The organism is Streptomyces sp. NPDC002851 (assembly GCF_053591935.1).
Genome location: NZ_JBSFUT010000051.1, coordinates 1 through 45,027 on the forward strand (window position 1 = coordinate 1; position 45,027 = coordinate 45,027).

General features: G+C 71.8%; 41 protein-coding genes and 2 pseudogenes. 28 read left to right on the plus strand and 15 right to left on the minus strand.

All coding sequences use genetic code 11. The features are described from left to right. From ACWD10_RS34685 to ACWD10_RS34720, 8 genes and pseudogenes are all read right to left on the minus strand, one after another. Positions 1-1,334 (minus strand): type I polyketide synthase (locus ACWD10_RS34685; RefSeq protein WP_451097665.1); only part of this gene is annotated, 1,334 nt, incomplete at its 3' end. Positions 1,335-1,363: 29 nt separating this feature from the next. Next, positions 1,364-2,392, minus strand: a complete 1,029-nt coding sequence (locus ACWD10_RS34690) for an HAD-IIIC family phosphatase (protein WP_451097666.1) — start codon at positions 2,390-2,392, stop codon at positions 1,364-1,366. Then, positions 2,389-3,540 carry an acyl-CoA dehydrogenase family protein gene (locus ACWD10_RS34695; protein WP_451097667.1) on the minus strand — a complete coding sequence of 384 codons (1,152 nt, stop codon included), beginning with the start codon at positions 3,538-3,540 and terminating at the stop codon, positions 2,389-2,391. Before ACWD10_RS34695 ends, ACWD10_RS34690 begins: the two co-directional genes overlap by 4 nt. Before the next feature lie 26 nt (positions 3,541-3,566). Beyond that, positions 3,567-3,821 (minus strand): acyl carrier protein, encoded by a 255-nt coding sequence (locus ACWD10_RS34700; protein ID WP_451097668.1) that lies wholly within the window; start codon positions 3,819-3,821, stop codon positions 3,567-3,569. 44 nt (positions 3,822-3,865) lie between these two features. Continuing rightward, a complete protein-coding gene (locus ACWD10_RS34705; RefSeq protein WP_451097704.1) occupies positions 3,866-4,198 on the minus strand; it encodes a 3-hydroxyacyl-CoA dehydrogenase family protein in 333 nt (110 codons plus the stop codon). Further along, positions 4,181-4,747, minus strand: a pseudogene (locus ACWD10_RS34710) (3-hydroxyacyl-CoA dehydrogenase family protein); the annotation flags it as partial. The gene ACWD10_RS34705 and the pseudogene ACWD10_RS34710, both read right to left, overlap by 18 nt. Next, entirely contained in the window at positions 4,734-7,298 is a 2,565-nt protein-coding gene (locus ACWD10_RS34715; protein WP_451097669.1) for an FkbM family methyltransferase, read from the minus strand. The pseudogene ACWD10_RS34710 and the gene ACWD10_RS34715, both read right to left, overlap by 14 nt. A 117-nt stretch (positions 7,299-7,415) precedes the next feature. Then, positions 7,416-7,865, minus strand: coding sequence for a nuclear transport factor 2 family protein (locus tag ACWD10_RS34720; RefSeq protein WP_451097670.1), 450 nt, complete (start codon positions 7,863-7,865; stop codon positions 7,416-7,418). Positions 7,866-8,043: 178 nt separating this feature from the next. On the opposite strand from ACWD10_RS34720, the gene fabG reads away from it, so the two are divergent. The 11 genes from fabG to ACWD10_RS34775 all read left to right on the plus strand — a co-directional run bounded on the left by fabG (position 8,044) and on the right by ACWD10_RS34775 (position 17,361). Next, positions 8,044-8,844, plus strand: a complete 801-nt coding sequence (fabG, locus tag ACWD10_RS34725; RefSeq protein ID WP_451097671.1) for a 3-oxoacyl-ACP reductase FabG — start codon at positions 8,044-8,046, stop codon at positions 8,842-8,844. A gap of 41 nt (positions 8,845-8,885) precedes the next feature. Beyond that, positions 8,886-9,152, plus strand: coding sequence for an acyl carrier protein (locus ACWD10_RS34730; protein WP_451097672.1), 267 nt, complete (start codon positions 8,886-8,888; stop codon positions 9,150-9,152). 3 nt (positions 9,153-9,155) lie between these two features. Then, positions 9,156-10,484 (plus strand): FAD-dependent monooxygenase, encoded by a 1,329-nt coding sequence (locus ACWD10_RS34735; protein WP_451097673.1) that lies wholly within the window; start codon positions 9,156-9,158, stop codon positions 10,482-10,484. Positions 10,485-10,613: 129 nt separating this feature from the next. Then, entirely contained in the window at positions 10,614-12,152 is a 1,539-nt protein-coding gene (locus ACWD10_RS34740) for an AMP-binding protein (RefSeq protein ID WP_451097674.1), read from the plus strand. Between the two features lies 1 nt (position 12,153). Beyond that, positions 12,154-12,423 carry an acyl carrier protein gene (locus ACWD10_RS34745; protein ID WP_451097675.1) on the plus strand — a complete coding sequence of 90 codons (270 nt, stop codon included), beginning with the start codon at positions 12,154-12,156 and terminating at the stop codon, positions 12,421-12,423. A gap of 2 nt (positions 12,424-12,425) precedes the next feature. Further along, complete coding sequence (locus ACWD10_RS34750) at positions 12,426-13,463, plus strand: anthranilate phosphoribosyltransferase (protein WP_451097676.1); 1,038 nt, start codon at positions 12,426-12,428, stop codon at positions 13,461-13,463. Beyond that, complete coding sequence (gene trpA / locus ACWD10_RS34755; RefSeq protein ID WP_451097677.1) at positions 13,456-14,409, plus strand: tryptophan synthase subunit alpha; 954 nt, start codon at positions 13,456-13,458, stop codon at positions 14,407-14,409. Before ACWD10_RS34750 ends, trpA begins: the two co-directional genes overlap by 8 nt. Beyond that, positions 14,406-14,780, plus strand: coding sequence for an ectoine synthase (locus tag ACWD10_RS34760; RefSeq protein ID WP_451097678.1), 375 nt, complete (start codon positions 14,406-14,408; stop codon positions 14,778-14,780). Before trpA ends, ACWD10_RS34760 begins: the two co-directional genes overlap by 4 nt. Positions 14,781-14,811: 31 nt before the next feature. After that, the gene (locus tag ACWD10_RS34765; RefSeq protein WP_451097679.1) at positions 14,812-15,951 is read left to right on the plus strand and encodes an acyl-CoA dehydrogenase family protein; all 1,140 of its coding nucleotides are present in this window, start codon (positions 14,812-14,814) and stop codon (positions 15,949-15,951) included. Between the two features lie 37 nt (positions 15,952-15,988). Beyond that, positions 15,989-16,681, plus strand: coding sequence for a transglutaminase-like domain-containing protein (locus tag ACWD10_RS34770; RefSeq protein ID WP_451097680.1), 693 nt, complete (start codon positions 15,989-15,991; stop codon positions 16,679-16,681). Next, positions 16,681-17,361, plus strand: a complete 681-nt coding sequence (locus ACWD10_RS34775; RefSeq protein ID WP_451097681.1) for a phosphoribosylanthranilate isomerase — start codon at positions 16,681-16,683, stop codon at positions 17,359-17,361. Before ACWD10_RS34770 ends, ACWD10_RS34775 begins: the two co-directional genes overlap by 1 nt. 23 nt (positions 17,362-17,384) lie before the next feature. On the opposite strand, the gene ACWD10_RS34780 is transcribed toward ACWD10_RS34775, so the two are convergent. Genes ACWD10_RS34780 through ACWD10_RS34790 form a run of 3 tightly spaced genes read right to left on the minus strand, consistent with a single transcriptional unit; the run spans position 17,385 to position 19,566 of the window. After that, entirely contained in the window at positions 17,385-18,272 is an 888-nt protein-coding gene (locus tag ACWD10_RS34780) for an NmrA/HSCARG family protein (RefSeq protein WP_451097682.1), read from the minus strand. Positions 18,273-18,288: 16 nt separating this feature from the next. Beyond that, positions 18,289-19,128, minus strand: coding sequence for an NAD(P)H-binding protein (locus tag ACWD10_RS34785; protein WP_451097683.1), 840 nt, complete (start codon positions 19,126-19,128; stop codon positions 18,289-18,291). 3 nt (positions 19,129-19,131) lie between these two features. Continuing rightward, positions 19,132-19,566, minus strand: coding sequence for a SnoaL/DnrD family polyketide biosynthesis methyl ester cyclase (locus tag ACWD10_RS34790; RefSeq protein ID WP_451097684.1), 435 nt, complete (start codon positions 19,564-19,566; stop codon positions 19,132-19,134). A 403-nt stretch (positions 19,567-19,969) separates the two neighbouring features. Here ACWD10_RS34790 and ACWD10_RS34795 point away from each other — a divergent pair, with 403 nt between their 5' ends. Further along, positions 19,970-20,845, plus strand: coding sequence for a class I SAM-dependent methyltransferase (locus ACWD10_RS34795; RefSeq protein WP_451097705.1), 876 nt, complete (start codon positions 19,970-19,972; stop codon positions 20,843-20,845). A gap of 74 nt (positions 20,846-20,919) precedes the next feature. On the opposite strand, the gene ACWD10_RS34800 is transcribed toward ACWD10_RS34795, so the two are convergent. Beyond that, the gene (locus ACWD10_RS34800) at positions 20,920-21,699 is read right to left on the minus strand and encodes an SDR family NAD(P)-dependent oxidoreductase (RefSeq protein WP_451097685.1); all 780 of its coding nucleotides are present in this window, start codon (positions 21,697-21,699) and stop codon (positions 20,920-20,922) included. A gap of 7 nt (positions 21,700-21,706) precedes the next feature. Further along, complete coding sequence (locus tag ACWD10_RS34805; RefSeq protein WP_451097686.1) at positions 21,707-22,783, minus strand: serine hydrolase domain-containing protein; 1,077 nt, start codon at positions 22,781-22,783, stop codon at positions 21,707-21,709. Positions 22,784-23,009: 226 nt separating this feature from the next. On the opposite strand from ACWD10_RS34805, the gene ACWD10_RS34810 reads away from it, so the two are divergent. From ACWD10_RS34810 to ACWD10_RS34845, 8 genes and pseudogenes are all read left to right on the plus strand, one after another. Beyond that, positions 23,010-24,644 (plus strand): class I adenylate-forming enzyme family protein, encoded by a 1,635-nt coding sequence (locus tag ACWD10_RS34810; protein ID WP_451097687.1) that lies wholly within the window; start codon positions 23,010-23,012, stop codon positions 24,642-24,644. Positions 24,645-24,727: 83 nt separating this feature from the next. Further along, a complete protein-coding gene (locus ACWD10_RS34815) occupies positions 24,728-25,078 on the plus strand; it encodes an antibiotic biosynthesis monooxygenase family protein (RefSeq protein ID WP_451097688.1) in 351 nt (116 codons plus the stop codon). Further along, on the plus strand, positions 25,068-27,050 hold the full coding sequence (locus ACWD10_RS34820; RefSeq protein ID WP_451097689.1) for an FAD-dependent oxidoreductase: 1,983 nt from the start codon (positions 25,068-25,070) through the stop codon (positions 27,048-27,050). Before ACWD10_RS34815 ends, ACWD10_RS34820 begins: the two co-directional genes overlap by 11 nt. A gap of 96 nt (positions 27,051-27,146) precedes the next feature. Then, on the plus strand, positions 27,147-28,103 hold the full coding sequence (locus ACWD10_RS34825; RefSeq protein WP_451097690.1) for an aromatase/cyclase: 957 nt from the start codon (positions 27,147-27,149) through the stop codon (positions 28,101-28,103). Continuing rightward, positions 28,100-29,971 carry an acyl-CoA dehydrogenase gene (locus tag ACWD10_RS34830; RefSeq protein WP_451097691.1) on the plus strand — a complete coding sequence of 624 codons (1,872 nt, stop codon included), beginning with the start codon at positions 28,100-28,102 and terminating at the stop codon, positions 29,969-29,971. The genes ACWD10_RS34825 and ACWD10_RS34830 overlap by 4 nt, the downstream gene beginning before the upstream one ends. Positions 29,972-30,004: 33 nt before the next feature. Continuing rightward, a complete protein-coding gene (locus ACWD10_RS34835) occupies positions 30,005-30,877 on the plus strand; it encodes a 4'-phosphopantetheinyl transferase family protein (protein WP_451097692.1) in 873 nt (290 codons plus the stop codon). Between the two features lie 344 nt (positions 30,878-31,221). Next, positions 31,222-31,704, plus strand: a pseudogene (locus ACWD10_RS34840) (hemerythrin domain-containing protein); the annotation flags it as partial. A gap of 172 nt (positions 31,705-31,876) precedes the next feature. Continuing rightward, entirely contained in the window at positions 31,877-32,416 is a 540-nt protein-coding gene (locus tag ACWD10_RS34845; protein WP_451097693.1) for a GNAT family N-acetyltransferase, read from the plus strand. Between the two features lie 13 nt (positions 32,417-32,429). Here the strand turns inward: ACWD10_RS34845 and ACWD10_RS34850 are convergent, their stop codons facing one another. Then, positions 32,430-33,239 (minus strand): helix-turn-helix domain-containing protein, encoded by an 810-nt coding sequence (locus ACWD10_RS34850; RefSeq protein WP_451097694.1) that lies wholly within the window; start codon positions 33,237-33,239, stop codon positions 32,430-32,432. A 49-nt stretch (positions 33,240-33,288) separates the two neighbouring features. Between ACWD10_RS34850 and ACWD10_RS34855 the strand changes: the two genes are divergently transcribed. The 3 genes from ACWD10_RS34855 to ACWD10_RS34865 all read left to right on the plus strand — a co-directional run bounded on the left by ACWD10_RS34855 (position 33,289) and on the right by ACWD10_RS34865 (position 38,751). Then, on the plus strand, positions 33,289-33,687 hold the full coding sequence (locus ACWD10_RS34855; protein ID WP_451097695.1) for a cupin domain-containing protein: 399 nt from the start codon (positions 33,289-33,291) through the stop codon (positions 33,685-33,687). Positions 33,688-33,823: 136 nt separating this feature from the next. Then, positions 33,824-33,973: a hypothetical protein gene (locus ACWD10_RS34860; RefSeq protein WP_451097696.1), complete on the plus strand. Its 150-nt coding sequence runs from the start codon at positions 33,824-33,826 to the stop codon at positions 33,971-33,973. 149 nt (positions 33,974-34,122) lie between these two features. After that, entirely contained in the window at positions 34,123-38,751 is a 4,629-nt protein-coding gene (locus tag ACWD10_RS34865; RefSeq protein ID WP_451097697.1) for a condensation domain-containing protein, read from the plus strand. Here the strand turns inward: ACWD10_RS34865 and ACWD10_RS34870 are convergent. Then, entirely contained in the window at positions 38,712-39,329 is a 618-nt protein-coding gene (locus ACWD10_RS34870) for a cysteine hydrolase family protein (RefSeq protein WP_451097698.1), read from the minus strand. The two genes, ACWD10_RS34865 and ACWD10_RS34870, sit on opposite strands and share 40 nt — an antisense overlap. Positions 39,330-39,501: 172 nt before the next feature. On the opposite strand from ACWD10_RS34870, the gene ACWD10_RS34875 reads away from it, so the two are divergent. From ACWD10_RS34875 to ACWD10_RS34895, 5 genes are all read left to right on the plus strand, one after another. Continuing rightward, positions 39,502-40,482, plus strand: a complete 981-nt coding sequence (locus ACWD10_RS34875) for a GlxA family transcriptional regulator (protein WP_451097699.1) — start codon at positions 39,502-39,504, stop codon at positions 40,480-40,482. Positions 40,483-40,747: 265 nt separating this feature from the next. Beyond that, positions 40,748-41,971: a methionine adenosyltransferase gene (metK, locus tag ACWD10_RS34880; protein WP_451097700.1), complete on the plus strand. Its 1,224-nt coding sequence runs from the start codon at positions 40,748-40,750 to the stop codon at positions 41,969-41,971. Between the two features lie 207 nt (positions 41,972-42,178). Further along, positions 42,179-43,183: a carbohydrate kinase family protein gene (locus tag ACWD10_RS34885; protein ID WP_451097701.1), complete on the plus strand. Its 1,005-nt coding sequence runs from the start codon at positions 42,179-42,181 to the stop codon at positions 43,181-43,183. Further along, positions 43,180-44,157, plus strand: coding sequence for a methylenetetrahydrofolate reductase [NAD(P)H] (metF, locus tag ACWD10_RS34890; protein WP_451097702.1), 978 nt, complete (start codon positions 43,180-43,182; stop codon positions 44,155-44,157). Before ACWD10_RS34885 ends, metF begins: the two co-directional genes overlap by 4 nt. Continuing rightward, positions 44,138-45,027, plus strand: an 890-nt coding sequence (locus ACWD10_RS34895; RefSeq protein ID WP_451097703.1) for an adenosylhomocysteinase, incomplete at its 3' end; no start/stop codon positions are given. The genes metF and ACWD10_RS34895, both read left to right, overlap by 20 nt.

Sequence of the window (45,027 nt, forward strand, 5' to 3'; positions counted from 1 at the left end):
GACGACACACCCGCACGACGGACCCGCGTCTCGTCCCGCGCCCACGGCCGCGCTTGCTGCAGCAGCGTCAGGCCACTGCCGTCCCAGTCGACGTGCGGACTCGGTTGTCCGGCGTGCAGGGTCTTCGGGAGTGTCTCGTGCTGGAGGGCCAGCACCATCTTCATGACGCCCACGACACCGGCCGCGGCCTGCGTATGACCGAGGTTGGACTTGGCCGAACCGAGAAACACCTCGCGTGCGCCGAATACTTCGGCCAGGGCACCGGCCTCGATCGGGTCGCCCAGTGACGTGCCGGTGCCGTGGGCCTCGATGGCGTCGATCTCGTCCGGGGTGAGGCCGCTCGCCGCGAGGGCGTCCTGGATGACGCGCTGCTGAGCCGGGCCGTTGGGGGCGGTCAGTCCCTGGCTGCGACCGTCCTGGTTCACCGCAGAGCCGCGGACCACGGCGAGGACACGGTCGCCGTCGCGCTCGGCCGCCGAGAGCCGCTTCAGGACCAGCATGCCGACGCCCTCGGACCAGCCGCCGCCGTCGGCCGCCGCCGAGAAGCTCTTGCACCGCCCGTCCGGTGCCATGGCGCCGAGCCTGCTGGACTCGACGAAGAGGCCTGGCGTCGTCATGACCGTGACGCCACCGGCGAGTGCGAGGTCGCACTCGCCGCTGCGCAGTGCCATGGCCGCGGTGTGCAGGGCCACCAGCGAGGAGGAACAGGCCGTGTCCACGGTCATGGCGGGGCCCTGGAGGCCGAGGACGTAGGAGGCCCGGCCGGAGAGGACGCTGCCCGCGATGCCGGTGCCCTGGTAGCCGTCGAGGACCTTGTAGTCGGCTTGTGCGGCTTCGTAGTCGGAGCGCATGGCGCCGAGGTAGACCCCGGTACGGCTGCCGCCGAGCGTCGCGGGGCGGATGCCCGCCCGCTCAAGCGCCTCCCACGACGCCTCGAGCACCAGCCGCTGCTGCGGATCCATCGACTGGGCCTCGCGCGGCGAGATCCCGAAGAACGCCGGGTCGAACCCCTCGATGTCGGTGAGGAATCCGCCTTCGCGCGCGTAGCTCTTGCCCGCGGCCGTCGTGTCGGGGTCGTACAGCTCGCCTTCGTCCCAGCGGTCGGGCAGCGGGCCGATGGTGTCGGTGCCCTCGGCGAGGACGGTCCAGAGCTGTTCGGGGGTTTCGATGCCGCCGGGGAGGCGGCAGGCCATGGAGATGATCGCAACGGGCTCGGAACGCTCGGCCTCCAGCTCGGCGTTGCGCTGCTGTAGCTGCAGCACAGCCGCCATCGCACGCCGCAGCCGCTCCTCGTTCGTGGTCGCGGTGTCACTGGTGCTGGCATTGGCGTTCATCGTGTTCTCCATGTGAGGCACCGGCGGGATCAGTCTTCGACGACGACTTCCATGTACGGGGGGAAGCCCTGCAGGTGGGAGTAGTCGTTCTCCAGGACGGAGACGTCCCCGTTCTTGGCCACCTCGCGGAAACCGGCGAACTTGTAGGTGATGAGCATCGTCCGGTTGCGGTCGGTGGAGACGAACTCCGCGCGCAGGGCGACCCCGGCGTCGTGGGCCTTCTTGATGAGGTGGTTGAGCAGAACCGAGCCCACGCCACGGGACATCACCCGGCAGGACATCAGCAGCAGCTTCAGCGTCCACACGTCGGCGGAGCGCTCCACCAGGGAGAGGCCGATCTTCCCGTAGCTGCCGTACGTGTCGTCGAGCGACGCCACCAGCAGGTCGTGGTCCGGTGACGACCGGAACGCGTCCAGCTCCTCGTACGAGTAGGTGTAACCGGTGGCGTTCAACTGGTTGGTGCGTACGGTGAGTTCCTCGGCCCGCTTGAGATCGTCCTCTTGGGCGGGCGTGATGGTGAAACGCATGTTCAGGGAGGCGAGAAACTCCTCCGACGTGCCGTTGTGCGACTCCTCCGCCACCTTGCGCTGGGCGTCGGCCCGGTACAGGTGACGGCGTTCGCGCGAGTCGGCGGTCACGAAGCGCGGCTGCAGCTCGGGCCGGTCCCCCATGCGCTCGGCGTCCAGGGAGTCGATGCACAGCACCGAGGGGTGGGCGAAGCGCACCTCGTCCCGCTCGAAGGGCTGGTCGTCGACGAAGGCGAGGGTGTCGATGCCGATGTTGATGGCCCCGGCCACGGCCTGCACCGAGTCCGACTTCTGACCCCAGTTGATCTGCGGGTAGAGGAAGTACTCGGCGATGCCGAACTCCTCCAGCTTGGCCATCGCGGCGTCGTGGTCGTTGCGGCTGGCGATGGAGTGCAGGATGCCCCGCTCGTCGAGGGTGCGGATGACGTCGACAACTCCAGTACGGAGCTTCACGTCCCGGTCCTCAAGGAGCACCCCGTCCCAGACAGTGTTGTCGAGGTCCCACACCACGCACTTGACGGTCGTCGTCATCGCTCTCTCCTCAGCGCCGCATCCTGGAACGCGTACTCGGCCAGGCCCACTTGGTGAAGTTGCGAACTGCCCTCGATGACCTCCATGACCCGGGAGTCGCCGAGGTAGCGCTGGACGGGGTAGTCGGAGCCGCAGCCGTTGGCGCCGTGGATCTGCACGGCGTCGGCGGCCGCCCGGGTGGCGGCGGTGGCCGCGAAGTACTTGGCCGTGGAGGTGGCGGCCAGGGCTCCGGGGTCCCGGCTGTCGCGCAGCCGCCCGGCTTCCAGGCACAGCAGCCGGGCCGCACGGGCGTCCGTGTACATGTTGCTGATCATGCGTCTGACCAGCTGGTGCTCCTGGATGAGGGAGCCGAACTGGCTGCGGCTCGCCGCGTAGTCGACGCTGGCCTCGAGGCACGCGTCGAGGATGCCGACGCAGCCCCAGCCGACGGTGTAGCGGCCCAGGTCGAGGGCGGCGCCGACCACGTGGGACACGCCGAGTCCCGGCCGGGCCAGGACGTTCGCGCCGGGCACCCGGCAGCCCTCGAAGTACACGTGGGCGGTCATCGAGGCGCGGATGCCGATCAGGTCCTCGATCAGCTCGGTGCGCAGGCCCGGGGTGTCCCGCTCGACGAGCAGGGCGGTCGGTCCCTCTTCCGAGCGGCCGACCACGAGGAAGACGTCCGCCGTCTCTCCGTACGTGATCCACTTCTTGTGTCCGTCGAGTACCCAGGCGTTGCCGTCCTTGGCGATGCGGGTAGTCACGCCGGCTGCGTCGCTGCCGACGCCCGGCTCGGAGACGGCGAGCGCGCCGATGCGTTCGCCGCCGGCGAGGCGGGGCAGCCAGGTCTCTTTGAGGGCGCGTGAGCCCCAGCGGCCCACGGCGTGCGCCACCATCGTGTGCACGGTGAGCAGGCTGCGCAGCGAGGAGCAGGCGCGGCCGAGCTCCCCGGCGAGCAGTCCGAGCGTCACCGCGTCACAGCCGCCCCCTCCGTAGGGCTCGGGGACCGGAAGGCCGAGCAGACCCTCGTCCGCGAGCAGCCGGATGGTCTCGGGCGGGGTGCGCTGCGCTTGGTGGTACGCGTCGGCGTGCGGGGCGATGTGGCGGTCGGCAAAGGCGCGGAACTCCTTCTGCGCCTGGGCCTGTTCCGCGGTGAGCAGCGAAGTCATCGTCGTAGCGTCCGGTCTCGTGCGTGCTACTGCGGGACCGCGGCGGACAGCTTGCGGGTGACGAAGGCGTCGAGTGCGCTGATCGACTGGAAGTATTCGAGCTCCAGGTCCTCGTTCTCGACGGTGATGCCGAATTCGTGCTCGACGAAGGAGACCAGCTGCATCGCGAACATCGAGCTGACGAAGCCCAGTTCGAAGATGTTGTCGTCGTCCTTGAGGTCGTGCACCGGGAAGAAGCGGGAGAGGTACTCCGCGATCCTGGCCCTGTTGTCCGTGCTCATCGTGGATTCCGTCCTGTCGTCGTCGGATGGGGCCGCGCGCCCGGTCAGTGGTACTTGTGGAAGCCTTCGCCGCTCTTCCGCCCGAGGAGGCCGGCGGCGACCATCTTCTTGAGCAGCGGGGCGGGCCGGTACTTGTCGTCGTTGAAGCTCTCGTAGAGCACCTCGACGGACTTGAGGATGGTGTCGAGGCCGATGAGGTCGGCCGTCTCCAGCGGGCCCATCCGGTGGTCGAAGCACGAGGTGAAGATGCGGTCGACGTCCTTGGCGGGGGCCACGCCGTCCTGAACCAGGAACGCGGCCTCGTTGATGGTGAGCATCAGGACCCGGTTGGAGACGAAGCCGGGGACGTCCTCGACGACGATGCAGTCCTTGCCCATCCCGGCCAGGAAGCGGCGGGCGGTGTCGATGGTCTCGGGCGTGGTGTGGTAGCCGCGGATGACCTCGACCATCGGCTTCATCGGCACCGGGTTCATGAAGTGCATGCCGACGACACGCTCGGGACGCCGGGTGGCGGAGCCGACACGCGTGATGGAAATGGCCGAGGTGTTGACGGCGAAGGTCACCTCAGGACGCACGATGCGATCGATGCGCTCGTAGACCTGCTGCTTGATGCCCCAGTCCTCGGTGACGTTCTCGACGACGAAGTCCGCCTTGGCGAGGAGTTCGTAGTCGGTGGTGAACTCGATCTTCTCGAGGACCGCGGCCGGGTCGACCCCGGAGCCCTTGTTGAACAGGACGAAGGCGCGCAGGCTGCTGCGCAGTTCCTTGCGGGCGTTGTCGAGCACGTCGTCCGATACGTCGACGAGCACCACCTGGTGGCCGGATTGTGCGAGGTTCTGTGCGACACCGACGCCCATCACTCCGGCGCCGACGACTCCTACCGTCGTGAATTCCATGGTTGCTGCGACTCCGTTAGCGTCCGCCGCGTACGGCGTAGATGTTGTGGATGTCCGTGCCGACGTACAGCTCGTCCTGTTCGGCCTTGACCGTGAAGCCGCGGCTCCGCAGCAGTGCGACGAGCCGGTCGACCTCGCCGTCCGCGTCGTGTGCCTCCAGGACCATCTGCTGGATCTTGGGCCAGTCCTCGTCGGCGATGCCGTCGATGACCTGGCGCTCGCTCTTCTGCACATCGATCTTGATCAGGTCGATGCGCTCGATGCCCTGCTCGCGGATGAGGGCGCTCAGCGGCCTGAGCGTCGCGGTGAACTCGATGGCCTCGAAACGGACGTCGAGGAACGCGTCGGCGTGCGAAGCCAGCTCGGCGACCTCGTCGGAGGCGGTGGCCTGCTGCTGGTTGGCGATGATCGTGCGCAGGTTGTGCTTCTCCTCCTCCTCGTCGGGGTGGAAGGAGGACATGCCCGAGCTGCGCGGGTAGAAGGTGAACTGGGCCGTAGCCTCGGTGTCGGAGATGCCGATGTTGAAGAGCTCGGCCTGCACGCCGTGTTCGGCGACGTTCTGCCTGAGCAGCTTGAACAGCGGCGGCGCGGGCTCGAACGTGAAGACCCGGACATCCTTGGCCTCGTAGTGCGAGAAGAGCGTGAACAGGCCGATATTGCCGCCGACGTCGACGACCGTGGCGCCGTCCGGGATGGAGATGCCGTTCTTGGCGTACGTGCGGTGGTCGAAGATGTCCTCGTAGAAGTGGAGGGTCTCGGCCTCGTTCTGGTGGGAGATCTTCAGGCCGTTCGGCAGCTGGAAGCGGGCCAGGGAGCTGCCGGTGTGCGAGGAGCCGTCCGCGTCCCGGATCAGCTCGCCGCCCGCGCGCAGCGTGTCGATGGCCTGGGCCATCTTGGTGAGCGTCGCCCACTCGTAGACCTGGCGCAGCGACAACTCCACGCCGAAGGTGCGGCCGATGCGCAGGATCAGCCGGGAGGCGAGCAGTGAATTGCCGCCGACCTCGAAGAAGCTGACGTCGTGCGGCAGCTGCTCGGTCTTCAAGAGGCGGGCCCACAGGCCGTGCAGCTCCTGCTCGGTGGCCGATGCCATGTGCGCGCCGGGGGGCAGCGCGGTCGGCGCGGCGGCGTCTGCGGTGAGGTCGAGCTCGGTGGCGGGGAAGGTGCCGAAGTCGATGTCGGCGCGGGCGAGCCACAGGCGGCCCAGTGCCTTGAGGACGACGGCGGTGTCGGAGTGCTGCTCCAGCGGGTGGCGCATGGAGGCGACGATGGTGCCGGGCTCGCTGCCGCGGGCGGCGGTGGCCATGCTGCTGAGGGTCTGGCCGGGGCCGGTCTCCAGGAGGAGGGGGCCGGCGCCGATGCTCGCCAGTCCTTCGGCGAAGCGGACCGGGCTGACCAGGTGGCGGGCCCAGTACGCCGGGTCGGTGGCCTGCTCGTCGGTGATGGTGCGGCCGGTGACGTTCGAGATGTACGGGATGCGCGGCGGGTTCAGCGTCAGGGTCCGGGCGAGCTCGGTGACCCGCTCGGTAAGGGGCTCCATCATCGAGGTGTGGAAGGCGTGCGTGGACTGCACGCGGCGGTGGATCACGCCGCCTGCGCCGAGGCTCTCCTCGAGTTCGGCGACGGCATCGACGGGCCCGCCCACGACGCAGAACTCCGGGCCGTTGACGGCGGACAGCGAGATCCCGGCCGTCAGCAGCGGCCGTACCCGCTCCTCCGGGAGCATGACGGCCAGCATGGCGCCCTGCGGCAGCGTGTCGATGAGGGCGGCGCGGCGGGCGACAAGGGTCAGCGCGTCCTTGAGGGAGAACACTCCGGCGAGGGTGGCCGCGACGTACTCGCCCAGGCTGTAGCCGATCATGACGGAGGGCCGGGCGCCCCAGGACTCCCAGAGCCGGGCCAGGGCGTACTCGATGACGAACAGCGCGGGCTGGGCGAGGCGGGTGGAGTTGAGGCGACGCTCGTTCTCGCTCTGCGGGCCCGAGTCGCGGCCGAGCATGCGGCGCAGGTCGACGGCGGGGGCGGTGCGCTGCTGCGGCGTCGCGTCGGGGAAGACGACCTCGCGGATGTCCAGGCCCAGCTCGGGCGCGAGGGCATCGGCACAGCTGTCCACGGCCTCCCGGAAGACGGGGAAGTCGCGGTACAGGTCGCGGCCCATGTCCAGGTAGTGGTCGCCGAGTCCGGGGAACATGAAGGCGACGGGCGCGGCGGTGCCCGCGGGCTCTTTGCTGCCCAGCTCCACCGGTTCCCCGTCGCCGGCGAGTATCGCTCCGCGATGGCTGTCGTCGGGGGTGCCCGTGGTGTGGATCCGCACCGGTACGTCCTCCTGGGCGGGTCCGGCGGCGAAGCGTGCCTTGAGTCCGGCAAGTCCGGCGTCGAGACCGGAGCCGTCGGCCCCGCTGACCAGGGCGAGGTGCCACCGGACGGGCTCGGACGACAGACCCGCCGCGTCGGACTTCTCCTCGGCTGTGATCGTGTTGGGGCTCATGCCTCTCCTTGGATATCCGTCGTGATCCCCACCCTCACCACGTCGGCTAGAGCGGGGCCGGAGCAGCAGTGGATGGTTGCCGCGCCGGGTGGGCATCTGGATGGGAGCCGCTCGTCGGCGGCGCGATGTGCGGCCGCGCGGGCGGCGGTGGCCACGCTGGTACCCCAGGTGGGAAGCCGGTGCATGCCCGTGCTGATGCTGTGACTGCGGTGCTCAGGGCAGGTCGTCCCGCGTCACCTTGCGCGTGGCGACCTGCAGTTGGCCTTCGGAAGACCGCACCAGGACGTCCTCGCAGACGCACACCCGGTGCACCCGGGAACTGCCGCCGATCGTCGACGCGTACACGACGGCGTACGAGCGGACGCCGAGGGTCCCGTCCGGACGCGGCGTCACATCGAGCATCCCGATGAAGTGCCGGTGCCGCTCCCCGGCGGCCGCGAGCTCCGCGGCGCTGCGCCGGGTCGCCGTCACCAGACCGGCCCGGCCGCGCACCGGCTCCGGCAGCGTCGGCACGTCGAACGTGGCGTCCTCGGTGAAGGTCTCGGCCCACCGCTCGGACTCGCCCAGGTCGAGGAGCTGCATCTGGTGCGCGTAGAACTGCTGCACCTCGGCGTAGTGCGCCCCGGTGGCCGACTGCTGCGGGGTCTCGGCATACGTGGTCATGAACTCAACGCCCTTTCTTGTGGGTTGGCTCCCACCATCCGGCAGGCAGGTCGAGCGGACTTCGAAGAACCCTCAAGCCGGGCCGCCGAGGGTGAGGAAGACGCCGCGAGGCCCTGTCTTGAAACGGCGACGCCGCGACGGGGGGAACCACCGAGGAACCCCCGATGGAGGAGATTCGATGACATCCACGACGACGCACACCCGGCCGAAGCCGGTGGCCCTGGTCACCGGCGCGACCAGCGGCATCGGTCTGGCCGTGGCCCGGCAACTGGGCCGCAGCGGCCACCGGGTCTTCCTCTGCGCCCGCACGGAGGTCAAGGTCAAGCAGACCGTGGAGGACCTGCGCGCCGAGGGTCTTGAGGTCGAGGGCGCCGCGGCCGACGTGCGCTCCGGCGAGTCGGTCGCCGAGCTGGTCCGCGCGGCCGTCGACACCTTCGGGCCGATCACGGTCCTGGTGAACAACGCCGGGCGCAGCGGCGGCGGCCCGACCGCCGAGATCACCGACGAGCTGTGGCACGACGTGATCGACACCAACCTGAACAGCGTCTTCCTGCTGACCCGGGAGGCGCTCAAGAACGGCGGCCTCGCCGGTGCCGCGGGCGGCCGCATCATCAACATCGCCTCGACCGCGGGGAAGCAGGGCGTCGTCCTGGGCGCCCCGTACTCCGCGTCCAAGCACGGCGTGGTCGGCTTCACCAAGGCCCTCGGCAAGGAGCTGGCGCCGACCGGCGTCACCGTTAACGCGGTCTGCCCCGGCTATGTCGAGACGCCGATGGCCGAGCGGGTCCGCCAGGGCTACGCGGCCGCCTGGGACACCTCCGAGGAGAAGGTCCTCGAGCAGTTCGAGGCGAAGATTCCGCTGGGCCGCTACTCGACGCCCGAGGAGGTCGCGGGACTCGTCGGCTATCTCGCGGGCGAGCAGGCCGCGTCCATCACGGCACAGGCGCTGAACGTCTGCGGCGGCCTGGGCAACTTCTGAGCACAACGGCACTTTCTGACGAGCGGGGAGGAAGAACCATCGTGAACGTTCTGGAACTGAGTGAGCTGAAGGACCTGCTGCGCGAGTGCGCCGGGGTTGAGGAGGGCGTGGACCTGGACGACAGTGACGTACTGGACGTGCCGTTCATCGAGCTCGGTTACGACTCGCTGGCGATCCTGCAGACCACCGGGCGGATCGAGCGGGACTACGACGTCGTACTCGACGAGGAGGCCCTTGACGAGGCCGAGACGCCACGCGCCTACCTCGACCTGATCAACCGGGCGCTGTCCGCCCGCGTCGCGGCCTGAGCCGTGGCCGGCGCCCCCGGCGCTGACGCCGAAACCGACGTCCTGGTCGTCGGGGCCGGCCCGGCCGGGCTCGCCCTGACCCTGATGCTGCTGCGCTCCGGGATACGGGTGACGGTCCTGGAGAAGTCCACCGACCCGTCGATCACCGACCCGTCGTCCGCCGCCCGCGATCTGCACGGCGAGATCCTGCAGCCCGGCGGGCAGCTGATCCTGGACCGGCTCGGGGTGCTCGCCGCCGCCCGCGCCCGCGGCGCCTGTGACCTCGCGGGCTTCCGGGTCGCAGACCGGCGACGGGTGCTTCTCGACATCGACTACGGCCGCCTGCCGCGCCCGTACGACCGTCTGATCGCCCTGCCGCAGCGGCATCTGCTCGCCGAACTGGCTGACGCCTGCGGCCGGTTGCCCGGCTTCACGCTGCTCGCCGGGCACCGGATCGGCGCGCTCCGCCAGAACCGCGGCGGCCGGTACACGGGCGCGGTGGCGCACGGCCCGGGCGGGCGGCGGGTCGCCGTGCGGGCCCGCGTGGTGGTGGCCGCCGACGGCCGGTTCTCGCGCACCCGGCGGCTCGCCGGGATCGACGCGGGCCGCATCGAGGCGTTCGACCAGGACGTGGTGTGGTGCACGCTGCCCGCGCCGGGCCGCGCCACCGGCCGGGTCACCATCCACCGGGCCGAGGGCACCGCCGTGCTCGTCCACGACACCCACCCCGACCGGCTGCGCATCGGCTGGACCCGCCCGCACGGCACCCGCCGCGCGGCCGCCGCCGACGGCCTCGGCGCGGTGCGCGCCCAACTCGCCGCTGCCGTACCGCAGTACGCCGATCTGCTGCACGACCGGCTGACCGACCCGGCGCGGCTGAGCCTGCTCGACGTATTCGCGGCGCAGGCGGGGGAGTGGGTGCGCGACGGGCTCGTGCTGCTCGGCGACGCCGCGCACACCCACGGGCCGCTCGGCGCGCAGGGACTCAACCTGGCACTGCAGGACGCGGCCGTGCTGCATCCCGTCCTCGTGGACGCCCTGAACGCCGGGGACTTCGGCCGTGATCGCCTCGCGCCGTTCGAGGCGGCTCGCCGACCGGTCGCTGATGCGGTGACCCGGATGCAGCGGGTGCAGGCCAAGGCGTTCTTCGGCGGGGGTGGCTTTCTCGCGGACTTCGCCCGCGCCCGGGTGGCGGGGCTCGTGGGGCGTACGCCGCTGGGGGTGCGGATTACGGGGCGGGTCGCGTACGGCGGGCCGGGTGTGCCGGTCGACGTGCGTACGGATTTGTTCTCCCCAACCCCGCCCCTTCCCGTAACTGGGGGCTCTGCCCCCAGACCCCCGTTGTCGCGCTGAACGCGCTCGACCTCAAACGCCGGACGGGCTCATAGCCCTGCTGCAGCGGCGTTCGAACGACACTCCAGGGCTCCTCACCAACATCGAGAGCGATCCCGGACCGAGTCGGCCCGAGCCGGAAGGAGTCCCGTGCCCACCAGCGCCGTCACCACGCGGCAGTACCCGCAGACGCAGGCGCCGTCTCTCGTCGACGGCTTTCTCGACGCCGCGCGTCGCGCCCCGCACGCCACCGCCCTGGTGCACGGGGACGCCGAGGTCACCTACGGTGCCCTGCTGCACCGTGCCGAGCGGGAGCGTGCCCGGGTCGCCGCCCCCGTGGGCGGACCCGTCGCTGTGCAGGCCGCCAAGGACCCCGGCACCGTCGCCCTGGTCCTCGCCTGCCTGCTCGAACGCCGCCCCGTCCTGCTGCCGTCCACGGCGCTCGCCCCGGACACCCGGGCTCTGCTGCGGGAACACGCCGGTGTGGGGCAGGAGTTGACGCCGCTCCGGGCGGACGTGGCCGAGGAGGACCCGGCCCAGGAGGGCGCGGCTCCGCCCGTTTCCGGCACCCCCGCCGACACCGGGCTGCTGCTCACCACCTCCGGCTCCACCGGTGTGCCCAAGGTCGTGCCGATCCGCCGCGACGCCATCGACCGGTTCGCCGCCTGGGCCGCCGGTGCCTTCGGGATCGGTGCGGGCACCACCGTCCTCAACTACGCCCCGCTCAACTTCGACCTGTGCCTGCTCGACGTCTGGACCACCCTCGCCCACGGCGGCCGCGTCGTCCTCGTCGACCCCGACCAGGCCATGCGCGGGCGCCATCTGCTCGACCTCGCCGCCCGGCACCGTGCCGAGGTCGTGCAGGCCGTGCCGATGTGCTTCCGGCTGCTCGCGGACGCCGCCCGCGAGACCGGCACCGTGCTGCCCGCCGTGCGGCATGCCGTGTGCACCGGCGACAGCATCCCCGGGCCCCTCCTTGCCGAGCTGCCCCAACTCCTGCCTGACGCCCGCCTTTACAGCCTCTATGGCTGCACCGAGACCAACGACAGCTTTCTGCACGCCGTGACCGACCCCGCCACGGCCGCCGGCACCGGGCCGCTGCCGCTCGGCCGCCCGCTGCCCGGCGTCGACGCCTTCCTCGCCACCGACGACGGCCGCGTCCTCGACGGGCCCGGCACCGGCGAGCTGAACGTGCGCACCCCGTTCCAGACCGACGGCTACCTCGGCCCCGCCGCCGACCGGGACGTTCTCGTGCCGCACCCCGAGGACCGCCGGGCCGCCGACGACGCAGACCCCCGCCCATACTTCCGTACCGGCGACCTCGTCCACCGCGCCCCCGACGGCACCCTCACCCTGCGCGGCCGCACCGACTTCCAGGTCAAGGTCCGCGGCGTGCGCGTCAACACCGACGAGGTGGAACGCGCGCTGCTCGGCCACCCCGAGATCACCGAGGCCGCCGTGCTCGCCCTGCCCGACCCGGTGGCCGGACGGCTCCTGCACGCCGTGGCGCGGCGCGCTCCGGGCTCCACCCTCACCAGCCTGATCCTGCGCGGCCGGCTCGCCCGCGCGCTGCCCCGGGCCGCGGTCCCCACCGTCCTGCGGCTCACCGACGAGCCGCTGCCCAGGACCTCCACCGGCAAGGTCGACCGGAACCACGTCGTCCGTGCCCACTTCACCAAGGAGAACTGACATGACGTACACCCAGGCCATCAAGGAGTTCCTCGTCGAGGAGTTCCTGCCGGACGTCCCGGCCGCCGATCTCGACGAGCACCACGACCTCCTCGAGGGTGGCGTCCTGGACAGCCTCGGCCTGCTCAAGGTGATCGCCTGGCTGGAGGACCGCTACGGCGTCAACACCGACGAGGTCGACCTGGAGCCGGAGTCCTTCCAGACCGTCGCGGCCATCGAGGCGTTCCTCGTCGGGGCCCTCGCTGCCCGTACGCCCGTGAAGGCCGCCTGACCATGGACGACGCCGTCGCCGAACTGATCGCCGGGGAGCGGCCCGTGGACCTGCCGCGGTGGCGGTCCTTCTGGAACCGGCTGCACGACGGCGGCCTGCGCCGGGGCGAGACCGTGGCGCTGCTCGCCTCGCTCGCCACCCGGATGCCCGACCGGATCACCCTCGGCGCACTGCTCGACTCGCTCGCCGAGCGGCGCCCGGCGGGTGAGATGAGTGGCGCCTTCACCGGTGCCGTCAACATCGTCGGCACCGGCGGCGGGCCCCGTACCCTCAACATCTCCACCGCCGCCGCGCTCACCGCCGCCGCCATGGGCGTGCCCGTCGTCAAGACCGGCTCGCGCGCCTACACCTCGGCGCTCGGCTCCGTCGACCTGCTCGAGCGTCTCGGCATCCCGCAGACCACGTCGTACGAGGACACGCACGCGTCGCTCGAACGGCACGGCATCGCGTTCGCCGGAGCCTTCGTCTACCCGGCCGAACTCGCCCTGCTCGCCCGCAGCGTGCTGCCGCTCGACTTCCGGAAGCTGGGCCGGTGCGTCAACGCGCTCGGCCCGTTCCTCGCCGACATGCCGGTGGCCGCCCAGCTCACCGGGGTCTCCGACCGGAGCCTGGTGCCCGGCCTGCGCCGCGCCGCCGAGCACACCGCGCGCCGCACCGGCCGTACCGTCTGGCTGGCCACCAACGAGCCCGGCTGTGACGAACTGCTCGGCTGCGCCGACAACCGGGTGCGCACCTACGAGGGCGGCGGCGAGGACGAGTTCACGCTCACGCCGCCCACGCTCGGCCTGCGCCCCGCCGCCCTGGACGAGCTTCGGCCCGGCACCGACCCGGTCGCCACCGTCCTCGACCTGCTCGCCGGGCGCGGGCGGCGGGCCGCCGAGGACACCGTCTGCCTCAACGCGGCCGCCCTCGCCGTCGCCGCCCGCCGTACCGGCAACTGGCACGAGGCGCTGCGCTCCGCCCGCGCCGTGCTGCACGACGGCTCGGCTCTCGCCCTGGTCGACCGGCTGCGGGAGCGGGCGGTGGCCGCCCATGCGTGAGCAAATAAGAGCCTGTCCGGCGATTGAGGACGATCCCGCCCGTCGCCCGCCACCACCCTCAACTGGGTCGCTGCGCGCCGCCCCTCTCGATCCTGGGCGATTTACGGCAACCCGGCCGACGACACGTCCCACGGCTTCCGGCACCAGTGCCTTTTTCACCCGGCGGAAGCCGGGCCTCGCCCTCTTCCTCAACGCGGGCGACCCGCCCCTCGACGCGCTGCCCGACCTCGTCGCCATGCTCGACGAAAGCGACGTCGACTGCCTCGAACTCGCCGTGCCCTTCCCGGACTCCGTCACCGACGGCCCGGTGATCCGCCGCTCCGCCGACCGGGCCCTCGCCACGGGCGCCACGCTCCCCACGGTCCTGGCCGCGGTCGCCGCCGTACGCCCCACCCTCAAGCACCTGCGGATCGCGCTGCTCGCCGACTGGAGCCACACCGTCAAGGGCACCGGGCCCGCCGACTTCGCCGCCGCCGTGCGCGACGCCGGCTGCGACGGGCTGCTGCTGCACGGCGTACCCCCACGGCTCCGCAGGGCCCACTACGAGGCGGCGCACAACGCCGGCCTGCCGCTCGTCACCACCTGCTACGCCGTCTCGGGGGCAGCCGCCGTGGCCGAGGCGGCCGCGCACGCCACCGCCTACCTCTACCTGGTCGCCCACTACGGGCGCAGCGGCACCGCCGCCGCGCCTGACCGGGAGCGCCTGGCCGAGGCGGTGCGCACCCTGCACGCCACCGCGTCCGCGCCCGTCGCCGTCGGCTTCGGGGTCAGGACGCGGGCGGACATCGCGCTCCTTCAGGAGCTCGGCGCGGACGCCGCCGTCGTCGGAACCGCCGGAGTGTCCCGGATCGAACAGGCCCTCACCGAGGGCGGCGACCCGGTCGAAGAGCTGCGCTCCTTCGCCGAGGAGCTGCGTGAACACCGTAGGAAAGGAAACCCCTCATGATCATTCGTCGGCTCGATGACGTCATCACCGTGGACTGGGGCAACGGCCTCAGCCGCCGCTTCCTCACCCACGACGACGGGGTCGGCTACACCGTCACCGACACCATCGTGCGGGCCGGTACCACCTCCCGCCTGGAGTACCGCAACCACCTGGAGAGCTGCTACTGCATCGAGGGCAGCGGCGAGGTCATCGACAGTGAGGGCGTCTCCCACCCGATCACGCCCGGCACCCTGTACGCGCTCGACCGGCACGACGCCCACTGGCTGGTCGCGAGCCCGCACGAGGACCTGCGCCTGGTCTGCATGTTCACGCCCGCGCTCCGCGGCGACGAGGTGCACAACCTGGACCAGCCCGAGTTCTCCCACTACTGACAGATCCACTATCGACAGATCGGCACCACCGATGACCGACTGGACCGAGGACCAGCGGGCCCTGCGCGACGGTCTCGCGCCCCTGCTCGGCCGGCTGAACGACGGCCTGGCCGAGCGGGACGCGGCCGCCGCCTTCCACCACGAGGGCTGGCGGCTGCTCGCCGGCACGGGACTGCTCGGGCTGCCCTTCGACGAGGAGTGGGGCGGCCTCGGCCAGTCCCTGCTCACCACCATGTACGTCCTGGAGGGCCTCGGCGAGGGCTGCCGCGACGCGGGCCTGAACTTCTCCGTCAGCAGCCACCTGGTGAGCACCGGCGTGCCGCTGCACCGGTTCGGCTCCCCCGAGCTCAAGAAGGAGTTCCTGCCCGCCCTGTGCGCGGGGGAGCGGATCGGGGCACACGCCATCACCGAGCCGGACAGCGGCTCCGACGCGCTCGCCATGCGCACCCGCGCGGTACGCGACGGCGACGCGTTCGTGTTGAACGGCTCGAAGGCGTTCGTCAGCAACGGCCCGGTGGCCGACGTCTTCACGGTCTATGCCCGCACCAGCGAACGCCCCGGACCGCTCAGCATCACCGCCTTCCTGGTGGAACGCGGCACCCCCGGCTTCGAGATCGGCAAGCCGGTGTCGAAGATGGGCCTGCGCACCTCACCGCTGTCGGAGTTGTACTTCGACGACTGCCGCATCCCCGCCTCGCGGGTTGTCGGCCGGGTCGGCGGCGGCTTCCTGGTCCTCGACCACGTGATGCGCTGGGAGATCCTCTGCTCGTTCATCATCAACGCCGGGGAGATGCGCCACCGCGTCGACCGCTGCGTCGCGTACGCCCGCGAACGCACCCAGTTCGGCCGGCCCATCGGCACCTACCAGGCCGTATCCCACCCCATCGTGGACATGGCCACCGGCGCCGAGACGGCCCGCCACTGGCTGTACTCGACCGCCGAGAAGATGACCCGCGGCGAGAACGTCACCCGTGACATCGCCATGGCCAAGCTCGTCACCAGCGAGGCCAACGCAGCCTCGGCCCGCGCCGCCGTGCAGATCTTCGGCGGCAACGGCTATATGACCGAGTACGGGATCGAGCGCGAGCTCCGCAACTCCGTTGCCGGAACGATCTATTCGGGCACTTCGGAGACCCAGCGCAACCGCATAGCGGCCCTGCTCGGACTCTGACCGCATGCCTTTTCGAGACGGAAGTGGACCACTCGCCATGACCACCGCGATAACCACCCCACCCGGCACGTCCTCCGCACTGGCGGCCACCGCGTTCCTCGACCACGATTCGGCGCCGGTGCGCGCCTTCGTCCGCGAGGCGCTGCCGCCCGGCACCACCGACCCCACCGAACAGGCCGTCGACCTGTACTACGCGGTGCGCGACTCGATCCGCTACGAGGTGTACGGCGCCGACCTGACCCGCCACGGCCTGCGCGCCTCTACGGTCGCGTCCTCCGGCTCAGGCATGTGCCTGCACAAGTCGGTCCTCTACGCGGCCGGTCTGCGCTCCCTCGGCATCCCGGCCCGCCTGGTGCTCACCGACGTACGCAACCACCTCGCGTCACCGCGCCTGATCGAGCTGCTGGGCGGCGACGTGTTCCACCAGCACTGCCTGACGACGGTGCACCTCGACGGCCGCTGGGTACGCGCCACCCCGGTCTTCAACAAAACCCTCTGCCGCCTCTACCGAATGTCCCCGCTCGACTTCGACGGCACCACGGACAGCGTGCACCACCCGTACGACGCACACGGCCGCCGCCAGATGGAATTCCTCCGGGAGCACGGGGAGTTCGACGACCTGCCGTACGAGCGGGTCCTGGCCGACCTGAGGGCGGCGCACCCGGGGCTGTTCGCGGACGGCGCGGCCGACCGCTTCGCCGCCGGGTCGCTGACCGGTGAGGCGGCGTAGTGCTGGTCAAGTTCTGCGGGGCGACCACGGAGGTGGAGGCCGACGCGGTCGCCGAGGTCGGGGCGGACCTGCTCGGGCTCTGGCACCACGTGCCCGGCGGCCGGGCCGAGCTGGGCCTGGAACGGCTGACGGAACTCTCCGCGCGGGCCCGCGCCGCCGGGCTCACCCCGGTTCTGGTCACCTTCGCGACGGATCCGGAGGCGCTGCTGGCCACGCTCGCCGCGGCCCGCGTGCCCTGGGTCCAGCTGCACGGCTACCAGCCGCCGGGCGTGGTGCGGGCGCTGCGGCGGGGCGGCCCGGAGGGGCTGCGGATCGCCAAGGTCCTGCACGTGCAGGGCGATTCCTGCGCGGAGGGCGGCCTGACCCGGGCGTACGAACGGGCCGGGGCGGACTGCTTCCTCCTCGACGCGATGACGCCGGACGGCAGGCTGGGCTCCACGGCCCACGCCCTCAACGATGAGGTGACCGCGACGCTGGCGGACACCCTGCCCCTCCCCTTCCTCCTGGCAGGCGGCCTAACAGCGCACAACCACACCGCTTTCCCGCGCACCACGGCCCACCCCCGCTTCCTCGGCATCGACGTGGACACCGCGGCCCGGGGCCCCGACGGCCGCCTGAACGGCGCGAGGGCGGCCCGGGTGGCGGAGGCCTGGCGGGCGGCTGATTCGGCTGCGTCCTGATAGACCCGCAGGGCAACTAATTCCTAGACCTCGATTCCCTTCAGGAACGTCGCGAACGACTTCAGCCCCGGATGCTCCGCGCGCAGGGCGGGGATGTCCGCCTGGTAGCCGTGTTCCCGGAACCACTCGAACATCAGGGAGATCTCGGGGGCGTGGGGGATGTACGGGTTGGCCGCCACCGCGTCCAGGGAGAGCTCCTCGAAACGGGCCGGGAGGCCCGTGCGATCCGCGAAGGCCGTCGCGATCTCCGCTGGCGTGAGCTCGTCGCCCGCCAGTTCCACCGCGCGGCCCAGATAGTCGTCGGGCCGTGAGAACGCCTCCGCGGCGAAGAAGCCGATGTCGTCCACCGCGATGAACTGCACCCGCGTGTCCGGCCGCAGGCCGAGCTGCACCACGAGCGTGCCGTCCACGTTCTGCGGGCCGTGGGCGGCGAAGTTGTCCATGAAGAACGTCGGGCGGAGCACCGTCGTCGGAACGCCGAGCTGTTGCAGATACATCTCGATGTGCCGCTTGGAGTCGAAGTGCGGTACGCCGCTGTGCCGTTCGGCGCCGCCGACCGAGCTGTAGACGACGTGCGCGACGCCGGTGGCCTTCGCGGCGCGGGCCACCGCGCGGCCCTGGCGGACCTCGCCGCCGAGGCCCTGCGGCGTCATGAAGTTCTGCACGGAGAACACCCCGTGCATGCCGTCCATGGCCGCGCGCAGCGACGCCTCGTCGTTCAGGTCGCCGGGTACAAGGCGCACGCCGAGGCCGGCGAGTGCGCGGGCCGCGTCCGAGCCCGGATCGCGCACCAGGGCCGCGGTGTCGCGGCCGCGGCGTACCAGCTCTCGGGCGGTGGCGCCGCCCTGCAGGCCGGTGGCGCCGACGACGAGTACGGTGCCGTCGTTGTTCCGTTTCGCTGCGGAGGTCATCGGTTCTCTCGTCCCCTCACTGGAACAGCGCCGCGTTCGCGGCGGCCCACTCGCGGAACGGGCGCGGGGCCCGGCCCGTCAGTTCGCGTACGGCCGTGGACGGCTTGCCCCACGGCACCTCGGGGCTGTGCAGCGCGGCCACGTTGGAGACGGCGGCGGGCCGGTCCCCGGTGATGCCCGCGAAGACCTCCACGACTTCCTCCCGCGGCGCCACCGAGAAGTCGAGCTCCCTGCCGAGGACTTCGCCGAGGATGCGCGCCTGCTCCTCGGAGGTGAGCACCTCCTCGCCGGTCAGGACGTACGTCTTGCCCCGGTGCCCGTCCTGCGTGAGCGTCACGACGGCCGCCGACGCGATGTCGTATTCGTCGATCGGGGCGCCCGGGTTGTTGCCGATCCAGCAGCGCACCGAGGACGACTCACGGACCGTCTTGATCCACCACGAGGTGTTGGCGTGGAACGGGCCCGGCCGCAGGAACGTGGTGGCGACCCCGGTCTCGGTGAGCGCCTCCTCGGCGGCCCGGTGCTCGTCCGCAATGCCGTGCGGCAGCGGGTGCAGGAGGCTCGCCGAGGACAGGAACACCAGGTGCTCCACGTCGGCGGCGGCCGCCGCGGCGGCGACGTTGCGCGCCTCGCCGGGCACATCGCCGGAGAGCACCACCAGGGCCGACTCGACCCCCTTGAACGCCACGGCAAGGGACTCCGGGTCCCCGGGGCTGCCCGCCACGACCTCGACGCCCTCGGGCAGGTTTGCCTCCTCGGGCTTACGGCTCAACGCCCGCACCCGGCGGCCGAGTCCGACGAGCTGCTCGACCGCCTCCCGGCCCACCTTGCCGGTCGCTCCGGTTACGAGAATCATCGGTCACTTCCTCCAGCCGTCGGGCTCGGGCCACGGGGAGCCGAGCTGCCGGTATGTGCCCTGGTAGTCGGGCCAGTCGCGGTGGTCGCGGATCTTCCCGTCGACCATCTTGATGAGGTGGATCTGCTCGCCGGAGAAGCGCCGGCCGGTCGGGGCCATGCCGACCAGGTCGCCGACGTGGCGGCCGTACAGGACGAGGTTGGCGCGCACCCAGTCGCCGCGCTCCTCGATGAGGACCTCCTCCAGATGCGCCTCCTCGGAGAACGTCATCCGCAGCCACTTGACGGCCATCGCGAAGGACTCCGGACCGCGCAGGTCCATGTGCTCCATGGTGGCGGGGTTCAGGTACTCGGGGTGGATGTACTCGGCGACGTCATCGGTCTTGCCGGTGTTGTACGCCTCCACCATCCGGCGCACCGCCGGTATGTGACTGCTCATCGCATGTCGTCCCTTCACGGGTGTCTGCAGGTTGCGGGCAGTGGGGAATCGGCGGCCAGTGTGTCCGGTGCCGGGCGGGACCCGGAAGCGGAGCACAGCCCTCGTCGACCGGGTCTCGAACCAGCCTCCACCGCGCTCCGTGGCGGGCCGCGCAGGATGGGGCGGACCTCTCGAATCCGTCGACAGCCCCGCTAGGTCCTGTCGTCAGACTCCCGTCGTCGCCCGGAGGGCGGCCGCGCGGCGTCTGGTGCGTGCGATCGCAAAGCGCCGGATGGTCCTCGTAGCGGCGCTACGCGGGCCTTCCGGCAACGCCGCGAGCGTGCGTGCCAGGCGTCGCGCGGCAGGCGGGAGTCTGACGACAGGGCCTAGGCGTCGACAGCCCGCTAAGGAGCCGGAGTTGACCGTGGACACCGCGACCGCGACCGCGACGTACAAAACGAAAGTCACCGCAGCCTTCAACTCGGCGGCGGCGGCCTACGACCGGCTCGGCGTCGAGTTCTTCACGCCCATGGGCCGGCGCCTGGTGGAGCTGGCCGAGCCGCGGCCCGGCCAGCGGCTGCTCGACGTCGGCTGCGGCCTGGGCGCCACGCTGCTGCCCGCGGCGCGCCTGGTCGGCAAGGACGGGCACGCCCTGGGCATCGACATCGCGGAGGCGATGGTCGAGGAGGCCCGGCAGGAGGCCGAACGGCAGGGCATCGGCGGCCGCGTCGAGCTGCGCGTCATGGACGGCGAGCACCCGGACCTCCCCGCCCGCTCCTTCGACCTGGTGCTCGGCAGCTACAGCGTGATCTTTCTGCCGGACGCGCGGGCCGCGCTCGCTCGTTACGCCGGTCTGCTGCGCGACGGCGGCCGGATCGCCTTCACAAGCCCGGTGTTCACGCGGGACACGTTCCCGTTCCTGCCGCCGATGTTCACCGAGCTGATCCCGCTGTCGCTGCTCGAGTACCTGCCCGAGTCGTGGCACCCGGAGCAGCTCCACCGCCAGCTGCACTCCTGGCTCGAGGACCCTGCGGACCTACGGTCGGCCCTGGAGAAAGCCGGGTTCGAGGACGTCCAGGTCGTCGACGAGCCGGTCGAGATGACCGCGGCGAGCGGTGCCGACTGGGTCACCTGGTCCCACACGCAGGGTATGCGGCTGCTGTGGCAGCACCTTCCGCAGGCCGAGTCCGATGCCCTGAAGGACCGCCTCATCACGGCTCTCGACGCGAAGCGCGGCGCGGACGGCGTGATCCGGATCGAGGTGCCGGTGCGGTATGTGACGGCCCGGGTGGCGCGTTAAGAGCCGGTCAGGACGCGCGAATTGGGGGTCCGGGGCTGAGCCCCGGACCCCCTTCTGCCGGGTACGGCGGTGCCTCACGTCACCGAAAGCGCCCCGTCCACCGCGAGCACCGTGCCGTTCGCGTACGCCGCCTCCGGGCGGGTCAGTTGCACGATCCACCAGGCGACGTCCTCCGGGCGGCCGACGCGGCCCGCGGGGATGCGCTCGGCCATCTGCCCGAGGAACGCCTCGTACGCCTCCGGCGGCATCCCCGCCCGTACGCCCACGCCCGTGTTGACGACGCCGGGTGCGATGCCCACGGAGCGGATGCCGCGCGGCGCGAGTTCCACCGCCCAGGTGCGGGTGAGGAAGTCGAGCGCCGCCTTGGCCATGCCGTACACGGAGTTCTCCGGCCAGGCGCGCAGCCCGAGCGAGCCCGCCGAGCTGACGTTCACGACGGTGCCGCCGGTCGCCTCCAGGGCGTCCAGGGCCCGCTGGGTCAGGAACAGCGGTCCGGTCAGGTTGGTGCCGAGCTGCGCCTGGACCACGGCGCGGTCGAGGCCGTCGAGGGCGGCGAAGCCGGTGACGGCCGCGTTGTTGACCAGGATGTCGAGGCGGCCGAACGCGCTCAGGGCCGTCTCGACGATCAGTTCGGGTGCCGCCTCGTCCGTCAGGTCGGCGGCGAGTACGCGGATCCGGTCGTCGTACCCGTCCGCGGTCGCGGCGGTCTCGTTCAAGGTGGCCTCGCTGCGGCCCACGACCAGGACGTGCGCCCCGTCGTCCGCGAAGGCCCGTGCGGTGGCGGCGCCGATGCCGGTGCCGCCACCGGTGACGATCACGGCCCGCGTGACGTCGTCCTTCTCGTACGTCGTCATCGCAACCTCAAGAGCAGAGCGCGATGTTGACGCCGCGGATGACGGCCTGCTCGGCCTCCGGGCCGAAGTCCTTGTCGCCGATGGTGAACGACAGCTGGACGCGGGCGTTCAGATCGCGGGTGGTGGCCGCGAAGGTGGCGTAGCCGGGGATGCCCGCGCCGTGGCCCCACAGGTCCAGGTCCAGGTCGTTCTCCAGCTTCATGATGCCTAGGCCGTAGCCGATGCCCATCGGCAGGTCCTTGATCATCTCGGGCGGCAGCGGCGTGGTCATCTCGGTGAACTCCGGCTCGTTCAGGAGCTGTCCGCTGAACAGCGCCTTGAAGAACGTGTCCAGGTCCTTGGTGGTCGAGATGATCTCGCCCGCGCAGCCGGCCTCCGACGGGTTCATCAGGGTGACGTCCTCGGCCTTGCCGCCGATCTGCATGTAGCCGCGGGCGTGCGGCTCCGGGATGTTCGGGTCGTCGCCCGGGAGCACCGTCTCGGTCAGGCCGAGCGGGTTCAGGACCCGGTCGGTGATCTCATCGCGGTACGAGCGGCCGGTGACCTCCTTGATCAGCAGGCCGATGACGAAGTAGTTCGTGTTGCAGTAGGCGAACTCGGTGCCCGGCTCGAACTCCAGTGGCCTGGCAGCCGCGATGGCGATCAGGTCCTCCGGCTCGTAGTGCTTGTACCGCTCGTTCAGGAAGCGGTCGCCCGGCTTCTGGAACGAGTCCATGTAGTTGTAAAGCCCGCTGGTGTGCTGCAGCAGATTACGGATCTTGATCTTCTCGCCGTAGGGCAGCAGGCCCGGCAGATAGCTCTCCACGGTCCGGTCGAGCTCGATCTTGCCCTCGGCGACGAGCTGCAGGACCACCACGGACACGAACGGCTTCGTGATGCAGGAGATACGGAAGCGCCCGTCCTCCGGGACGGGACGGTCGGTGCCCAGCTCGGCGATGCCGGAGGTCACGACGAACGCCTCGTCCCCCCGGGCGACCCGGAACTGCACGCCGGCGGCGCCGGCCTCCACGAGCCGGTCCGCGGCGCCCTGCACTGCCTCCTGAAGGGCCGAGACCTTCGGCCGGGCGACGGTCGTCTGCGTCATGTCGGGAATCCCCCATCGGGTGCCGGTTCGGTGCGTACGACTGTGGTGCGTACGGAGAAGAAACCTGGCCGGTCCGGATCGAGCGGCACCCGGGTACTGGTCGAGCGGGCCGCTGCGCGGCTTGTTCTGTGGCCGGATTCGAGCGGACCTCGACGGCTCTTCGAGAGACGCCAACCAGCGTGAGAGCACCCACCAGTTCTGTAGTTGCCTCCGGAGGAGGTCAGGCGTGCCCGAATTCACGTTTCCGGAACTGCCGTTGGACGGACTGCTGCGCCGGGCCGCCGTCCGGGACCCCGACGGCGCGGCCGTCACCACCGAGCGCGGTGCCGTGTCGTACGCGGCGCTCGACGCCCGAGCCGACCGGGTCGCCGCCTGGCTGCGCTCCGCCACCGAGGGCCGCGACGGCGTGCGGGTCGGCGTCACTCAGGTGCTCGACCCGGACTTCGCCGCCCTCTACTACGGCACCGCCCGCAGCCGCAGCACCGTCACCCTGGTCAACCCGCTGCTGCGCGAGGCCGCGTTGCGGTACGTGTTCCACGCCGCCCGGATCGAGATCGCGTTCGTGCCGACGGCCATCGCGGAGGTGCTCACCAAGCTCCGGGACCAGCTGCCCGCGCTGCGTACCCTCGTCGTCACCGACGCGGACGACGGGGTCGTACCGGCCGACGCGGTCCCGCTGCACCTCGCGCTCGACTCCGTCCCCGACGGGGTGCCCGCGGCCTCGGGCACCGTCGACCTCGGCGCGGTGGCCTGTGTGCAGTTCACCACCGGCACCACGGGCCGCCCCAAGGGCGTTCGGCTCACCCACCGGAACCTGGTCGCCAACGCCCACCAGATCGCCCTCGCGCACGACCTGGGACCGGACTCGGTGACCGTGAACCACCTGCCGCTGTACCACGTCATGCACCTCAACTCGGCGGTCTGCGCGGGGACTTCGCAGCTCCTGTGCCGCGACCCCGATCCGCTGGCCCCGCTCGGCCTGGCCGCCCGTACCGGTGCCACCCACCTCTACGGCCTGCCCGCCCGGCTGCACCGCCTCGCCGCCGACCCGCGCCTGGACACGCCCCACCCCGGCGTCCCCGCGGGCCCCGCGCTGCGGGCCGTGCTTTCCGGCGGCACCGCCCTCGCCCCGGCCGCCGCCGAACGCCTGCAGCGGGCGCTCGGGGTGCCCGTCATCCAGGGGTACGGGCTCTGTGAGCTCTCCCCGCTCTCGCACAACCAGCGGCTCGACGACATCCCCGTACGCGGCGCCGTCGGCCTGCCGCTGCCCGGCACCGAATGCCGCATCGTGCACCCGGAGACCCGGGCCCCGGTGCCGGTCTGGTCCGGCGGAGAGGTGCAGGTGCGCGGGCCGCAGGTGATGGCCGGCTACCTGGAGTCCGACCCGGCAGCCGCAGAGCCGTCCCGGATCGACGCCGACGGCTGGTTCTCCACCGGTGACGTCGGCTACCTCAACGTGGACGGCGTGCTGTACCTCGTCGACCGGCTCGACGACATGTTCAAGTACGACAACGAACTCGTCTCGCCCACCACCGTCGAGCGCGCCCTCGCCGAGGACCCCCGCGTCGCCGAGTGCGTGGTCGTCGGCTGGCCCGACTCCGTGCACGGGGCGGTGGTGTGGGCGGGCATCGTCCTGGCCGACCCACCGCCCGGCGAGCCGTACCCGCAACTCGACGTGCTCGACACCCTCGACGCCATCGCTGACCGCGCCAACGAACAGCTCGGCCCGCACGAGCGGATCCGCCGCGTCGAGTCCCTCGACGCCGTGCCCCGCACGCCTACCGGCAAGCCCGAACGGCGGCTGCTGCGCAGGCAGTTGCGGGAACGATCCGAGGCGGAGACGGCGGCTGCCGGAGTCTGATCCGGGCTGCGTTCTTCCCACCTCCCCACCCCAGCGTTCTCCCTGGTCTCCCACCCCAAGTACCCCTAAGCAGGAGGCACCTCATGGTCACATTCGTCAACAAGCTGACCGTCCATGGCGATCACGACGCCTTTCTCGCCGTACGCGACCGGCTCACCGCCTTTATGACAAGCAGGCCCGGCTACGTCAGCCACCAGCAGCTCCGCGGCCTCGGTCCAGGGCCCGACCCGGTGCACCTGGAGATTGCCGTGTGGGAGAGCGCGGAGGCACACCGCGCGGCCGTCACGAGCGAGGAGTTCCAGTCGATCGTGCGGGACCTGAAGCCGCTGGTGAGCGCCGAGCCGGGGATGTACGAGGACGAGCGGCAGCCCGCGCTCGCCGGTGCGGGCGCGGTGGCGAGCGTGGCGGCACCGGGGCGCGTCCGTGTCGGCTGACCGCAGGCAGCCCGCCGTCCTGGTCGTGGGCGCGGGCCCCGTCGGCCTGACCGCCGCCCACGAACTCGCCCGCAGGGGCGTCCCCGTACGCCTCGTCGACGCTGCCGAGGGCCCCGCCCGCACCAGCCGCGCCGTCGCCGTGCACCCGCGCACCCTGGAGACCCTCGACCAGATGGGCACGGTCGGGCCGGTGCTCCGGCACGGCCGCCACAACCGGGCGTTCACGATGTTCGCGGGCGGCCGCCGCCGGGTCCGCCTGGAGGCCGACTACGCGTCGATGCCGACCCGCTTCCCGTACACCGTGATCATCGAACAGGCCAGCACCGAGGCAGTGTTGCGCGCCGCCGTCGCCCGGCTCGGCGTCGAGGTCGAATGGGGCGTGCGCCTGACCGGCCTTGACCAGGACGCGACGGGCGTACGAGCCGCGCTGCGGCATGCCGACGGCACCGAGGAGCGGTACGCCGTGCCGTGGCTGATCGGCTGCGACGGCGGGCACAGCACCGTACGCAAACAGCTCGGCCTCCCGCTGCTCGGCGAGAGCCGCGAGACCTGGATGCTCGCGGATGCCCCGGTCCGCACCGAGCTGCCGCCCGACAGCATCTACTGGGTGCACACCGGCGGCCACGCGCTGATGATGGTGCCGTACGCGAGGGACGGCCACTGGCGGCTCCTGGACACGGCGCCTGCCTGTGGCGCTGCGGGCAGTCGTGCCGCTGGGGCGGCACGGGTGGGCGCAGCGGCACCCCCGCGCTGGGCAGGCGACCGAAGCGGTGACCCCGGCCCCGGCCCCGGCCCCGGCCTCGGCCCCGGCTCGGACTCAGGCCTGGAAGCGGCCCCCGGCGAGCCGGACCCCACAGGCGCCGCCGGGCAGTTCGCGGCCAAGCTGTCCACCGGGCTCGGCCACGAGGTGCGGGTCGGCGAGCCCGAGTGGAGCTCCGTCTTCACGTTCCAGCAGCGCATGGTGGAGCGGATGCACGAGGGCCGGGTATTCGTCGCGGGCGACGCCGCCCATGTGCACAGCCCCGCCTCCGGGCAGGGCATGAACACCGGCATCCAGGAGGCGTACAACCTCGCCTGGAAACTCGCCATGGTCGAACAGGGCCACGCCGGACGGGAGTTGCTCGACAGCTACGGCGCCGAGCGGGTGCCGGTCGGCGAGGCGCTGCTCGGCTCGACGCGCACCGCGACCTTCCTGGTCCAGTTCAAGAACGCGCTCGCCTCGGTGGCCCTGCCGGTCGTCCTCTCGGTCGTACGGGCGGTGCGTCCGCTGCGCCGCGCGGTGCAGCGCAAGGTACTCGGCGGCATGTCGGGGCTCCGCCTGCACTACGCCAAGAGCCCGCTGACCACGCCGGAGCGCCCGGAGCCGGTGCCGGTGGTGACGCCCGACGGTGCGACCGTCGTCCTGCCCGGACGACGGCTCCACGTACCGGCCCCGGGCGAGCGCGTGGCCACCGCCACGGCGCTGCGGCCCGACGCGCCGGGCCCGCTGGCGTTCGCCGCCGAACTGCGCGATCCGCGCTGGACGCTCCTGGTCGCGGCCGCTGCCCATGGTCCCGCCGACACCCCGGCGCGCACCGCGCGGCGTGCGGCGGCCCGGTACGGGGCGTGGCTTTCGGTGCGCACGGTCTGCGGGGACGGTGATGGTGTGGCCGCGGAACAGGTGGGTCCGCACCCGCTGCCCGACCCCGACGGGGCGCTGTGCCGGGCGCTCGGCCTGGAGCCGGGTGGCTGGGCACTGATCCGGCCCGACGGGTATCTCGCCGCACACGGCACCCTGTTGACCCGGCACGCCCTCGACGAGGCGCTGCTGCCGGTGCACCCGGTGGAGCCGCCGCGGACGGGTCCCGGTGGGGCCGAGGCGTCCGGTGTGCCGGATGTGGCGTCCCTCGAGCGGGGCTCGTCCGGGCATCGAGCGGTTCAGGACACCGTCGGAACCACCGTTGGCGCTCCGCGCGCGGAGCGGACCCCCTAGGGGGTGTCTCCCACGGCACGGCCAGGTAGCAGCCGTGCCCGCACGGCACCCGCAGGTGCCGCGCCCCCGTGCCCCGTACCGAGAGAGGTAGCCGAGATGTCCGCAGAGCGAGTGCACCGCACGAAGCACGAGGTGAACGTGGCCGCGCCCGCGGGCGTGGTCTACGGTCTGATCTCCGACGCCGTCCAGTGGCCACTGTTCTTCCCGCCCAACGTCCATGTCGAGCGCCTGGAGTTCGACGGCGAGCGGGAGCGCCTGCGCATGTGGGCCACCGCCAACGGCCAGGTCAAGTCCTGGACGTCGCGCCGGGTCCTGGACGCCGACCGGCGCGTGGTCGAGTTCCGCCAGGAGCTGCCCGCCAAGCCGCTGCAGTCCATGGGCGGCACCTGGATCGTGGAACCCCTCGGCGCCGACCGCTCCCGTCTGACGCTCCTGCACGACTTCACCGTGGCCGACGACAACCCCGACGACGTGGCCTGGGTGGAGCGCGCCACCGACACCAACAGCCGCTCCGAGCTGGAGAATCTGCGGGTGCTCGCCGAGCGCTGGGCGCACCTCGACGACCTGGTGATGTCCTTCGAGGACTCCGTGCGGGTCAACGGCCCGGCCGAGCTGGTCTACGACTTCCTGTACCGGGTCGGCGACTGGCCCGAGCTCGTGCCGCACGTCTCCCGGCTCGACCTGACCGAGGACGAGCCCGGCGTCCAGGTGATGGCCATGGACACGGTCACCGCCGACGGCTCCACGCACACCACCGAGTCGGTGCGGGTCTGCTTCCCGCACGCCGGCCGGATCGTCTACAAACAGACCGCCACGCCGCTCCTGATGACCGCGCACACCGGCGAATGGTCGGTGGTCTCCGACGAGACCGGGGTAACCGTCACCTCGCAGCACAGCGTGGTGCTCCGCGAGGAGAACATCGAGCGCGTGCTCGGCGAGGGCGCCGACGTCGCCCGCGCCCGCGGCTATGTGCGTGAGGCCCTGGGCCGCAACAGCACGGCGACCCTCCAGCTCGCGAAGAAGCACGCGGAGAGCGCGGTCCGGGTCCTGTGACGACGACGCTCACCGACCCGTCCGGGCCACCCACGGCTCCCTCGGAGACGTCCGGGCACGGTACGCCCGCGTACGGCGCCCCCGGGTACGACGCCCCCGGGTACGACGCCCCCGGGTACGACGCCCCCGGGTACGACGCCCCCGGCGGTCCACACGGCACCGGGGCCGAACGCGCCGCCCGCCTGGAGGAGTTGCTCGGCGACCCCGAGGACCCGTACAACCCGCACGGGCACCGCGCGCTGCTCGCCGCCGACGACCGGCGCGAGGTGCCCGTGGTCACCGAGGAACTGCTCACCCGCGCCGGGTTGAGCGCCGAGTTCGTCCCCGCGGAGCTCGGCGGGTGGCTCACCCGGCCCGATGTACTCGCCCGGGTCCTTCGCCCCGTCTTCCGGCGCGACGTGGCCCTCGGCTTCGGCTACGGCATCACCTCGCTGTTCGGCGCCTCCGCCGTCTGGGCGGCCGGCGACGAGCGGCAGCGCGCCTGGACGGCCCGGCGGCTGCTCGACGCCGGCCGGGTGCCGATCCTGCACCACGAACTCGCCCACGCCAACGCGATCCTGCGCGACGAGTTCAGCGCCAGCCCCGCACGTGGAGGCTTCGAGGACGGCTTCGTACTCGACGGCCGCAAAGACGTCGTCATCAACGCCGACCGCGCGAACGCGTTCGTCATGTACGCCCGCACGGCGGCCACGGCCGGCCCACGAAGCCACTCCGTGCTGCTGCTCGATCCCGAGCGGCTGCCGCCCGGCGGCCAGCGTCGGCTGCCGCGCGTCCACACGCCAGGGATGCGCGGCAGCCGGTTCTCCGGCCTGGAGTTCACCGACTGTCACGTGCCCGCCGACACCCTCGTCGGGGAGCTCGGCGACGGCATCCCGCTGGCCCTGCGCACCTACCAGGTCAACCGCTGCCTCATCCCCGGCACGGTGATCGCCGGGGTGGACAGCGTGCTGCGGTTCGCGGTGCGCGCCGCCACCGAGGGGCGGGCCGGGCAGCAGCCGCCGCGCCGCTGGCACAGCGTGCTCGCGGGCGTCTTCGCGGACCTCCTGGCCGCCGACAGCATGGCGGTCACGTCGCTGCGGGCGCTGAGCCTGCTGCCCGACAGCTCCCATCTCTCCGCCGCCGCCGTGAAGTTGACGGTCCCGGACCTGCTCCGCGAGGACCTGGAGGAGCTCTCCACGGTGCTCGGCGCCCGCGGCTACGACCGCGGCCCGCGCTACGGCGGCTTCCAGAAGCTCGTCCGCGACCTGCCAGTGGCGGGCCTCGGGCACGCGGGCGCCGCGGCCTGCCAGGCGGTCCTCGTCCCGCAACTGCGCACCCTGGCCCACCACTCCTGGTTCCGCACGGACGAGCCTCCGGACCGCCTCTTCCTGCCGACGGCACCGCTCCCGTCCTTCGACTACCGGCGCCTGACGCTCACGGGCAGCGAGGATCTCCTGGCGGCTTCCCTGGTCGGTGCCGTGGAACGCCTCGGGCGGCTGCGCTCCGCGGGACCGGTCCGGGCGGCGCTCGCCGACCTCGCGGAGGCGTTCGTGCAGGAGCTGCGCGCGCTGCGCGAACAGTGCGGCGCACTCCCCGGGACCGACCGGGCCGCGCTCGTCGACCCGCGCGCCTGCGCCCTCGCCGACCGGTACGCCCTCGTCCTCGCGGCCGCCGCGTGCCTGGGCGTCTGGCATGGCCAGGACGGCACGGACTCCTTTCTCGCCGCCCCGGCCTGGCCGGTGCTCGCGCTCTCCCGCATCGGCCGCCGCCTGGGCGTTCCGGTGCCCGAAATCCCGGACGGCGTCCAGGAGTCCGTCCTGGCGGAGGTGCTCGACCGGTACCGCGAGGGCCGCAGCTTCGACCTGTACGACACCCGGCTCGCCGGCTAGCTGAGAACCGGATAACTGAGAAGGGGACACCTGATGGAACCGCGGGAGGCGTTGGACACCCAGGACACCCTGGACACCCGGGAGACCCTGGAAGAGACGTCCCTGAGCATCAGCACCCCCCTCCACGTTCCGCGCCCGGACGGCCCCTGGCCTGGCGTGCACGAGAACCTGACGGACCTCGGCAACGCGGTGGTCTACACGACGTGGGGCGAGTGGCTGCCCGCCGCGCTCACCCACCCCGGCCTGCGCAGCCTCCTCGGCCGCGACTGGATCCGCTACCGCCGCACCCCGGACCCCACGGTCCGCTACCGCTTCCTCGCGGCCCGCCTCCTGGTCAAGTACACGGCGGCAGCGGCCCTCAGGGTCCGCCCCGAGTCCCTGGACTTGGCGTACCGCCTGGGCGGCCGCCCGTACTTGAGGGGCTTCGACCAGCTGGACGTCAGCCTGACGCACACGGGCGACCTCCTGGCCGTGGGCCTCAGCCGCAAGGGCCGTATCGGCGTCGACGCGGAACCGGCGGACCGCCGCATGCGCTTCGACCTCCTCCAGGAACAGATGTGCATCCCCCCGGAGGCAGCCGAACTGGCCCACCTCCCGCAGCCGGAACAGACCGCGGAAACCCTCCGCCTCTGGACCCTGAAGGAGGCCTACACCAAGGCTCTCGGCCAGGGCATGCGCCTCGGCTTCACGGAATTCGGCTTCGGCCTCCGCAGCGGCCGCCTCCTCGCCCCCGACGGCACATCGGCCTCCCGCGGCGAATGGTCCTTCACGACCCACCCGGCCCTGGGCCACTACCTCCTGAGCGTCGCCGCCCACGACACGGGCCTCGACCCGTCCCGCGACACCTCGGCCCGCACGATGCTGGACCCGGGCTTCATGGCGACCATGGCGGCAACCCGGCGTTGACAGACCCTGGGCCGGGTGCGTGTAATGGGCCCCGGTGTCGCGTGGTGCCGACCAAAGAGCAGTGGGCCGGTCGGTGACTGGGCGAGCACCCTTCACTCAGGGAGTACGCCATGAGTTCAAGCTCTGCGCCCTGCACATGACGTAACGCATCGCCCGTACGTCATCTTGTTTTCTCTCTCCGCACTTCGTGCCGTCCGTGTGCCTTGCCCGACGGCGTCTCCAACCGCGTTCGCCCCCGATCCGCGATCCGCGATCCGCGATCCGCGATCCGCGATCCGTGGGCTGTGGTCTGTGCGGATTCACTGCGTTTTCCGGAGGGTCACACCCGTATGCCCACGTCTTCGCCCCGCGATGTCTTCACCCTTGCCGACAAACTCCTGGAGGTTCACACCTGGCTGCGTGGCCAGTTGACGCAAGTGAAGGCGGAGGTCGATGCCCACTTCGCCGTACGCGCGGCGCACCAGGGCCCCGGCGAGCCACCGGCCCCGGGGCTCGGGCTGCAGATCCGTCAGCGGTGTCTGGAGTTCTGTCAGGCCCTGGAGTTCCACCACACCAGTGAGGACCGGCACCTGTTTCCCGGCATCGCGCGCTATCACCCCGAGTTGACGGAGGTTTTCGACCGGCTCGGTGCCGAACACCGTACGGTCGCACGCATCCAGAGCGAACTCGTTGCCCTCCTCGCGGACATCAGCATCTCCGAACCGGAGCGTTTCCGCGCCGAGTTGGAAAAGATGTCGACGGAGCTGAACGCACATCTCGACTACGAGGAGGAGTCGATTCTTCCTCTCCTGGCCGAGGTTCCCTGGCCGCCGACTCCTCCCGCGACCGGTACGGAACCCGGCTCTGCCACCGAAGATCACCGGGTGCAGAATGACCCGTATGCCGAGCCAGAGCCCGAGTCCGATAAATTCGCCGATTCCGTCAACTCCGCCGACTCCACCCGCTCCGCCGACTCCGCGGAGGGCGACGAGCGATGACGCCCGGCTGATCAGCCGCACCTTGGCCCGTGCCTTCGACGACGACCCGATGATGCGCTGGTTCTTCCCCGACGACGCCTCGCGCGCGTCGGGGCTGAGCCGCTACTTCGCCACGATCTTCACGCGGCAGTACGTCCACCACGCCGTCTGCGAGCACACGGAGTCGGCGGCGGCGTTCTGGGTACCGCCGGCGGCCCAGGCCAAGGCCATTCCGGACGCGGAGACGGTTCAGGAGCTCCAGAACATTCTCGGCGACCGGGCCCCGCTGTTCCGGGACACCGTCAAGATGGCCGCCCAGCACACACCCCAGGAGCCGCACTGGTCCCTGGCGGTGGTCGGCGCCGACCCCGCCGCCCAGGGGCAGGGGCACGGTGCTGCCCTGCTGCGCTCGGGGCTTGCCCAGGCCGACGCCGCGGGTCTGCCTACGTGTCTCGAGTCGTCCAAGGCGTCCAACCTCCCGTTCTACGAGCACTTCGGCTTCACCGTGCGCGAGGAGCTGCAACTGCCCGGGGACGGGCCGAAGTTGTGGACGATGCGGCGGGAGGCGCGCGGTCGTCGGTGACCTCAGCCACCCCCTATCGCAGGGAGGCGTAGCGGGCGGGGGTGGTGCCCAGGTGGCGGGTGAAGTGGCGGTTCAGGTGGGCCTGGTCGTAGAAGCCGACGGCCGTGGCGACTTCGGCCGGGCGTAGGCCGTCGAGGAGGAGGCGGCGGGCCCGGTCGATGCGGCGGCCGGTGAGGTACGTGTGCGGGGGCAGGCGGTACGTCTGCTTGAAGCAGCGGATCAGGTGGGTGGGGTGGGCCTGGAGGATCGCCGCTGCTTCGTCCAGGGAGATCCCGATGGGGATACGGGCGTCGAGGAGTTCGCGTAGTGCGGCCGCCAGCCGTCCCGCCTCGCGGCCCGGCGTCCGTGCCTCCGCCGCGGCGTGCAGGTGGAACAGCAGTCGCTCCCGTACGAAGGCTAGGCGGGACTCCGCCTCGAACGCGTCGCCCGGACTGCCGAGGGCCGTGTGCAATTGGTGGATACGGCGGTGGAGCAGCGGGTCTCCGTGGACCGGGCCGTCCACCGCGGCTCCGGCCCAACGCTCCGGCAGGACACGCGTATCGAGATAGAGCACGCGCTTGCGGAACCCCGACGGGTTCACGGTCTTCCCGTCGTGCGGAACGCCGGGCGGCAGCAGTACGACTGTGCCCGCTCCGGCGGCGCCGTGGCGGTGGCGGTCGAGGGCGAAATCGACCGACCCGTCGTCGAGGATCATCAGGTCCCAGGTGTCGTGGGTGTGGACCGGGTACGCGTGATCGGTGAAGTGGGCGTGGAACACCTCGGCGATCCCTGGAACCGTCGGACGCCACGCACGGATCTGGGGCCGGGGCCGCTCGCTCGTCATGTCAGGAACGTACAAGATCTGTCGTGGGCGGTGGAGGGACGCTCGTGCCATGGACAAGAGCACTGGTCGCAAGACGAATAGGCCCACCACCTCAGCCGTGAACCTTGCCGACAAGCTCGCGCGGTTCAGCGAGCTATGGACGCAGAAGAAGATCGCCGACCTCAACGACTACGAGGTCAAACTCGCCAAGCTCGAGGGCGAGTTCGTCTGGCACTCGCACGAGGAGACCGATGAGCTGTTTCTCGCGCTGAGCGGTCGGCTGACCATTCGGCTCCGGGACGGGGACGTCGTACTCGGACCGGGGGAGCTCTTCGTCGTCCCGCGCGGGGTCGAACACTGTCCCGTGGCCGACGAGGAGACCGCCATTCTGCTCCTCGAACCGGAGGGGACCCTCAACACGGGCGACGCGGGCGGGGGCATGACCAAGCCCGCCGAGCCCCTGGACTGATGGACCGACCTCGACGGGGGGACGGGGGTCCGTCCGGATGCCCTGGAGTGCCGGTGGAGCGGGGGCGGTTGGTGGGGGTCGCGTCGGTACGGTGCCCAGGTCCGGTCAGCGGGCTGGTTACGTGAGGAGGCACGGTATGACGGAGGCGAGTACCGGCATCGGGCGGGCCGTGGCGGCGCGCGGGCCGACGTCCTTGGTGCGGGCGGTGCCGCGGGTCGGTGCGGGTGTGCGGCTGTTTCTCGTCGGGGCGGACGCCCTTGCGCGGGCCGGGATCCGGGCGCTGTAGCCATTTACGCCTTCGAGGCCGGATTGCGCTGATGACGCGTGACAGCGCCACGTCAGCGGTCCCAGGCAGCCTCGTGCCGGGTGCGGACTGCCGAGGAGGAGTGCGCCCATGGCCGGGTACATCCTTCGGATGCGATGCAGGAGACAGCGATGACCATGCTTCAGAACTCAGGCGTGCCGCAACCGGCCCCGGCCACCGGACCCGAGGCGGCCAGGGAGGCCCGACTGCCGCTCACCGAGGACCAGTTGGGCCTGCTCCTTCGCCACCGCGCCGACCCGGCCGCGTCCCCGTACAACGTGCCGCTCGCCGTCGACCTGCGCGGTCCCTTCGACTCCGACGCGCTGCAGACCGCCCTCGCCCGGCTCGTCGCCCGGCACCCGCTGCTCTCCGCCCGCGTCACCGACCCCGCCGACGACACCAACGGGGACGGGCGGCCGTATCTGCGGCTGGGCCCGACCCGCGTACCGCGCCTCGAACGGCGCACCGCGGCGCTCCGTGACCGCGACGGTGAGTTTCCGGCCCGGGCCCTGATCGCCGACGCCCGGCAGGAGCTCGACCTGGAGCGCGACGGCGCCCTTCGCGCCGTGCTCATCGGGCACGGCCCCGACCACCACACCCTCCTGCTCGTCGTCCACCAGCTCGTCGTCGACGGCGAGTCCACCGCCCTGCTCCTCGCCGACCTGCTCGCCGCGTACGAGTACGGGGACGTGCCCGGGCCCGCCCCGGCCGACTACGGCGACTACGTGGCCGCCCGTGCCCGCGAGGCCGACAAGGACCCCGCCGCCGCCGAGGCGTACTGGTGCGAGCGGCTCGACGGTGCCGACCTGACCGTGGACTTCCCGCTCGACGTACCCGCCGCGGAGAGCGCCGCCCCCCGTGAGGCGGCCGTGCCGCTCGCCCTCGACGCCGAGCTGTGGTCCGAGGTCACCGCGTTCTCGCGGGCCCACCGAGCCGGGGCCGCCGCCGTGCTGCTCGCCGCCTACCTGAAGGCCCTCGGCAGCTACGGCCGACAGTCCGCGCCCACCGTCGGCGTGCCCCTCGGCACCCGCACCGACCCGCGCTTCGACCGCACCGTCGGCCATTTCGTCCGCACCCTCCTGGTGCGCGCACCCGGCCAGGAGGACCGTACCGCCGCCGAGTACGTCACCGCCGTACAGACCGAACTAGCCCGTGCCGTGGACAACTCACGGCTGCCGTACCAGCGGATCGCCAGGCTTGCACCGGGCACGGCGAATCGGATCCCCTTCAACTGCGCGTTTCTCCTGCACAGTTGGGACGACACTGCCGCCACCGCCACCGAGGGCGTCATGCTGCGTGGCGGGCTGCGCGCCCACTGGCGCCGGGACGTGCCCACGCCCGGACTCGGCCTGCTCACCCTGGAGTTGTACGAGGGCCAGGGCACCCTGCACGGGTACCTCAAGTACGACGCGGCGCGGATCGAGCCCGCGACGGCCGAGGCGTTCACCGAGCATGTCACCACGCTCGCCGGGCAGTTGGTGCGACACCCGAAGGCGCCCGTGACCGAGCTCGACGGGCTCGGGCCGCACGCCCGCACCACCCTCGACCACCTCAACGCCACCGACCACCCGCACCCGGACACCGACATCGACACGCTCCTGCGCGAACGCGTCGTGGCCCAAGGCCTCGAGGGCGACTCGACGGCCGCCCCCGCGGCCCGGGCCCACCGCCCCGGCAACCGCTCCCCTCTTGCCCCCGTACAACGCTGGTTCTTCCGGCACATCAAGACCGATCCGCAGCAGTGGAACCAGTCGGTGCTGCTCGAGCTCAACCGGCCCGTCGACCCGGCGCTCCTGCGGCTCGCGCTGCAGGCCGTGGTCCGGGCGCACCCCGCGCTGTCCGCCCGATTCGAGGGCGAGGGCGACCCCGAGGCGCGGGCCATGGTCGACGCGGTCCCTTTTGCCGCGTACGCGCCCCGCGACGTCCTCTGGGAGCGCGACACCGCCGGCCACGCTGAACTCGACCAGGTCATGGAAGAGGTGGAGCGCAGTCTCGACCCGCTCGCCGGAGTGAACGTGCGGGCGCTGCTCGCGCACGACCGGCGCACCGACGCCGCCGCGCAGCGCCCGGCAGCCGCAGTCCATCTCCTCATCGCCGTCCACCACTTGGTCGTCGACGGGGTGTCCTGGCGGATCCTGCTCGAGGACCTGGAGCATGCGCTCGGTTCGCTCGCCGACGGTGCCCTGCCCGCGCTGCCCGACGAGGCCTGCCGCTATCGGGACTGGGTGGCCGCGCTGCCCGCCACCGCCGCGCGGCCCGGCGAGGCCGACTACTGGCGGCGCCTGGCCGCCGCCCGCACCGAGGCCCAGACGCTGCTTCTGACCGAGCCCGCGCCCGACGAACAGCACATCCGCCGCGTCGAGTTCTCCCTCGACCCGAACGCCACGGCCCGGCTGATCGGACCGCTGCCGCGCCGGCTCGGGCTGCAGGTGCACCAGGTGATGACCGGTGCGTTCGCGCAGGCCCTGGCCCGCTGGCGGGGCAGCCGCGCCGTCACCTTCGACGTGGCGACGCACGGGCGGCACGGCCGCGACGACCTGTACCGCACCGTCGGCTGGTTCACCTCCATCCACCCCGTCGTGCTCGCCGCCGACCGCGCCGCGCACCCCGAGCAGTACCTCGCCCAGATCGGCGCGGACCTGACCGGCGTGCCCGAGGGCGGCGTCGGCTTCGGGGCCTGCCGCGAGTTCGCCGCCGACCGGGAGCTGCGCACCCTGCTGCGGGAGCTGCCGCCCGCGCTCGTCTGCTTCAACTACTACGGCAAGGCCGACCAGTTGAGCCCCGGCGGTGGCTTTACCCTGTCCGGACGCCCCGTTCCGCGCGAGCACTCGGCGCGCTGCGAGCGGGTCTACGGCATCGAGGCGTACGGCATCGTCCACGGCGGCCGCCTGCGCATGGGCCTGACCTGGGTGCCGAGCCCCGCAGACGGCGTGCACGAGGCGGGCGTCGAGGCGCTCGTGGAGCAGATGGGCTGGGTGCTCGCCACGCTCGCGGGCGCCGACCCGGCCACCGTCGCCCCCGCCGAGATCGCCACCCCGGGCTCCGGCACGTCCGCCAGAAGTCCGGCCGTGCCGGTACCCGGCGCCGCCGCGCTGCCGGGTATGTCCGCCCTGCTGCCCGACGGCGGCACCAACGCGTCCGATGGCACTGCCTCCGCAGACGGCACCGACTCCGCAGGCGGCACCGACTCCGCCGACGGCGCGGCGGACAGCCTGGTGACCGTCCCCGTAACCCCCCAGCAGCACGGCCTGCTGCTCGACGCGCTCGCCCACCGCGGCACCGGCCGCTATGTGGAGCAGCGGTTCTGGCGCTGGCACGGGCCCCTCGACATCCGCCGGTTCATCGCCGCCTGGCAGTCCGTCTTCGACCGCGAGACCGTCCTGCGCGCCGCCTTCGACTGGGACGAAGAGCCTTGCCTCGTCCTGCACGAGCATGTCGCCGCCGAGGTCGTACGCCACTCCGCGGGCACCGTCGACTGGGACGAGCTGCGCGAACGAGACCGGTTGCGCGGCTTCGACCTGCACCGCCCCGGCCTGCTCCGGATCGCCGTCGTCGACGACCCAGCCACCCCCGAGTCGTACGGCCCCGATATGTACACCTCCCAATCCTCCGGCGCCGAGGCCAAGGCGTCGGCCCGCATCTTGCTCACCTTCCACCACGTCCTGCTCGACGGCTGGAGCGTCTCCATCCTGCTCCAGGAGTTCTACCGGGCCTACCTCGCCGACGGCGCCCTGCCCGGCGGCGAGCGCCGCCCCGACATCCGGGACTACGCCACCTGGCTCGCCGACCAGGACACCGGCCCCGCCCGCGAGTTCTGGTCCGGCGCCGTGCCGTCCGTCGCCCCCGCCGTACGGCCCGCCGTGCCCGGACCCGCGACCGGCGAGCGCGGCCCGGGGCGGGCCGAGGTGCGGCTCGGGCCCGCCGAGGCCGACCGGCTGCGCGCCTGGGCCGCGGCCCGCGCCGCCACCGAGTCCAGCGCCCTGCAGGCCGTATGGGCGCTGCTCCTGTACCGCGCGAGCGGAGCCGCAGGACCCGCCCCGGTCGGCTTCGGCGTCACGGTCTCCGGCCGCGGCATCGGGCTGGACGCGGTGGAACGCCTCCCGGGCCTCCTGATGAACTCGTTGCCGATGACCCTCCAGGTCGACCCGGAGGCCCCGCTCACCGCGCTGCTCACCCAACTCCGCGACCAGGCCCTGGACATGGCCGCGTACGAATGGGTGTCGACCGGCCAGATCCACGAGTGGAGCGGCCGCAGGGCGGGCGAGAAACTCGTGGAGAGCCTCATCGTCTTCGAGAACTACCCGCGTACGTCCGACGGCCTGGAGGGTGCGCTCGCCGCGCGCGGCATCCGCGTCGAACCCCCCGGCTCCGCGGGCGCGCAGACCGCGTTCCCGGTCACGCTGCTCGCCTACCGGGACGTCGACGGCGACCTCGTACTCGCCGCCGTACACGACCGCGAGCGGCTCTCCGACACCGACGCCACCCAACTCGTCAGCGCATGCGCCCGGTTGCTGCGCACCCTTTCCGGCGATGCGTCCGGCCTCTCCGACGGCGGCGCCGACGCCACCACTACCACCACCACGGTCGCCGACGTACTCGACACCATCACCGACGCCGACCTGCCACGGATGGCGGACCCGCCCGCGCCGCCCACCGGACCGAGCGGCCCACCGAACGGCCCACGGAACGGCCCACCGAACGAGGTTGACCCGCTCCCTTGTCAGGCGAGTGACTTCTCGGAGGGCACGACGACTCCGTAACGGTCGGCGATCGTGGCGAGCGCGCCGAGATGGATCTGCTCGGCGGAGACGGCGGTTCCGGCCGCCTCCAGGGGCCGGGTGGCGCAGGCGTCGGCGACGACGGTGGGGGTGTAGCCGCGTAGGAAGGCGCCCTCGGCGGTGAAGGTGACGCACATGTTGGTCATGAACCCGGCGATGATGACGTTCTCGCGACCGGTGGCCTTGAGCTTGTCCTCGAGGTCGGTGTGGTGAAAGGAGTTCGGGGCGGCGGTCTTGACCACGACCGTCTCCCCGTCGAGCGGGGCCACGGCCGGGTGGATGGCGCCGATCTCCGCGCGTACGTCGTACGGAGTGCCGGGGCCTGCGTCGTGCGCGACGTGGATGACCGGCGTCCCGGCGGCACGCGCGCGGTCGAGCAGTGTCGCCGCCGCGTCGAGCGCGGCCTCCCAGCCCGTCAGCTCCATCACGCCCCGGGTGTACGTGTTCTGGAAGTCGACCATGATCAACGTGGCGTCGGCGAGGGTCGCCGGGGTGTCGTCGAGGCCGCTGAGCTTCCGCAGGGTCGTCGCAGGCGTCGTTGTAGGCGTCGTGGCAGGCATGAAAGGGCCCTCCTCGGGTGGGAGTCAAGGAATTCAAGAGGGTCAGGTCACTGGGCGACCGCCTCGTGTGCCACGCTATGAGCCCCCCGACGTGTCCGCCAGGTCATGCAACCTGCAGATACGGACATCGGGCGAGGGGAGGGGCAGCGAGCCAAGAAGAGAGGAGCCGGACGTGGAACGGCTGATCGTCATCGTGCTCTTCGACGGCGTCGATCTGCTCGACGTCACCGGGCCTCCGGAGGTGTTCGCGCTCACCCAGCGCGAGAGGGACACCGCCACCGGCTACCGCGTCGTGCTCGCGGCCGAGGCCCTCGACCCCGTACGCACCTCCGCCGGGGTGCGCGTGCTGCCCGACCTCACCTTCGAGGACGTCGCCGAGAGCCGTATCGACACCCTCATCGTGCCCGGCTCCGTGCGCGTCGACGGGCACCGCCGGGTGACCGCCCTTGCCCATGAGCATGTGGTCGAGCGTGTACGGGAGCTGGCCGCCACCACCCGGCGGGTCACCTCTGTCTGCGTCGGCGCCCACATCCTGGCCGCCGCCGGGCTGCTCGACGGACGCCGCGCGACCACGCACTGGTCGACCGCCGCTCAGCTCGCCGCCGACCACCCGGACGTCACGGTCGACGCGGACCCGATCTTCATCCGGGACGGCGACGTGTGGACCGGCGCCGGGATCAGCTCGTGTCTCGACCTCGCCCTGGCCCTGGTCGCCGACGACTTCGGGGAGCAGCTCGCTCTGCGGATCGCCCGTCAGCTTGTTATGTATCTCAAGCGGCCCAGTGGGCAGAGCCAGTTCAGCGTGCCGCTCGAGCCCGTCTCCACCACCCGCCGCGTGGAAGAGCTGCGCCATTTCATCGCCCAGAACCTGCACCGGTCCCTGACCATCCCCGAGCTGGCCGAGCACGCCCACGTCAGCGAGCGGCAGCTCACCCGCGTCTTCCGGGCCGAACTCGGCATGACCCCCGCCACCTACATCGAGTCCGCGCGCGTCGAACGCGCCCGCCACCAGCTGGAGTCCACCGACGCCACCCTGGAACGGATCGCCTCCGCCTGCGGGTTCAACACGACCGACACCCTGGTCCGCGCGTTCCGCCGGAAGCTCAACACCACGCCGACCGAGTACCGGAACGGTTTCCGGTACTCCCGTTAGTCGGCTGTTGTCAGCCCTAGTCAGCATTCCCCGGTTCCGGCGGGGCACAAGTCTCAGGCAAGCCGATCCGGCAACAGTGGGCGGAAGGGGGTGGCGGGTTCGAACCCCGGTCAGCCAACGACACGTATATCCGGATACATCGGGTCAGCCGCAGCGACCGAAGCGACTGAAGCGACCGAACTCTCGACAAACGGAACCGAAATCTCCACCTCCACCTCCACTCGCCCGCCTGCCCGCCTGCCCGCCCCAACGAACCTGGAGAGCCATGACCCGCCGCCTGTTCACCTCGGAGTCCGTCACCGAGGGGCACCCCGACAAGATCGCCGACCAGATCAGCGACACCATTCTCGACGCGCTCCTCGCCCAGGACCCGGCCTCGCGCGTCGCCGTCGAGACGCTGATCACCACCGGTCAGGTGCACGTCGCGGGCGAGGTGACCACCAAGGCGTACGCGGACATCGCGACCCTGGTCCGCGAGAAGGTCCTGGAGATCGGCTACGACGCGTCGGACAAGGGCTTCGACGGCGCCTCCTGTGGCGTTTCCGTCTCCATCGGTGCGCAGTCGCCGGACATCGCGCAGGGTGTCGACACGGCGTACGAGAAGCGGGTGGAAGGCGCCACGGCAGGCGAGGAAGGTGACGAGTTGGACAAACAGGGCGCGGGCGACCAGGGCCTGATGTTCGGTTACGCCACCAACGAGACGCCGAGCCTGATGCCGCTGCCGATCGACCTCGCCCACCGGCTCTCGCGCCGCCTGACCGAGGTCCGCAAGGACGGCACCGTTCCCTACCTGCGCCCGGACGGCAAGACCCAGGTCACCATCGAGTACCAGGGCAGCCGCCCGGTCCGGCTCGACACGGTCGTGGTCTCCTCGCAGCACGCCCCGGACATCGGTCTCGACTCGCTGCTCGCGCCCGACCTGCGCGAGCACGTCGTGCAGTACGTCCTCGACGGGCTCGCGCAGGACGGCATCAAGCTGGAGACCGAGGGCTACCGGCTCCTGGTCAACCCCACCGGACGGTTCGAGATCGGCGGCCCGATGGGGGACGCGGGCCTCACCGGCCGCAAGATCATCATCGATACGTACGGCGGCATGGCCCGGCACGGCGGCGGCGCCTTCTCCGGCAAGGACCCGTCCAAGGTGGACCGTTCGGCCGCGTACGCCACGCGCTGGGTCGCCAAGAATGTCGTCGCCGCGGGGCTCGCGGACCGCTGCGAGGTCCAGGTCGCGTACGCCATCGGGAAGGCCGAGCCGGTCGGCCTGTTCGTGGAGACCTTCGGCACCGCCGCCGTCCCGCAGGCCGACATCGAGCGGGCCATCGGCGAGGTCTTCGACCTCCGCCCGGCCGCGATCATCCGCGATCTCGACCTGCTCCGTCCGATCTACGCGCAGACCGCCGCCTACGGCCACTTCGGCCGCGAACTGCCCGACTTCACCTGGGAGAACACCGACCGCGCCGCCCGGCTGAAGGCCGCGGTCGGCCGCTGAGGCCGGAGGCGGTCAGCCGCTGAGGCCGAAGGCAAGCCCGACCGCGGTCGGGCTTCGGGGCTGAAACTGCCGCCTCCGGGGCCGAAAGAGGCCCTATAGACCGACCGGCCTGCCACCAGGTAGGCCTACTGGCTGGCCTACCGACCAGCCGACCGGCCGACCGGCCTCTGATTCGGCTTGGCTTACGCCCTCGACGGGAGTGCTTACGTGCGTATAGCGGTGTCCGGCTCGATCGCCACCGACCATCTGACGGTGTTTCCCGGCAGATTCACGGACCAGTTGATCCCCGATCAACTGGACCATGTCTCCTTGTCGTTCCTCGTCGACGACCTCGAAATACGCCGCGGCGGTGTCGCCGCCAACATCGCCTTCGGCCTCGGCGGCCTCGGCCTCACCCCGCTCCTCATCGGCGCGGTCGGCACCGACTTCGGGCCGTACGAGCTGTGGCTCAAGGAGCACGGCGTCGACACCGGCGGCGTCCTGGTCTCCGACGAGCGGCAGACCGCCCGGTTCATGTGCACCACCGACCGGGACGCCAACCAGATCGCCGCGTTCTACGCGGGCGCCATGGCCGAGGCGCGCGACATCGACCTCACGGCCCTGCCCGGCAGCGGCCCCGCCCCCGCCCCCGAACTGGTGCTCATCGCGCCGAACGACCCCGAGGCGATGCTCCGGCACACCCGCCAGTGCCGGGAGCTCGGCATCCCGTTCGCCGCCGACCCCTCGCAGCAGCTCGCCCGCCTCGACGGCGCGCAGGTGCGGGACCTCGTGGACGGCGCCCGCTGGCTGTTCACCAACGAGTACGAGGCCGCGCTGCTCCGCGAACGCACCGGCTGGACCCGCGACGACGTCCTGGCCCGGGTCGGCACCTGGGTCACCACGCTCGGAGAGCAGGGCGTCCGCACCGAACGCGCCGACGGCACCGCCTTCACGGTCCCCGCCGTACCGGACGTTCCGGTCACCGACCCGACCGGCGTCGGCGACGCGTTCCGGGCCGGGTTCCTCGCCGCCATCGCCCGGGGCCTCGCGCCGACGGTCGCGGCCCGGCTCGGCTGCGCGGTCGCGGCCGAGGCGATCCGCACGGTCGGTTCCCAGTCGTACGAGGCCACGCCGGAGCGGCTGCTCGCCAACCTGACGGCGGCGTACGGAGCGGAAGCGGCCGCGGAGCTCGAGCCGCACCTGCCAGCGCGCGATGGAGAGGACGCCGCATGACACCCGCACCCGCGACACCCGAGCCAGCGACACCCGAGCCAGCGACACCAACGTTCTCCTTCGAGTTCTTCCCGCCGAAGACCGAGGCGGGCGAGCGCACCCTGTGGCGTGCCGTGCGCCGCGTGGAGGCGCTGCGCCCCGACTTCGTCTCCGTCACCTACGGCGCGGGCGGCTCGTCCCGGGACCGCACCGTCGCCCTCACGCGCGGCATCGCCGCCGAGACGACGCTGCGCCCGGTCGCCCACCTCACGGCCGTCGGACACTCGGTCGCCGAGCTGCGGCACATCATCGGGCAGTACGCGGACGCCGGGATCCGGGACGTCCTGGCGCTCCGCGGCGACCCGCCCGGCGACCCGCTCGGCCCCTGGACCCCGCACCCCCAGGGCTTCACGCACGCGTACGAACTGGTCGAACTCGTCCGCTCCCTGGGCGAGTTCACCATCGGCGTGGCCGCGTTCCCGGAGCGGCACCCGCGCTCGTCCGACTGGGACTCGGACATCCGGCACTTCGTCGCCAAGTGCCGTGCGGGCGCCGACTACGCCGTCACGCAGATGTTCTTCCACGTCGAGGACTATCTGCGGCTGAGGGACCGGGTCGCGGCCGCGGGCTGCGACATTCCGGTCATCCCGGAGATCATGCCCGCCACGGACGTACGCCAGATCCGCCGCTTCGCCGAACTCTCCCAGGCCGCCTTCCCGGAGGACTTGGCCGCGCGCCTGGAGGCCGCCCGCGACCGGCCGGAGGACGGCCACCGCATCGGCGTCGAGTACGCCACCGCCATGGCCGAGCGGCTGCTCGCCGAGGGCGCGCCCGGGCTGCACTACATCACGCTCAACAAGTCCACCGCGACGACGGAGATCCACCGCAACGTCCTCGGCTCCGTGCCGCTCACGCACACCCGGGACACCCCGTACGTACCGAACAGCAGGAATGAACCGAAGAAAAGGAGCGCCCATGCCCTCGCCCAAGGCTGACTTCACGGACTACAAGGTCGCCGACATCTCCCTGGCCGAGTTCGGCCGCAAGGAGATCACGCTCGCCGAGCATGAGATGCCCGGTCTGATGGCGATCCGCCGGGAGTACGCCGAGGCGCGGCCGCTGGCCGGTGCGCGCATCACCGGCTCGCTGCACATGACGGTGCAGACGGCCGTGTTGATCGAGACCCTGGTGGCCCTGGGCGCCGAGGTCCGCTGGGTCTCCTGCAACATCTTCTCCACCCAGGACCACGCCGCCGCCGCGATCGCCGCCGCTGGCATACCGGTCTTCGCGTGGAAGGGCGAGACTCTGGAGGAGTACTGGTGGTGCACGGAGCAGGCGCTGACCTGGCCCGGCCACGCGGGCCCGAACATGATCCTGGACGACGGCGGTGACGCCACCCTCCTGGTCCACAAGGGCGTCGAGTACCAGAAGGCGGGCGCCGTGCCGGACCCGTCGACCTCCGACAACGAGGAGTTCCGCGTCGTCCTGGGCCTGTTGGGCCGCTCCACCATCGACTGGGCGGCCCTGGCCGACGGCATCCGTGGGGTGACGGAGGAGACCACGACGGGTGTGCACCGTCTGTACGAGATGCACCGCGAGGGCTCGCTCCTCTTCCCCGCGATCAATGTGAATGACGCGGTGACGAAGTCGAAGTTCGACAACAAGTACGGCTGCCGCCATTCGCTGGTGGATGGCATCAACCGCGCCACGGACGTCCTGATCGGCGGCAAGACCGCGGTCGTGTGCGGCTACGGGGATGTCGGCAAGGGGTGTGCGGAGTCGCTGCGCGGCCAGGGTGCCCGCGTGATCGTGACGGAGATCGACCCGATCTGCGCGCTGCAGGCGGCGATGGACGGCTACCAGGT

Coding starts and splice junctions, on each gene's coding strand:
- ACWD10_RS34720 (WP_451097670.1), bottom strand. CDS start 7,865: ATGACCACGTATGCCGAGACCCCGCAGCAGTCGGCCACCGGGGCGCAC.
- ACWD10_RS34815 (WP_451097688.1), top strand. CDS start 24,728: ATGGTCACATTCGTCAACAAGCTGACCGTCCATGGCGATCACGACGCC.
- ACWD10_RS34835 (WP_451097692.1), top strand. CDS start 30,005: ATGGAACCGCGGGAGGCGTTGGACACCCAGGACACCCTGGACACCCGG.
- ACWD10_RS34715 (WP_451097669.1), bottom strand. CDS start 7,298: ATGCCCACCCGGCGCGGCAACCATCCACTGCTGCTCCGGCCCCGCTCT.
- ACWD10_RS34780 (WP_451097682.1), bottom strand. CDS start 18,272: ATGACCTCCGCAGCGAAACGGAACAACGACGGCACCGTACTCGTCGTC.
- ACWD10_RS34790 (WP_451097684.1), bottom strand. CDS start 19,566: ATGAGCAGTCACATACCGGCGGTGCGCCGGATGGTGGAGGCGTACAAC.
- ACWD10_RS34855 (WP_451097695.1), top strand. CDS start 33,289: ATGGACAAGAGCACTGGTCGCAAGACGAATAGGCCCACCACCTCAGCC.
- ACWD10_RS34695 (WP_451097667.1), bottom strand. CDS start 3,540: ATGACTTCGCTGCTCACCGCGGAACAGGCCCAGGCGCAGAAGGAGTTC.
- metK (WP_451097700.1), top strand. CDS start 40,748: ATGACCCGCCGCCTGTTCACCTCGGAGTCCGTCACCGAGGGGCACCCC.
- ACWD10_RS34750 (WP_451097676.1), top strand. CDS start 12,426: ATGGACGACGCCGTCGCCGAACTGATCGCCGGGGAGCGGCCCGTGGAC.
- ACWD10_RS34865 (WP_451097697.1), top strand. CDS start 34,123: ATGACCATGCTTCAGAACTCAGGCGTGCCGCAACCGGCCCCGGCCACC.
- ACWD10_RS34870 (WP_451097698.1), bottom strand. CDS start 39,329: ATGCCTGCCACGACGCCTACAACGACGCCTGCGACGACCCTGCGGAAG.
- trpA (WP_451097677.1), top strand. CDS start 13,456: ATGCGTGAGCAAATAAGAGCCTGTCCGGCGATTGAGGACGATCCCGCC.
- ACWD10_RS34800 (WP_451097685.1), bottom strand. CDS start 21,699: ATGACGACGTACGAGAAGGACGACGTCACGCGGGCCGTGATCGTCACC.
- ACWD10_RS34760 (WP_451097678.1), top strand. CDS start 14,406: ATGATCATTCGTCGGCTCGATGACGTCATCACCGTGGACTGGGGCAAC.
- fabG (WP_451097671.1), top strand. CDS start 8,044: ATGACATCCACGACGACGCACACCCGGCCGAAGCCGGTGGCCCTGGTC.
- ACWD10_RS34690 (WP_451097666.1), bottom strand. CDS start 2,392: ATGACGACGACCGTCAAGTGCGTGGTGTGGGACCTCGACAACACTGTC.
- ACWD10_RS34825 (WP_451097690.1), top strand. CDS start 27,147: ATGTCCGCAGAGCGAGTGCACCGCACGAAGCACGAGGTGAACGTGGCC.
- ACWD10_RS34805 (WP_451097686.1), bottom strand. CDS start 22,783: ATGACGCAGACGACCGTCGCCCGGCCGAAGGTCTCGGCCCTTCAGGAG.
- ACWD10_RS34860 (WP_451097696.1), top strand. CDS start 33,824: ATGACGGAGGCGAGTACCGGCATCGGGCGGGCCGTGGCGGCGCGCGGG.
- metF (WP_451097702.1), top strand. CDS start 43,180: ATGACACCCGCACCCGCGACACCCGAGCCAGCGACACCCGAGCCAGCG.
- ACWD10_RS34765 (WP_451097679.1), top strand. CDS start 14,812: ATGACCGACTGGACCGAGGACCAGCGGGCCCTGCGCGACGGTCTCGCG.
- ACWD10_RS34700 (WP_451097668.1), bottom strand. CDS start 3,821: ATGAGCACGGACAACAGGGCCAGGATCGCGGAGTACCTCTCCCGCTTC.
- ACWD10_RS34850 (WP_451097694.1), bottom strand. CDS start 33,239: ATGACGAGCGAGCGGCCCCGGCCCCAGATCCGTGCGTGGCGTCCGACG.
- ACWD10_RS34770 (WP_451097680.1), top strand. CDS start 15,989: ATGACCACCGCGATAACCACCCCACCCGGCACGTCCTCCGCACTGGCG.
- ACWD10_RS34745 (WP_451097675.1), top strand. CDS start 12,154: ATGACGTACACCCAGGCCATCAAGGAGTTCCTCGTCGAGGAGTTCCTG.
- ACWD10_RS34705 (WP_451097704.1), bottom strand. CDS start 4,198: ATGGGCAAGGACTGCATCGTCGTCGAGGACGTCCCCGGCTTCGTCTCC.
- ACWD10_RS34785 (WP_451097683.1), bottom strand. CDS start 19,128: ATGATTCTCGTAACCGGAGCGACCGGCAAGGTGGGCCGGGAGGCGGTC.